The following is a 57,671-nucleotide window of genomic DNA, read 5'->3' on the forward strand; positions in this document are numbered from 1 at the left end:
GAGCCAAGCGAACAACGTAGGGTTCGCTTTGCCGTATTTCTGTGTACTTTGCAGAAATTAAGGCACCTGTCCAGGGTCTCAAGACGCACGCTGATCCCTCAGGAGTCGGCCTTTCTCCGTTCCGGTACACTCTGATACTCTAAAAAATATTTTCTGATAAGAACAGAAAAAAGCGTAAAGGATTCCCCTTACGTTTTTTCTGTTCTGTCCCAACCTCCTTATTTTCAATAGATCCCTATCGTCTGAACAACCATGTTTTCAATAAAGCCAAGCGTTCACGAAGTCCTACTTTTGCTTTGACAGATTCAGGCGTCTTAGCCACAACGACATCAGACTCCCAACCGAGCTGTCTCGCAAGAAATCTAGCTCTAGCCAAGTGGTAATCGCTACTGATTATGGTCACGCCTTCCACTTCAGGAATCATACTTTGGCTGAATTGTAGATTTTCATATGTGGAAGTGGATTGATCTTCAAAAACTAACCGTTCCTTTGCAATACCATGTTCTTGTAAATAACGATACATAGCTTCGGCCTCGCTAATGTCCTCATCTTTTCCTTGCCCACCTGATAGTACAAGCTGTACATGCGGATATTGCGTTGCATACTCTACAGCGCTTTCTAAACGGTAACGTAAGGATAGTGAAGGAATTTCTCCGTTCACTTTGGCGCCTAGAATGATTGCATACTCATATTTGCCATTCGCCTTCATTTGCTGTGCTTGTTTTATTCGATCCCCCGGTAACATCCAAAACATCCCCAGACTTGTAATGATCAAAACTACCATTATGGCTATACCGCTTAACTTCCGCATTCAAACACCCCAACTTTATACATAAAACGGTGATACCTAAAATGTAGTTTTTAAAAAAGAGCAGCGAAGCTTTTGGCCGCGCTGCTCTTACTATTCATCTTAAGACTGCTTCACAACTTGCTTTTCATTGACCAAACTATGCACTTCAGTCGGTAGTCCCCATAGCTTAATGAAACCGACCGCTGCCGCTTGATCGAACTCATCATCAGATGTATAAGTCGCTAATCTTTCATCATATAGCGAATTGGGTGATTTACGACCTTCTACTAATGCATGGCCTTTAAATAACTTCACACGAACTGTACCGTTGACATATTGCTGTGTTTCTTTAATAAATGCCTCAAGTGCATTACGTAAAGGAGAGAACCAAAGACCGTTATAAATCAACTCACCAAGTTTCTGTGAAATTATCGGCTTAAAATGCGCTAGTTCTTTTACAAGTGTTAAATCTTCCAGTTCCTTATGTGCTTTCAACAATGTGATGGCTCCTGGCGCTTCATATACTTCACGAGATTTGATGCCGACTAAACGATTTTCTACGTGATCGATACGGCCGACTCCATGTTTACCAGCCATTTCATTCAACTTGGTGATCAGTTCACTTAATATATAGTTTTCTCCATCAATTGTAACTGGAACACCTTGTTCAAAGCCAATTTCGATAATATCAGCAGTGTCGGGTGCATTTTCAATAGAAACTGTTAAACCAAATGCATCTTCTGGAGGTGTTGCCCACGGGTCCTCTAGAATTCCACATTCGTTTGCACGCCCCCACAAGTTTTGGTCCACCGAGTATGGATTATCCAAATCAATCGGAATGGGAATATTATGTTCTTGTGCATAATGAATTTCCTCTTCACGTGACCAGCTCCATGAACGCACTGGCGCTACGACTTCAAGCGATGGATCCAGTGACTTGATTGCTACTTCAAAACGTACTTGGTCATTTCCTTTTCCAGTGCATCCATGAGCCACTGCTGTTGCTTGCTCCTGATGCGCAATTTCCACCAACTTTTTAGAGATAAGCGGACGGGATAGGGCAGAGACTAATGGATATTTATTCTCATAATATGTTTGAGCTTGCAATGAAAGAAGGACGAAATCTTGTGCGAATTCTTCACGCGCATCAATAACATAGCTGCTGACTGCGCCAACTGTAAGAGCTTTTTCTTTAATGAAGTCGAGATCTTTTCCTTCGCCGACATCTAAGCAAACTGCTACTACACTATATCCTTGATCCGTTAACCACTGAATCGCAACTGATGTGTCTAAACCGCCTGAGTAGGCTAAAACGACTTTTTTCTTTTCCATGGGTAAATCCCCTTTCATGCTAAAGCATGTATGTTTATTCAATTAACTGTATTTTTATAATAACATATTTTATTTGAAACGCAATAGGACAGCACAAAAAAACAGACACATTATGTAAAAAAATGTGTCTGTTTTATATCACTTATCTAATTCCGTGGGCTACCATCGCATCGGCTACTCTCAGGAAACCTGCTACGTTAGCACCCATTACTAGATTGCCCGGTTTACCGTAATCCGTTGCTGCATTACTGCAATCTTTATAGATATTCTGCATAACCTCTTTCAAATGCATATCTACCTGTTCTTCTGACCATGATAGACGCTGGCTGTTCTGTGACATTTCCATAGCGGAAACAGCTACGCCACCCGCATTGGCAGCTTTGGCTGGTGCGAATAACACGTTGTGTTCTTGGAAAATGACAATTGCTTCAATTGTACATGGCATATTTGCGCCTTCACCAACTGCTTTAACTCCATTAGCGATTAGCATATGGGCAGCAATTTCATCGATTTCATTTTGCGTAGCACATGGAAGTGCAATATCACATGGAATGGACCAGATTTCCGTACAATTTGCATGATACTCTGCATCCAGATGTTCTTTCGTATATTCCCAAATACGTTTATTGCCGTACTCTTTTAGTTCTTTCACTAATTCAAGATCAATTCCATTCTTGTCATAGATATAGCCATCAGAATCACTACATGCCACAACTTTTGCTCCAAGTTGCATAGCTTTCTCCATTGCATACGTTGAAACATTCCCTGAACCTGAAACTACGACAGTTTGACCTTCCAATGAAAGCTTGTTTTCTTTCAGCATCTCATCAACAAAGTACACTGTTCCGTAACCAGTTGCTTCCTTACGACCGAGGCTTCCGCCATGGTCAGGATTTTTGCCTGTTAAAATACCTGCTTCATAGCCACCTTTAATACGGTTGTATTGACCAAATAGATAGCCGATTTCACGTTTACCGACGCCAATATCACCTGCCGGTACGTCAATGTCTGGTCCGATATGTCTGCTAAGCTCCGTCATAAAGCTTTGCGTAAAGCGCATAATTTCACGATCAGACTTACCCTTTGGATCGAAATCAGATCCACCTTTACCTGCTCCAATTGGCTGTCCTGTTAAAGCGTTTTTGAAGATTTGCTCAAATGCGAGAAACTTCATAATACTATTATTAACCGATGGGTGGAAACGAAGTCCTCCCTTATAAGGTCCGAGATCACTATTGAACTGAACTCGGTAACCTCTATTTACTTGCACTTTCCCTTTATCATCTTCCCACGCTACACGGAAAGAAATAATTCGTTCCGGCTCTGTGATTCGCTCAAGAATTCCGTTTTCCATAAATTCTGGATGCTTAGCAAATACAGGACGGAGGGAATCAAAAATCTCTCTTGTCGCTTGAAGAAATTCCTTCTCATCTGGATTCCTTCTTTTCACCAATTCATATACGTTGTGAACGTAATCATTTGCTCGCTTGCGATTATTATATTCTACCTCATCAACCTTTGTCATCTGCAATCATCCCTTTCCATAGTTGCTATTAAAAACTTGTCGACTGACTAGTCGCTCATTTACTCAGTGACTATGATTTCAAAATACTTGTATGATAAAAGAGTAAATTCTACTAATATGAATTGAATTTTAATTGTTCGAAATATTTCTTTGTATTCCAATATTATCACTGAAAAGATAGCAAGTTACAAGATTTTTTTAGAATATCTGTGTTTTGACTTAATTTTTGTGTCAATTTTATGTACTATCTTAAACTTTTGCATTTACTTTCAACTGAATTAATAGTATTATTAAACTATTCAAACGAACTATGTGAAGTTCTAAATGTAAGCGCATACACATACTAGTGAGAACAATACGAAAAGAAAGAGGCGAAGCACCATGACAAAGAAAACATGTACTTTTCGATCAATACTAGGAGCGAACTTACTCCTCATCATGACTTTTGCTTTCCTACCTGCTTTACTCGTAAATCCAGATATGGAAATGTTCCAAAGTGCTATGAAACTGTTAAATAACGAGTGAGAACTCATATGACAGAGCCTTTCCTATTATTTAAGGAAAGGCTCCTATATTTACCGCTTACGAATTGTAAATCGATCTTCTAATAACAGCCAGTTTTGCGGGAATGCAAGTCCGAGTTTCCAATACATAATTCCTCGCAATTTGAATTTCTTCAGCAAGTCAAACTTCTCGTTAATGCTTCGGGCATCTTCAAACCACACTTCATGTTCAGTTCCAGTTTCGTCGTAATACGTATAATGTGGCGCTTGGGATAGCGCGTCGTATTCAATAGCAGCATTCTGTTCGATTGCCTGATTAGTCGCCATTCGTGGACTTAACGCTCTTGCAGCTTTACTGTCCGATTGACCAAATGGAGCTGTCCAATCATAGCCGTATAAATTCTGACCTAAAAATACTTTTTCGTTTGGAATTTGACTTACTGCATATTCCACTACTTTCGTAACTGGCCCGATTGGGCTCACAGCTTGTGGTGCACTATACGTATATCCCCATTCATATGTCATCAATACAACAAAATCAGCAACTTCTCCATGCACTTTATAATCATGAGCACCATAAATACCTGTTGTCACTTCCCCAGCTTTTGGTGCAAGTGCTGTGGAAATCGTAAGGCCCGCTTTATGAATTTGATCACGTGCATTACGTAATAATTGATTGTATAATTCTCGATCTTCAGGGAATAACAACTCAAAATCGAAGTGAATATCACTATAGCCGATTTCTTTTGCTGTTTCAATGGCACTTTGTATCATTTGGTTTTGTGCAACCTGATCAGTGAAAATCACATGTGCCAATTCCGCACTGAATGAATAGTTTTCTAGATTCGTCAGCACTAGTATATTTACAGCACCTGCATTTTTTGCGATAGTCGGAATATCTGCTAGAGCAGGTGCTTTGAGCGATCCATCCCGTTGCACTTCATAACTGAACATCGCGAGATACGTAAGATCCCCCACACGTTCACGAACTTCCGTCAGCATATCTTGAGTGACGGGATTACGCGGTTCTACATATAATAATGAGTCAATTATTGTTTTTGCTTCTTGTGGTATATACAGGCGCTGACCAATTATTAACCTTCTGGAAGGGTTAATTGCATTAATTTCTGCCAAGCGAGCCACTGTTAGACCATATCTTTGTGCAATGGTAAATAGACTATCTCCAGGCCGCACCCAGTAATAAGAACCTATTATTGGAATAACAAGCGCTTGTCCCACAGCGAGTCGTGTCTCGCTTTCCAATTCGTTAACTTCTGCTATTTGATCGTATGGAACACCGTAAATTTTACCAATTTCATATAAACTCTCACCTTGCGAAACTACATGAATCTGCATGTATCCCCACTACCCTTCTTGAGTTCTATCCATATGATATGATGACGCATTCCGAACTATGCATGGTTCGTAAATACAATTTCATGTGCATAAAATTTTGGCCACTTCACATACTACTCTCGATGTACAAGACAATTAAAGGAGGAAATATATTTGACAAATCAATTTGATACATCTCAGAACATGCAAGGCGGACAAGTTCCCCCATCGTTAAATCACGGTGGACATGAGTTATTTGACGTGAAAGAAGTACTAAGTGCAGCGATTGGTGCATTGAATCAATCGGTGATTTTACGACCACACGTCCAGGATCCAGAACTTCTAGACATCCTTGACCGACAATACCGATTTATGATGGATGAATACAATATCATTGTCCAAAGTTTCAAGACAGGGAAAGATCCTTCTCATCCTACACAGCGTTATCAAATGAAAGCTAGTAGTGACTTCATTTACGGTATGAAAGCAAAGGCACCATCAAAACCTATTCAATCCACAGGTGAAATCAATGATGAGATGATCTCTGGCTTTTTGCTAGGTGCTGCTAAAGAAAGCGCCACAGGTAAAACAGCTGCTGCATTGGAAGTATGTAACCCAGTCGTTCGCCGTGTTATTGCTGATTCCGTGCCCAACTGTTTAGAAATGGCATACGAGTTGTCAATTTACCAAAACAAACATCATTATTACCAAGTACCACAATTAAACGATCAAGATATGAATATGTTGCTTAATTCATTTGCACCTTCACAAGGCCAACCCGGTATGCCGAATAATCTTCAATAAGATCTAAATTCAAGCAGATGGATTTTTATCCATCTGCTTTTTTGCTTTTACACTCGTTATATTTGTATACTATGTAGAAGAATACAATAAAGGAGTGTCTCTATGAAAATTGCAATCTTTGATTTTGATGGTACATTGTACACAAAAGAAACCTTTAAATTACTTATGGAGCAATTAAAGAACCATCCCACGTATAAGCAATACTACGGGAAATTCTTTCGTTCGATCTTACCACTTTATATTCGTTATAAATTAAAAATACTACCCGAACCTATCATGAAGGAGCGCTCCATGCGTCTTTATCTACAAGCTCTAGACCCATTGACAATGACTGAACTACATGAATACTTCAAAAGCATGCATAGCGTAATAGTGCCCGACTTCAATGAACAAGTCATTAACCGTCTGACTAAGCACCGAAAAGAGGGATACTATGTCTTACTCGTTTCTGGTGCCTATACTCCCTTTTTACAAGCAGTCACAAATCACCTAACATTTGATCAAATTATTGGTACAGATATTCCTTCACGTGGGAACCAATTAGCGATGGATCAGCCTTTTCTACATATTCAAGGTAGACGTAAAAATGAGCAAATTTATCAAGCACTACTAGGCAAAACTGTCGACTGGGACAACAGTTTTGCCTACGGAGACAGTATTTCCGATCTCCCAGTCTTAGAGAAAGTTGGGTACCCTGTAGCAGTTCGTCCAGATGAAAAACTTACCGCTATAGCCAAACAAAGAAACTGGGAAATACTTTAAAAACGTGAAGGGCTCTGATTTGGTCAGAGCTCTTCACGTCAAGTCGATTTTAATGCATTTATATATAAACTGCCGTCTGTCTGAATTTCTGCATAAAGAACATGCTCTGGTTTGGATATTCCTTGCTTTTTCAGTTGTTCTGTTAGCCACGTATCAGTCAATTGAAGTTCCCGCATATTTTTTTCTTCCACTTTTCCGTCAGTAATAATTTCAGTCGGAATATATTTGGGCTGCGGTGGCGAGACTTTAACATCTTTTTTTGTCGCATGTTTCTCTCCTGGATTCAGCAAGACACTTAAATTACCATTCGTTTCGAATATCGCGTAATTGACATCTTTCATCGAAAATATCGACTGCTCTCGTAGCATCATATTTAGATCATTGAAATTCAACCGTAATTTACGCAAGGAGCCTTCTAGTATTTTCCCGTTTTGAATAACAATTACCGGTTTATCATCGAGTAATACGCGAAGTTTAAAAGATTTGAATGTTAAAAAATTGGCGAGAACTGTTAATACCGCCCATAGAACCATTCCATATAGACCATTTAAAAATGGCGTTTCGGACTCTCCTGCTAAATTGGCTGCAATTGACCCGATCGTGATACCTGTCACGTAATGAAAGAAAGTCAACTGAGACACTTGTTTTTTCCCCATGAAACGCGCCAAAATCAATAGCACAATAAACGAGATCACCGTTCGTAAAGTCATTTCCCAAAAAGACAACTCCAAAAATTCATCTACGTTCACTGCATACACCTCCAGTAATCGAAGTATGTGCAAACGATAGAGATTTATACACGGATTCGTTTACTTCCAGTTATAAGGAGTTCTCTGGTAGACGTAGTAATTGAGCCAATTAGAGAATAACAAATGCGTGTGAGAGCGCCAAGTATTCATAGGTTCTTTAGATGGATCATCATTTGGATAATAATTTACAGGAATTTCGATGTCGACCCCTTTTTCTACATCGCGAGCATATTCATCCCCCAGCGTATGCGCATCGTATTCTAAGTGTCCAGTGACCATAATATGTTTTGCGTCATTTGAAATCACAATGAACGCTCCTGCCTCTTCAGAAGCAGAAAGTAGGGTTAAATCAGGATGATTCTTGATCTCTTCTAATGAAACTCCTGTATGGCGTGAATGTGGTGCTACATATACGTCATTGAACCCACGTGCCAAGTTTACTGTCGGATCGGTAATATCATGTGAAAATACTCCAAAACATTTCTTCGGCAACTCGAACTTGTTTATTCCGTAATGATGATACAAGGCAGCTTGTGCACCCCAGCAAATATGAAGTACAGACGTGACGTTCGTTTTTGTCCATTCCATAATTTCTTCTAACTCTTTCCAATAGACTACGTCTTCGAATTGTAAAAGTTCAATTGGTGCACCTGTAATAATCATACCGTCAAAGCGCTGACTTTTAATATGTTCAAAGGTAGTATAGAAGGTTTCCAAATGATTCTGACTAACATTTTTTGATACATAGGTTGCTGTATTCAAGAATGTGACATTCACTTGTAAAGGCGTATTCCCTAGTAATCGAAGCAATTGCAACTCGGTCTTCTCTTTTTCAGGCATTAAATTCAAAATCAAAATATTGATTGGACGGATATCCTGTGTGGTAGCACGTTCTTCATCCATAATAAATATTTTCTCTTCTCTTAGCAGTTCTCCTGCCGGCAGATGTTTTGGTATATTAATTGGCATGCTATTTCCCCCTTAACGTTCTGTTAATACTATTTCTATACAAAAAACCCTCATTTCTCTTAGATAAGAAAATGAGGGTTGACCGTTCATCGTTCTTATCTCTCAAGACAACAATCTTGTTGGAAGTAGCACCTTCCTGTTTGCACAGAGGTTGCTGAAGCTTCATCAGGCCAATTCCCTCAGCTTCTCTTGATAAGAAATATTTAATTACAGACTATTATAGCATGAATAAATAAATTGTATAGCAGAATTGTCAAATTGTTCTGCACATTCAAGTATTGTAAATTGTAGACAATCTATTTTTGTGTATAATAGAAATTACCAACTACTTTACTTCGAGGAGGAGCTTATGAAGTCTTTAGGTATAGTTCGTAAAGTTGATCATCTCGGCAGAATTGTCATTCCAAAAGAACTTCGAAATTCTATGTTGATCGATCAGGGCGACCCTATCGAAATTTTCGTAGAGGATGACAAAATTATATTGAGAAAGTATCAAGTGTCCAAGGCATGTTTTATCACCGGTGATGTGATGGATGAAAACAAACAATTGTCGAACGGTCTATACATCAGTCCACGAGGCGCAAAAATCCTTATAGAGCAACTGATAGATTTCACATAATACAATATATAAGAGCTATCGTAGAAGCTTTTCTTATAGAAAAGGACCGAAAACAAAAGTTATAATTGTCTTCAGTCCTTTTGTTTACTTGTCTTTTTATCCATTCACAGAGAATGATTGCATTACGATAAATTATTAATAAACTCTTCAATCTCTTCTTTAGTTTTACGATTCTTACTTACCAAACGACCTGTTTCTGTTCCTTCGCTGAATGCCACAAAACTAGGAATACCGAATATGTCCAACTGACTGCAAAGATCTATAAATTCATCACGATCAACCGAAATGAATTCATACTCCGCAAACTCTGTTTCTAATGTCGGTAAGAATGGTTCAATCACTCTGCAATCGGGACACCAGTCTGCAGTGAATAAGAATATTACTCTTTCTTCCTGTTTAAGTTGCTCAAATTGCTCTAGGGATTCTAAGTTTTTCAATTTTCAACACTCCTTTTAACGAATAGTATAAGCACACTATAACACTCTTACCTGTACTTCTTCTCTTTAGACGACTTATGCTATTTCCTTTCACTTAGTTCAATTAAAGTGTTTTTCTTATAATTAACACCTTAAAAGCGAACGTTCACAAATAATTCAATAATTACGTTCGTATTTAACTGTTTTTCAAATTTTCGAGAAAAGCAATTGACAATAGTTTTTGACGTGTTATGATTAGTTCTAAATTAATAGTTGTTAAACAATTTTGACGAAGAGATACCTTCCTAAAAAGGATTTTGCAGAGAGCTGATGATATGGTGAAAGTCAGCAAATTCTGAGGTTGGGGGCACTTCTGAATTGATTAGCTGAACTTTTTTAGTAGGCTGGTCCGTCACATGCACGTTACGCATGCTGAATGAAGGCTGCAATTGCAGCAAACAAGGGTGGTACCGCGTTAGTTTATCGAGCTTTTCGCCCCTTACTTATACGTAAGGGATGGAAGGCTTTTTTATTTTACCTATAAGGGGGGTAGCGCGCAACATACATATACGATCAATCGCACATAGTTTCTTCAACCAAAAACCACTACAAACAATCGAAGGAGAGAATGAATATCATGGCTTTTAAAATACTTATTAGTGACCCACTTAGCGAGGACGGAATTTTCCCACTACGACAAGCAGAAGGTTTTGAAATTGTAATGGAAACTGACATGACACCGGATCAGCTGAAAGAACGAATCAAAGATTTCGACGCGTTATTAGTACGTAGTCAGACAACAGTTACAAAAGAGTTATTAGAAGCAGCTGATCAATTAAAGATCATCGGTCGTGCTGGTGTAGGTGTCGACAACATCGATTTGGATGCAGCTACCGAAAAAGGGATTATAGTTGTCAATGCTCCAGACGGTAACACAAACTCTGCAGCTGAGCACACAGTCGCAATGATGATGTCTATGGCACGCAAAATCCCTCAAGCTTTCAACTCGTTGAAAAATAATAAATGGGATAGAAAGTCATTCCTTGGTGTGGAGTTGAAAGACAAAACTTTAGGAATCATCGGACTCGGTCGTATTGGTGCTGAAGTTGCTAGACGCGCAAGAGGACAACGTATGTCTGTAGTAGCATATGACCCGTACTTAACAGAAGATGTTGCAAAGAAATTGGGTATTGAAATTGGAACAGTAGATGAAGTGCTCGAAGTAGCTGACTTCATTACAGTTCACACACCTTTGCTTAAAGAAACTCGTAGAATGATCAACAAAGAAGCATTCGAGAAAATGAAAGACGGCGTACAAATTATTAACTGTGCACGTGGTGGAATCATAGATGAAGATGCTCTATACGATGCAATCGTTGCTGGTAAAGTAGCAGGTGCAGCACTGGACGTATTCGAAGAAGAACCATTCCTCGACCATAAGTTATTGACATTACCTGAAGTAATTGCGACTCCACACTTAGGTGCAAGTACATTTGAAGCACAAGAATCAGTAGCAGTCGACGTAAGCCGCGACGTAGTGAACTTCTTGACAATCGGATCTGTTCGTAATCCAGTCAACTTGCCATCTGTTTCTCGTGATGTGTTGGCAAAAATCGAACCATTCTTTGATCTAACAGAGAAATTGGGTATGTTCTTATCACAAATCCAAAACTCGGTTATCCATGAAATCAATATCCAATACGCTGGCGAGTTGGCGAACTATGATGTACGCGCACTAACTCGTAATACAGTCAAAGGGCTTTTGAAGCGTAATCTTGGAGAAACTGTTAACGATGTAAACGCAAAGTTACTGGCTGATCGCTACGGCATTAAAGTAAATGAACAAAAAACAACTACTGGTAAAGGTTTCTTGAACTTGATTACAGTAGAAATCGTTACTGAAAAAGGCGTTCGCAAAGTAGCGGGTACCCTTCTAAATGGTCTGGGTGCACGTATTGTAAAAGTGGATGATTATGTAGTCGATGTCATTCCAAGCGGTCACTTATTATTCATCCGACACAGAGATCAGCCAGGTGCAATCGGGCGTGTAGGAACACTTCTAGCAGAAGAAAATATCAACATTGCAGCGATGCAGGTTGGACGTTCTACTGAAGGCGGATTTGCTATCATGATGTTAGCTGTCGACAACCACGTTGAGTCAACTTCTATCAAGAATATTAAAGAAGTTCAAAATATAAATGATGCAAAAGCAATCGATCTATAAAAGTGAAAACATCCAGCTGATATATTCTCAGCTGGATGTTTTTATGTACGATCAACAAAGAAATCAAACCCCATGGCAGTTAAAATTCCGAACACTAAACACCATAGCGCAATACTGATGGCTGACCAAATTGCCGTATTCATTTTCTTTGCACCTAATACGAGACCTATAAAAGCCGCAATGTGAGTTCCGATCAAAATTGGACCTGCAAGTGCTAAAACCGGTAATCCATATCTATTCATAATTTGTTCCGCACGTTGCTGACGTTTCGACTCACCTTTTCCTTTCTTCTGTTTCCTACGTACCATCCATTCTTTTATACGTTGGAAACCAACGATCAACAGAAGAATTGTCGTCATATTACCGGCAAATGAAAGAATGATCACCCACATAGGTGATAGGCCTCGAATAATACCTAACGGCACGACTATCATAATTTCAATCCACGGTATAGCCGCTCCCAAAAACACGAATACATATTCTAGCATCCTATCCCCCCTTGCTGTACGAATAAATAAAAATAAGTGAAACGGAATCAAAACCGATGAGATGATCTCATCGGTTTTCTAATGTGCTTAGTATAGGAAAAAGACCATGTAAGTTATCGATTTCATACGTGGGTTTCACTTCTTCATTCGGAAGCTTATTTTCACGATTGATCCATACATTACGCATACCGATACGATTTGAACCTAAAATATCTGTCAGTAAGTTATCACCTATCATTAACGCTTCATCTGCTTGGACGCCACTTAAATCAAGAACATGCTTAAATATAGATACGTCAGGTTTTCCTTTTCCAAATGCACCAGAAACGATAATATGATCAAAGTAATTAGGTATTTCAGGTGAAATTTTTAATTTGATCTGTTGTAAACTTGGAGAACCGTTTGTCAAAAGAATTAGCTGATAGTTACCTTTTAACTTATCCAACACTTCAAACGTTTCTTCGTATATATATGGGTTATTCTTACGCTCTTTTGGAAATACGTCCGCTAATTCCCATCCAAATGTTTCATCATCAATTCCTAATTTCTTTAACCCATTGACCCAAGCTTCCTTTTGATAGCCAGGAACAATCTTTTTCATTTTCTGAAACTCTTCTCCTTCATCGTCAAAGACACCCCATAATCCTTCAAAAGGATTAATACCAATATTTTGAGTATGTGGAAATGTCTCATATGTAGCATACAAGTCTCTTGCTTCCTGACGCACTGCGTGCTCAAGTTCTACTGGATTAACGCCTGTTTTCTTTGTCGCATATTCACATGTTTTCTGAAATGCCGTAGAAATACTCTTGGCATCCCATATCAATGTATCATCCAGATCAAAAATCAACGTTTTAATCATCGTGACATCCCCTTTGTAATGGTAATAATTCAGTTATTTCCTACTCTTATTATACACATTATTTATGTTATTTGTTAGTACATTCCCTAAACCGTAGGCTATATACAATATTTTTGTACGGTCATGCATATATTTCAAAAAGTAAGGGAACCTACTGAATAGGAGGTGAGCTGGAATTGGTACAACATTACTTTATCGGTATCTCTATTGCTCATCCTGTTGATGACATAGCCCAGCAATTTCGCACAGAATACCAATTACACGAGAAATACAAAGTAATTCCACACGCTAAAGATTTGCATTTGACTATGCGCTATATCGGTGAGCTTGATGATACTAAGCTCCCTTGGCTGAAATCCTGTCTACACAAAATCGCTAAATCGCATACAGAATTCACCGTGTACTTGAAAGGTTTATCGTTTTTCGGATCCGCAAGTGGACCACGTGTCGTTTTTCTAGCGGTTCAGACTTCCGACACTTTATGCGAACTGCAAAGGCAAATCGCCAGGCGTACAGAGAAAATACTTGAGTTGGAAAAAGACACACGTTTCGTTCCACATATCACAATAGCTAAAAAACGCAAGACCACAGAAAAAATGCAATTAGAAAAAAAGTCTATAGAACCTGTTCCTATTAAAATAGAAGGTTTCACATTGTTTAAAATTCATCCTAAAGCAAGCCCTTCCTATGAAGCCCTCGCGCATTTCCCATTAAAAAGGAGTTGATTGCACACTACGCAATCAACTCCATACTGTTTTATTACACTTTAAAACGAGCCATATCATGTTGAAGTTGTTCTGCAAGTTGAGCCAATGTTTGGGAACTGGACGTGATTTCCTCATTAGCCGCTAACTGTTCTTCTGTTGCCGCACTAGTAGATTGAGCTTCGGCTGCCGCTTGAATAGCCAACTCTTCTACTCGTTTAGCTCCACCTGCCACTTCATCTGTCATCGCACGAATCTGTTCGATTGCTGCTGATACTGTAGAGACTTTTTCACTGACGTCCGACGTTGCGTGCTCGATATCTCTGAAAATGGCATTTGTTTTCTCTGTTGATGCTAAACCTTCCGCCACACGTTTTCTACCTTCATCCGTGCTCGTTACTACTGTTTCTACATCATGAATAATCGTATCAATCATTCGACCGATTTCTTGTGTAGACTGCTTGGATTGTTCTGCCAAATTCCGCACTTCTTCAGCTACAACAGCAAAGCCTTTACCATGCTCTCCTGCACGAGCTGCTTCAATCGCAGCATTGAGTGCAAGTAAATTCGTTTGCTCGGCAATTGCCGCAATTATGGATGTAACGCCACGAATACTTTCCGTGTGTTTGGACATTTCATGGATAGTTTCCATGGAATTACCAATCGTCTCACTAATATTGGTCATCTGATCAGTCGTTTCTCCCATTAAAGCAGAACCTTCTTTCACCAACCGCGCTACGTCTTCTGAGGAATTCAACATTTCCTCATTATCCTGTGTGATAACGTCAATAGCCGTTACCATTTCTTCCATTGAGGTAGTAGCCTGTTTGACGATATCCGTCTGCATCTCACTCGTCTGTAAGTTCTTTTCCGTAATTTCTGCTACCATTTCAGAAGCAGCTAAACTCTCTTCCGAACTGGCGGATAATTCCTCCGACTGTGCTGCCAAATGTAAAGCAGAATTTTTCGCTCGATCGATAATGCCTCGTAAATCAGCAACCATTTCATTAAGCGTAATAGACATATCGCCGATTTCGTCATTATTTTTAATCTTCACTTCTTCAATGGCAAAGTTCCCTCCCGATACTTCAGCTAGCGCATTCGTCATTTGGCCAACCGGACGGCTAATCAAGCGACTAATAATTGTAGTAATCAATACACTAGCAATAACTCCTACTGCGATTAGGATGGTCATTAACAACGTAGCGCTACTTGTATAACTCGCCACTTCCTTTTTTAACTCATCTTGCATTTGTCCCTGGTAATCAATCATTTGATTAATATTATCGGAAATCGTTTGTTGATAACTTGCCCCATTCGTTCCTATCACATACGCTTGATCGTCATTCCCTGCACGTTTCTCTTCTATAATAGAAAGTAGTACCTTGTCGTATTCTACACTCGCTTCCCGAGCAGACTCCAACTTAGTCCGCATCGTATTGACTTTTATAATTTGTTCCAATTTATTTAAACGTTCGTCTCTACGAGATTGAATTTCTCCTAACTCTTTTATGTACGTTTCTGAATCATATAACATAAACCCTCTAATGTTTTCCGCTAAATTATGTTGATCGCTCTGCAGTTCTTCCAGCAAAATAACTTTATACATCCGATCATCAATTAAAAACGAATATTTTTCGTTAATATTCTTCAGCGCTAGGAACCCTATTAAACCAATTACAATGATAATGACGACCAGACTCATAAATCCAATCCATAACTTTTTTCCCACTGTAAACTTCATTTCTCTCATTCTCCTCTATTCAATTATCAATATACGCATATATTTGGTACACGTTGCCAATTATACCCCACACTATTCCTATTCGCATAGATATATTCAGAATTTATGATAAAATAAAGCATTTAACATATTAATTTGTTATTTTTTATTCATTATTGTCTTTTGTAATCATTTAGAACTACCATGGTGCTGAAAGCGTATATTTCAAATAACTTTATACACCTATTAAAAAACGCAAGTAACAGGACTAAAGTTTCTGTTTTATACGATTTAAATCTATTTCAACTATGCTTTTTTGACCCAATTCAAACCTTATCCAGTAGATGTGAAATGCTCTATTATTTCATTGATTACTCAGTAAAAATTTTACATAGTATGACATAAAAATTTTTCTTTCGTCAGAATGGCATTTATTTTGTTTTTCTAGTATACTAGAATTTCATGACTCTTGAGAGATGTACTCAAGGTAATTTTGTATTTCTACATAAATTCACACTATATTAGTAGCTAATAGCAGTACAAGACTGAAGCAGTTAGGACGTGTTACTCGTGTCAACAGAACTTTTTATTACAACGGACTTTCAACGCCGATGGGTCAATGAATTGACTGAGGCAGGTCCGTTTTTCAGCAGCTTTTCAGAGCAATCTGATGAGCTCTCAAAATTCCCACAAGAGAATATAGAAAAACTCATAGAAATGGGTTATACGACGTTAACTCTACCTAAAGAGTTTGGAGGTGAGGGGATCACAGTGACGGACATGGTGCTCTTACAGGAGACCATCGCTCGTTTTGATAGTGCTACCGCTCTTGCCATTGGTTGGCATCAAGGAGTCATTGGTGAACTGTATGAGAATCGTAAATGGACGGAAGAACAATTAGCCCAGTTTAGTGAAGCGGTTCAACAAGGCGCACTTGTTAATCGTTCCGTTACTGAAGCCCAAACTGGTAGCCCTACACGCGGTGGTCGACCACAAACGACTGCTGTTCGCATTGAGAATGGCTGGGTCATTTCAGGCGAAAAGACGTTTACGACTATGGCGCCTGCTCTTACTCATATCCTCGTTTCTGTTTGGATCGAAGAAAAGCAGAAAACAGGGTTTTTCTTGTTGCCAAGTGACACAAACGGCCTTTCTATTAAAGATACGTGGCATGTGATTTCAATGCGCGGTACCGAAAGCCAGACGCTCGTACTAGATCAAGTGGAAGCGACAGATGATCAGTTAGTAGAAGTGAATGATGCACCTCGCGGCAACAACCAAAACGGCTGGCTTCTTCATATTCCTGCATGTTACATGGGAATTGCCCAAGCCGCACGTGATTATGCGGTACACTTTGCAGCAACTTATCAGCCAAACAGCCTTAATGAACCCATTGCTTCCCTCTTCAATATCCAAACACAAATTGGGAAGATGGATTTAGAGCTAATTAAAGCACGTCATTTACTTTATGATATTGCAAGAATTTACGATGACCCTGCTCGTCGTGTTCATTTACAAAATGAACTGGGGGTAGCGAAGTCGATTGTAACGAATAGCGCGATCGAAATTGTGAACTTGGCAATGCGTATTGTAGGTGCCAAAAGCTTGGAAATGTCCAATCCTCTTCAGCGATATTACCGCGATGTACGAGCTGGTCTTCACAATCCACCGATGGATGATATGACGATTACAAAGCTCGCACAAGCAGCAATTAGTGGACAACAATGATTAAACGTCTACTCGTGAGTGGTTATAAAGCCCATGAATTAGGAATTTTCAATGAAGATCATCAAGGTATTCCTATCATAAAAAAAGCGTTAACAGACCAATTATTAGCGCTTCTAGATCAAGGACTCGAATGGGTGATCGTCAGTGGACAGCTCGGAGTGGAAACGTGGGTTATTGAATGCGTATGGGATTTGCAAGAAGACTACCCCCATTTACAATACGCGGTTATTACTCCATTTCTTGATCAACAGTCGAAGTGGAATGAACTAAAACAAGAGACTTATGAACAAATCCTATCACTCGCAGATTATTCAGTGAGTCTGACCAACAAACCGTATGAAGCACCTTGGCAATTTGTAGAGAAGAATAAGTTTCTACTTCGAAATTCAGATGCTTTGTTACTAGTATACGACGAGGAAAATGAAGGTTCACCGAAATTCCTTAAGAAAATGGCAGCACAACTAGCTGAAACAACCAACTATGAATTAGTATCGATCACCGCGGATGACTTACAACTCATTGCGGAAGATTTGCAACGAGAACAATGGGAATAGCAAAAAGCGAAATGCCATAAAACAGGCACTTCGCTTTTTTTGCTATTTGATTACTTTCAAAACTCGCTTAAATTTATCTGTTCCCGCTTCACCAAGCAACTCATACAAAGCTGTTTCCACGCAAGTAACTGAAACACCAAGTTGTTTCATCTTTTGTAAGCCGATTATTTTAGTAGCTTCTGTTCTAGAAGAGACTGCATCCACTACCACTTCTACTTCATAGCCTTGCTTCACAAGATCAGCCGCTGTCATATAAACGCAAATATGCGTTTCAATTCCTGCAAGTACTACTTGCTTCCTATCCAAGTCATTCAGTTGTTTAACAAATTCCTCGTTGCCCATTGCGCTAAACGTCATTTTCGCAATAGGTTGTTGTTTTTCAAGCAAGTTCGATAACGATTCAGAAGTTGGCCCTAGACCATCAGGGTATTGTTCAAGCCATAAAATAGGAATATCTAAAATTTGTAATCCCTTAATCAGTTTTTCCAAGTTATCATGTAATTCCTTACTTTCATTAACGATCTGTGCAAGTTTCCCTTGTACATCGACTAATACGAAAACCGTTTGATTGGTTTGTAACATACTTTATTCATCCCCTTTCATCATTGTCGCTAGTATAGCATGTTTACAGATTTATTTGAAAAGTGGCACCTCTAATTAAGTGAGTAAAAAACCGTCACTCTTCTGGTAGTGAAAGAGTGACGGTTTGGAGTGGATATTAGTTTTGAACTGTCGCTTTTTGTTTTGCTTTTGCTTTCGCTTCAATACGACGAGCATGCAAGATCGGCTCTGTATATCCACTTGGCTGTTCTGCCCCTTTAAATATTAGGTCAGACGCCGCTTGGAATGCGACGGAATCATTATAGTTCGGTGCCATCGGCTGATACAATTCATCATCTGCGTTCTGCTGATCTACTACTTTCGCCATACGCTCTAAAGTTTCTTGTACTTGTTCTTTCGTACAAACGCCATGACGTAACCAGTTCGCAATATGTTGACTTGAAATACGTAATGTTGCACGGTCTTCCATTAATCCGACGTCGTTAATATCAGGAACCGTTGAACACCCTACACCTTGGTCAATCCAACGAACTACATAGCCCAAAATACCTTGCGCGTTGTTATCAAGTTCCGATTGCACTTCCTCAGCAGACCAATCCGCATTAGGTGCTAATGGAACGTCCAAAATACCATCGCGGTAATCGATTGAACTGTCAATCCCGGCTTGTACATCTTTAACATTTACTTCATGGTAATGCAATGCATGTATAATTGCAGCTGTTGGTGATGGAACCCATGCAGTACTCGCTCCCGCTTTCGGATGAGCAATTTTCTGTTCAAGCATTGCAGCCATTAAGTCAGGCATAGCCCACATGCCTTTACCAATTTGTGCATGTCCAGGCAGACCCGCTCCGATTCCTACTGCTACGTTTGCAGACTCATAGGAGGATAACCAGTTAGACGTTTTCATATCTGCTTTGCGAATAACTGGACCTGCTTCCATAGATGTATGGATTTCGTCGCCTGTACGGTCGAGGAATCCAGTGTTGATAAATGCAATACGCTCTTTCACTTCATGGATTGCAGATTTCAAATTCAGTGACATTCTGCGCTCTTCGTCCATAACTCCGATTTTGATTGTGTTTCGCTCAACACCTAGTAGATCTTCAATACGATCAAATAGTTTGTTCGCAAACGCTGCCTCAGCTGGACTATGCATTTTTGGTTTCACGATGTAAATAGAATTATGAAGGGAGTTTTTAAACTCTGCGTTTTCTTTAAAATTATGTGTAGCAATCAAGGATGTAAGAACACCGTCTAAGATTCCTTCAGGTACTTCATTACCATTTTCGTCTAGGATCGCATTATTAGTCATTAAATGACCTACGTTTCGTACGAACATCAATGAACGACCACGTAATGTCAGCTTTTGTCCATCTCCACTCGTATACGTTCGATCAGCATTCAATTTTCTTGTAACTGTTTTACTTCCGCGCTTGAACGTTGATTCCAAGTCGCCTTTCATTAGACCAAGCCAGTTACGGTAGACGCCAACTTTATCTTCAGCATCTACTGCAGCAATAGAGTCTTCACAGTCCATCAGCGTAGAGAGTGCCGCTTCGAGTACAAGATCTTTCACACCCGCTTTATCACTTTTACCGATTGGATCATTACGATCGATAGCGATTTCAATATGCAATCCATTGTTCACTAACAAAACGGCAGTCGGCGCCTCTTCAGGTCCATTATATCCAACGAACTTGGATTCATCTTGCAAGCGAGTCGTGCGATCGCTTTCAAGCGTCATTTGAAGTTTACCTTCTGCAATTTTATAAGCTGTCACTTCCGCATGAGAACCTTTAGCTAAAGGTGCTGCTTGATCTAACAATTTCTTCGCGAAATCAATTACTTTCTGCCCGCGAATCGGATTGTATTGAACTCCAGCTTCGGCACCCGCTTCATTACTAATAACATCCGATCCGTAAAGTGCGTCGTATAGACTACCCCATCGTGCATTCGCGGCATTTAATGCATAGCGAGCATTATCGATGGGAACTACCAATTGAGAACCCGCTTGGTTTGCGACTTCATCGTCAACATTTGCTGTTGTTACTTTAAAATCCTCAGGTACAGGCTCTAAGTAGCCAATTTCTTCTAGGAATTCTTTATATTTAGCGAAATCAAGTTCGCCTTTATTATTTTGATGCCATTCATTAATGGCCTTTTGCAATTCATCACGTTTTTCTAATAGCGCTTTGTTTTCAGGAGCAAGTTCATGAATGAGCGAATCAAAGTTTGTCCAAAATTGATCTTGTTGGATTTCTAAGTCCGGAAGAACCTCTTCGTTTACGAAGTTGTATAGTTCTGTTGCGACTTGCAATTTACCTACTTTTTCATAGTTTGTCATGGATATAAGCCACCCCTTAATAATTTTTTGCGCTATTCTGTTGTATAACATATAGCGATGAACACCTATCATCGTCCATTATTCGGCAACACCCCATAGCCTGTCAATTCATAATCGACACATAACAAACGAGTGATTTCTTCACTTGAAGACGTGTTAGTACCTATCATACCTAAAGTCTAGTTGACTTTCAACTGAATTGTGAAAATTTTCACATCACGGTGAATTACGTCTGAGTCAATTTTTTTACAACAGTTATATAACAGTAAAGATTTTATACTATTTCATCACTTCTCTTCGCTAGTTGTACTTTAAGGAGCCCCACCTGTAAATTTAGATAGCAAGTTGACACACTATTTCGCATGTGATAGCTTTAGAGACAATCATCTGAATTGAATAGTTTGAAAAGTAGGTGGAATGAAAATATTTTCATTTCTTAAAGGGGAATCCTTTTCTTGGAGCGGTCCCGCCACTGTGAAGACGCCAATGCGTCCAGCCAGATACCTGCCTATTTTTCATAACGCTTAATCCTACGATGAATAGGGAAGTGTTAGACAGACGTAGTCTATAAACACATGCTGTTTTTAGCATGTTATTTTATATGCACTCGCTTTTCTAACATCTCCCCTAGAGATGTTTTTTTATTACAAAAAATCAAGGGGGAATGTATCGATGGTAAAAAGCAGTATAGCGGGCTATCCCGTCATAGGTGAGAATCGTGAGTGGAAACGTGCACTCGAAGCATTTTGGTCAAAGAAGATTTCAGAAGACGATCTTCTGAAAACGACGAAAGAGATCCGCTTGGCGAACTTGAAGAAACAGCAAGATGCTGGAATTGATTTGATTGCTGTAGGCGATTTTACATTGTATGATCGGGTACTTGATACGTCTGCAATGTTCGGAATCATCCCTTCACGATTTAACTGGAAAGGTGGACAAGTTTCCACTTCCACATACTTTTCCATGGCTCGCGGTAATGATGAGGCGGTAGCTTCCGAAATGACGAAATGGTTCAATACGAACTATCACTACATCGTGCCCGAATACGAAGGCCAGCGTTTTCAGTTAACTGAAAATAAACCGCTAACTGCTTATCGTGAAACGAAGAAAGAACTGGGTATTGAAGGTAAACCTGTTCTACTTGGCCCCTATACATTACTCAAGTTATCCAAAGGGTTTGAAGATCATGATGTGCCGTCTATTATCCTGCAATTGATCCCACTCTATCAAAGGGTACTACAGGAATTACAAGACGAAGGCGTTCAATGGGTTCAAATCGATGAGCCAATTCTATGTACATCTATTAGCTCAGATGAAATGAAAACTGTTACAGAAATTTATTCACAATTAACGAAAAATCTGAGTGGTCTGCATATTGTTCTACAGACATATTTTGATGCAGTGGAACATTACACGGAAACGATTGCGTTACCCGTTTCAGCGATCGGACTCGATTTCGTCCACGGACGCGAGAAAAACTTAGATCATCTGACGCAACATGGTTTCCCAACAGACAAAGTACTTGCAGCAGGGATTGTAGATGGACGCAACGTATGGCGTTCCAATTTACAGAAAAAGCTTACATTGGCCGAAACCATCCAACAGCAAGTTTCACCCGATAAATTGTGGATTCAACCTTCATGTAGTTTGCTCCACTCACCTGTCACGACTCGCTCGGAACAGAAACTAGATCAAACAATCTTGAACGCTTTAGCATTTGCCGACGAGAAGCTGGAAGAAGTCAGGACGATTCAAACAGCTCTAAAATATGGAAAAGAGAAATTCACTAAAGTATTTGAAGACAGCGAAGCAGCATTGACTGCATTTAATGCCCTTCCTGCTCGCAATAATAAAGAGGTACGTGAAGCGACTTCTGGAAGCCTACTTTCTGACAGTAAGCGCAATCTCCCATTTGCGGAGCGCAAAGTGAAGCAACAAGAAAAATTCCAATTGCCACTCCTTCCTACTACAACAATCGGTAGTTTCCCACAAACGCCAGAAGTTCGGGCTACACGGAATAAATGGAGAAAAGGTGAAATTACGAATCAACAATACAAAGATTTCGTTCATGCTGAAATTAAAGAATGGATCGATATTCAAGAAGACTTGGGTCTTGATGTCTTGGTACATGGCGAATTCGAACGTACAGACATGGTGGAATATTTCGGTGAAAAGCTTGATGGTTTTGTCTTTACTGAAAAAGCATGGGTACAATCCTACGGTTCACGTTGTGTTAAGCCTCCAATCATCTTCGGAGACGTTGCATTCACTAAACCTATGACTGTGGAAGAATCTGTTTATGCGAAATCCCTTACAGATCATGAAGTAAAAGGAATGCTCACGGGTCCTGTCACTATTTTAAACTGGTCATTCGTTCGTGACGACTTGTCGAGAGAAGAAGTAACAAACCAAATTGCACTCGCTTTGCGTAAGGAAATTGAAGCGCTTGAAGCAGCTGGCATTCATATGATCCAAGTTGACGAGCCGGCACTTCGCGAAGGTCTTCCTTTAAAGAGATCTGAGTGGAAACACTATTTAGATTGGGCCGTCAATGCATTCCGCGTATCTACTGCTTCAGTGGAAGATACGACGCAAATTCATACGCATATGTGCTATTGTGATTTCAATGACTTTATCGAAGCGATTAGCGCACTCGATGCAGACGTCATTTCTATTGAGACTTCTCGTAGTCACGGCGATTTGGTTGAGGCTTTCAATGAGTACCATTACGACAAAGGAATCGGTCTAGGCGTTTATGATATCCATAGTCCACGCGTCCCTGCAGTCGAAGAGATGACAGAGATTATCAACAAAGGGCTTGAAGTACTCGAACCTAACCAGTTCTGGATTAATCCGGATTGTGGCTTGAAGACAAGAAAGCGTGAAGAGACAGTTGCAGCATTAAAGAACATGGTGATCGCTACTGTACAAGCACGAGAAAAGTTAGGCGTAGTAGCAGTGAAATAATGAATTTAAGACAGTCCTAGAAATTGTGTAGATTTCTAGGACTGTCTTTTGTTCGCATGGAGTTAGATATAAAGTAGTTTGCATAGGCACTTACGAGAGATTTTATGCTCCAGCATTTGGATTTGAATTAGACATTACAAAAAGGATATCCCATGAAGTAGCTTCTGGGACATCCTTTTTTATCTATATTTATTAATTAATCAAACTGCTTCGTTAGGTTCGCCATCTCAATAGCGGAAACCGCTGCGTCCCAGCCTTTGTTACCAGCCTTAGTCCCCGCACGTTCGATCGATTGTTCAATCGTATCCGTCGTTAGCACACCGAAGATCACTGGAATACCTGATTGCAAGCTTGCTTGGGAAACCCCTTTTGCCACTTCATTACAAACAAAGTCAAAATGAGGAGTTGCCCCGCGGATGACCGTGCCAAGCGTAATAACCGCATCATACTTTTTTGAATCCGCCATTTTCTTTGCGATCAACGAGATTTCAAATGCACCTGGAACCCATGCTATGTCTACATCCGCTTCTTCTACGCCATGACGTTTGAACGCGTCTTGTGCACCTGAAAGTAACTTCCCTGTGATAAACTCGTTGAACCGTCCAACGACGATCCCCACTTTTAAACCTGTACCCACTAAATGTCCTTCGAATAAATTACCCACTTTTCATCTCTCCTCATAAAGTTAATAAATGACCTAGTTTTTCCGCTTTTGTGTGTAAGTACTTTTCATTCGCCTTATTGAATGGCAGCTGGATTGGAACGCGTTCCACCACTTCTAGTTCATATCCTTTTAAGCCAGCGATTTTCTTTGGATTATTCGTCAGCAAACGCATTTGCGTAATGCCGAGTTCCCGAAGAATTTGTGCGCCGATACCGTAATCACGTAAATCCGCTGCAAATCCTAGTTTTTCATTCGCTTCTACCGTATCATAGCCTTGTTCTTGCAGTTCATAGGCTTTTAGTTTATTGATCAAGCCTATCCCCCTGCCCTCTTGACGCATATATAACAATACACCGCGCCCTTCTTCTTCTATTTGAGAGAGAGCTGCTTGCAGTTGCGGGCCACAGTCACAACGGCACGACCCAAAGACATCGCCTGTTAAGCATTCCGAATGAACTCTCACTAAGACCGGTTCGGCTGTCGTCACATCACCTTTTACTAATGCAACATGTTCTTTGCCCGTCATAGTCTCGGTATAGCCGACCATGCAGAACTCGCCATAGTCCGTCGGTAGCTTGATTTCTGCTTCACGTATGACTAATCGCTCTTGCTGTAGACGGTAATGAATGAGGTCTTGAATGGTGATTAGTTTCAAATCTAGTTCTTCAGCCATCTGACGTAGCTCCGGCACACGCGCCATCGTTCCGTCATCATTCATGATTTCACAAATAACGCCTGCAGATGCGCTGCCCGCCAGTCGCGCCAAATCTACTGCAGCTTCAGTATGTCCCGTACGTTCCAGCACACCACCTGATTTCGCTACGAGCGGGAATATATGCCCAGGACGTTTGAATTCACCTGCTGTTGCATGAGGTTCCATCATTTTTACAATGGTATCTGCACGTTCAAATGCACTAATTCCAGTATGTGTAGAGCAATGATCGACACTGATCGTGAACGCAGTACCATGTGAATCTGTATTATTGTCAGTCATCATCTGTAAGCCTAGTTGTACTGCTTTCTGTTCTGTTATCGGTACACAAATCAAGCCTCGACCTTTCGTTGCCATGAAGTTGATGATTTCAGGCGTAATTTGGTCAGCCAGTGCTACAAAATCCCCTTCATTCTCTCGATCTTCATCATCCACAACGATAACGACTTTACCCTGTCGTAAATCTTCTAATGCTTCTTCGATTGTATGAAACATCCTTATTCACTCCTTCACATAAATCCATGTTGTTGTAAAAAATCTTTTGACATTCTCGAACCAGCATCCTGTCTTTTTTGCAACATATTCTCAACATATTTAGCGAGCATATCGCATTCGAAGTTGACTATATCCCCTATTTGCTTTTTCGCAATGACTGTCATTTCCTGTGAATGCGGAATCAACGAAATCGTAATATCCGTATCTATCACTTCAAAAATCGTCAATGAAGTACCATCCAACGCGATCGAGCCCTTATGTAATAAATAGGGACTATATCCTTGCGGTAAGGACAAGCGTATATATAATGCATTATCCACTGTTCGCTTGTCACGGATTGTGGCTATTCCGTCTACGTGTCCCGTGACAAAATGTCCACCTAATCTGCCATTTGCTGCGAGTGCCCGTTCCAGATTCACAGAACTTCCCATCGCTAATTGCCGTAGTGATGTGGAGGATACAGTTTCAGGCATGACATCTGCTTCAAATCGTGTTTTGCAGAAGCTCTTCACCGTTAAACAGACACCGTTGACCGCGATGCTGTCTCCAACTCGCACATCTGTCAATACAAGCGATGCAGCAATCGTAAGTGTCATAGATTGAGCACCAGATTGTATGTGTTCAACGGAACCAATCTCTTCTATTATTCCTGTAAACATTGTTCAATCACTCTCTTTCGGTACAGCTATGATTTTAATGTCTGGACCGATCATCTCCACACTTTTAAAGGTTAACGGAAACGCTTCATTCATCAATCGAGGATCAAGTCCCCCAATTGGTGTCAATGATCCAATCCCACCAAGTAATTTGGGCGCTACATAGCAAATGACTTTCTGCACTGCGCGCGCTTTCACAAATGAAGCATTAATAGCCGCTCCACCTTCTACAAGCAACGTCATGACACCACGTCTTCCTAGCTCTAGTAGAATATCTTCTACAATCAACTGGGGTTTCTGCATCCGGACAATCTGGACATGCGGCTTCTTGAGTAACTTTTCGCGTGATAATTCTGCATATTTTCCGCAAAAAATCCATGTCGGCGCTTCTGTGTTTTGAATGACCTGGCTAGATTCCGGTGTTCGTAATGATGTATCTAAAATAACTCGAATAGGATGTTGTCCACCTAGGGGCAGTCTGGTGGTGAGAAGAGGATTATCATGAAGAAGCGTTTGCACACCTACTAAAATTGCATCTTGCGTATGGCGAAGTTGATGGACATCGAGTCGCGCCTGCTCACTCGTCACCCATTTGCTGTCTCCATTTGAAGTCGCAATCTTACCGTCTATCGTCATAGCTGTTTTCATTGTCACATGAGGTGTTTTATTTTTGATAAAATGAAAAAATGGTTCATATAGTTTTTTCGCGCGTTCATCGGAAACCACTTCGGTTACTTCTACTCCTGCTTCACGAAGTTTCGCAATGCCTTTACCTGCTACTAGCGGATTCGGATCCGTTATCGCGACGAAGACACGCTTGATACCCGCTTGAATAACGGAATCTGCACAAGGCGAAGTTTTACCGGTGTGTGAACAAGGTTCCAATGTTACATACAAATCAGCATCCGTTGCTTTGGCTCCCGCCATGTCCAATGCGACGCGTTCCGCATGGCGCTCTCCCGCTTGTAAATGTGCACCCATCCCAATAATTCGGCCTTCTTTTACGACGACCGCACCTACTGGTGGATTAGGAGAGGTTTGACCTGCCACATTTTCTGCAAGTTGCAAAGCCATTTCCATATAATTCTGATTCATCGAGCAACACTCCAGCTTACGGTATTCCTCTAGTGACAATTCTACACGCAAAAAGCCCCGCAACATATTATGCGGGGCTTGTAACCATGACTAAATAAACGTTATAAACAGCAATGAAAAAATCATTACATGTAGTATATACGCACTGTTCCTTCTCTCATCCAGACTTTAACTGTCGGCTTTGGAGTTTCACCAAATCCACCTTCTGCTTTATATAAAGCATCCGGGTCACGGACTAAGAGCTTGTTAGCTCATCACCGTCGGTAGGGAATTACGCCCTGCCCCGAAGGAAACATATTCGATTAATTAAGAGTCTAGCACATGTGGTGGCTAAATAACAACCGCTGAATAATTATTCAGCTGAAAATACCCATTTGTCTACAGTGAACTTTTCAATCGCTTCCATGTTAGGAGCATATCCGATTCCATCTTCTGTCGGAACCGTAATATACCCTTCGTTAGTTACTACTTCTGGCGTAATAATATCTTGTTCCCAGTAACGTGAAGATCCTGCCGTGTCGCCAGGAAGTGTGAAATTAGGCAATGTTGTCAACGCTACATTTTGCGCGCGGCCAATACCTGATTCCAGCATGCCGCCACACCATACATCAATGCCTTTTGTCGCACAATAATCATGAATTTTTTTTGCTTCTGACAGACCACCTACTCTACCAATTTTCACGTTGATAATTTTACAACTACCCAGTTCGATAGCTTTGCGCGTATCTTCCAACGAATGAATGCTCTCATCTAGACAGATCGGTGTCGTAATTTGCTTTTGTAGTGTTGCGTGATCGATAATATCGTCAGAAGCAAGTGGTTGTTCAATCATCATCAAGTTAAATTGATCGAGTTCTTTCAACAACTCCACATCATCTAACGTATAAGCAGAGTTCGCATCCGCCATTAATGGTACATCTGGATAGATTTCCCGAATAGCGCGGATTACTTCCACGTCGTATCCAGGTTTGATTTTTACTTTAATACGCTTATATCCTTCATCTATAAAGCTTGTAATATTCGCCAATAAATCCTCAACATGTTCTTCAATTCCAATACTGATACCAACTTCAATACGTTGACGTTGCCCTCCGAGTGCAGCAGCAAGTGTCATATGGTGATGCTTGGCATACACATCCCATACCGCTCCTTCAATTGTCGCCTTAGCCATATTGTTTTTGCGGATATGACTAAACAAACCACTTACCTCGTCAGGGTGTGTAATAGTTTTACCAAGTACTGCAGGTATCAAGAAATCACGCAGCATATGAATTGTCGTTTCTGTTGTTTCTTCGCTATACCAAGGGGCCGTAAATGCAACAGACTCCCCCCATCCTTCATGACCGTCCGCGTCTGTGACGGTTGCTAACAAAAAGTCTTTCTGCTGAATCGTCCCGAAACTTGTAGTAAATGGATGTTTCATGGTCATGTTCATTCTACGAAGTGTTATTGACTTAATTTTCATTGGATAAACTCCTTTGATTTTGCAACGGAATCATGGATCGCTTGCAGAAACGATAATACTGAACAGGTTCCTCTGTCCTGCATACATCGATCAAAGCAAATCCTTCGCCACTCAATTGCTGAAATATTTTTCTCGTCTTCATTCGCCATTCATAGGCTAATTGCGGATTTTGTTGTTTTATCAGTTGAATATGTTTAGGCACTGGTACTTCTATTGCTTCTAACTGTAGCCATTCACTAGTTTCTGGTAAAAGTATGACGGGATACATCTCTTCGTCCGAATGAATTCGAAAAGGACGACTATATGTAAGATCTGGTTGCCATTTTTCCAATACACGCGGGCTATCAATCCACCAGGCTACTTGAAAACGATCAGTCGGCAAGCCTTTGTTTAACCCATCATTCATATTCCCATAGCAATTGACTATATAGTCATAACACACGCCATATAACTTGGCAGTATTCAAGTAGGCGTTGCGACTTTCGAGTGGATCGAATGTCCAAACGATCAATTGATAGCCCATTTCCCGTGCCAGACGAAGTTGTTCTTCCTTTAAAAGTTTACCAATACCCATCATTTGAAATTCTTCATCTACCGCTAGCATGTGAGAGCATAGATATACTTTTCCTTCTGAATATCCTGCAAAGCTATAGGAATAGCCGATCAAACGATTTTCTAAAAATGCTCCGACAATTAAGCCACCATTTTTGACTGCCGTAATCGTCTGATGAACAGGGATTGGTTCCATTCCCCAAATTCGTTTCTCAAGCTCTTGCACGGCATGAATGTCTTCGATCGCTGCCACTTTTCTGACTGTTATATCCTTTTTCATACTGTCACCTTCTAGTTTTTAGATTGGAATGTTAACTCGATGGCAGTTGTCAAAATTTCGACTCCCGTTGCCAACGCATCTTGATTAAACGTCATATTTGGATGGTGAAGTCCTGGTGTTAAGCCACACCCCAATCCAAGCATTGTACTTTTGACATTCGGTCGTCGGACAGAATAAAAATGAAAATCTTCTCCTCCTGGTGTAACAACGGTACGTGTAGCCTGTTCTTTGCCAATGACTTTAACTATCGCCTGATGCATGAGATCTTCTGCCTCGGCATCTACTTCCGCCGCAACCATTTCCGCCATAACTTTATAGTTGATTTCTACATCGTACTGCCTTTCTACCGCTTGAATTACACGTTCTACTTGTTCATATAATTCATTCATGACATCATTTTCTTGGGCACGTAAATCCAAACTGAATTTCGCGTTTCCTGGAATAATGTTGGCGGATTCGCCTCCCGCTTGGAACATCGTCATCTTTGCGGTATGAGAAACCATCGGATTACAATGAATGGACTGCAAGCCTCCCACTAACGAGGCACCGACCTCAATTGCATTTTTTCCTTGATGTGGTCTTGCGCCATGTGCTTCCGTTCCTTTTATCGTTCCACTAATCATTTTTGCCGCCCCGTGTCGCAGTGAAGCAGCCGAACAACCGTCCGCCATTTCATCTGCTGCCCGTACATGAACACCAAATAAGTAATCGATATCATCAATTATTCCTTGTTCAAGAACAGCTAACGCGCCTTCACCCTTCTCTTCTGCTGGCTGGAAGAATACTTTCAATGTTCCTTGTTGAGGAATTCCACGCTTTTTCGCCATAAGCAAGGCACCAATTCCCATTGTCATATGTCCATCATGTCCGCATGAATGATTCGCTTGATAAACGCCATCCACTTCCTGCCATAATGCATCGATATCCACGCGTAACCCGACTACCGGTTTACCTTCACCGATTGTCACAGATAAACCTGTTATGCCGTCGAATAAATTCACTTGAAATCCTTCACGTTCAAGAAATTCTTTCAAGTAGGTTGTCGTTTCCGTTTCCTTCCAACTAACTTCGGGGTGACTGTGTAAATGTGCAAACACTTCATCTAGTTTGGGCTTCAATAATTGTACTTGCTCATTCATCAGAATGCCTCCTAAAATCCATTATTCATTGTAATATATTGAATTACTAATTCCTGTTTTTTCAAACTTCTCAATAATTCTAACACAAAAAAGACTTCTCTTTCACATCGTGTGAAAGGAAGTCTTTTCGTATCGGTTAAAAAGTCCAAAGGATCATCATGCCGAATAATAGCGTCATATAATTGACAGAATATAGGAACATGAAGTTAGCCCACTTATAATCATCTTTTGCATAAAAACCATAGATACTAGCCGCAATGTATCCAAGGTTCATCAATGTCGCAATGATTATGAACGTTGTACCGAACATCGTTAATAAAAATGGTAACGGCAATAAACACAATACATACACAAGCATTTGTCGTTTTGTGATAGTAAAGCCATAAACGACGGGCAACATCGCTACGTTAGCTGCACTATAATCTTCGTACTTTTTCATAGCAATTGCAAATGTATGAGGCATTTGCCAAATGAATAGTATAGCGACTAAAACAATAGGTACAATATGATTCGCTGACATGATAGCTGCCCAACCTATAAGGGGAGTAACTGCTCCCGACACACTACCAATGACTGTATTTAATGTATATTTACGTTTAGACCACATCGTATAGGGTATTACATACGTAAACCATCCGATAAATGCATAAATCGCCGCTTCTAATGTAGTGAATAATAATAATAACATGCCAATTCCCGACAATATCAAACCGATTTTCAACACGGTTTTCAAAGCAAAACTTCCTGTCACAGTCGGACGTTTTTTTGTTCTCTCCATCACCGTATCAATATCAGAATCAAACCAGTTATTCATTACAAGTGCACCCGCAACAAGAAAAGTGCTACCTATCATGGTTAGCAAAAACACACCCCAGTTACCTGAAAGTGTCATGCCTGAAAAATATAATGCCAACCAAAACCCCGTAAAAACCGGAAAAATATTCGCGATCAGTACAGGTCCTTTAACTAATGATTTAATATCCGAGAAGAAGGCAGACGCCGAGCGGCTTTGAGTCGTACTCGAAACAACATGGGCTTCTTTCGTCATATAAGTCCGTTCTCCTTTTGTGTTACATCTAAATATTTTCTATTCGTACATATAACTATATCATTTTCTTAAAAGTAAAATCAAAAAATCGAGACAATTCCTTTTAAAGTGTTACAAAGATTTGTCCAAAGTGCATAAACAAACATTTCGCACGATAAAATTTCCTTTTATATACACAGTCAGCATACTATATATGATCATTTCCTCTATGATTCGACAAAGCCTGAACCTATACCCCTTATAGGCTAGTACCTCAGTTTACCCACCATGAGCAATCAAATATCATTTCTTTTTTCATTAAAAACAATAGCTATTTGTATCTCTAAAAGCGCATAGAATCAATAGTTTTCTAAATAATTAAATTGATATTAATTTAATTATCCTGTAAACTCTTGTAATAGTCCCGCGAAAATTGTGGTGGTTTTCCCTTGATCCCTTCAACTACTTGCATATTACTTCATGTAACTAATTTCAAGAGATCTAAGTAAAAAACAGCATTTCGTGATGAAAAAATTATAAAAAGAAAGGGTTTGATTTTTTGAGAAAGATTATGTTGTTTTTATCCGTCTTTTCATTACTACTAGTAACAGCGTGCGGTAATAGTGACAGCAAAGATTCAATTAGCACAATTAAACTAGCGGATGCAGGATGGGATAGTATTCGTATCCATAACAGTATTGCACAGATTATTTTAGAAGAAGGCTACGGCTATGACACAGAAATAGTCAATGGCACTACTTCTGCAACATTCCAAGCATTACAGCAAGGTGATCTACAAGTGTATACAGAGGTTTGGTCTGATAACTTGGGTGACGCGTATACAAACGCAATCGACAGTGGTGACATTGAATCCATTTCAACAAACTTCGACGATAACTCTCAAGGCCTGTATGTTCCTACGTACGTTATTAAAGGTGATCCAGAGCGTAATATTAAAGCAATGGCTCCAGATTTAAAAACGGTAAAGGATTTAAAGAAGTATCCTGAACTATTCCAAGATCCTGAAAACAAGGATAAAGGACGCATCATTGGTGCACCATCTAGCTGGGTCGTTAGTAAACACTTAGGTGAAAAGTTAGAAACTTACGGATTAAATGACAAGTTTACGTATTTAGCTCCAGGTTCCGACTCTTCTATCGTAGCGGACTTAGCTAGCGCATATAAAAAAGGCGAGCCATGGGTAGGGTATTACTGGTCACCTACTTGGGTCACTGCAACTTATGATTTAACACTTTTAGAAGACGAGCCATTTGACCGAGAAGCTTGGGATCAAGATAGGTCTGGTGAATTCCCTCCTAATGATGTCTACATCAGTGTCCATAAAGACTTGAAAACACAAGCTCCTGAAGTAGTTGAGTTTTTCAGCCATTACGAAACTAGCAGTGCATTGACAGAAGAAGCATTAAAGTATATGGGTGAAACTGAAGCGAATCCAGAAGACACTGCAAAGTGGTTCATGAAAGAAAATGAAGAACTTTGGACTTCATGGGTGCCTGAAGATGTGGCGGAGAAAGTAAAAGCAGCACTGTAATATATGACAAATTTAGGGGTGGACGCTTTCCGCTCCACCCTTTTTTAATTTGCACCACTATTAAAAGTAGAGAAAGAGAGGAACAAGCTAGTACGTCCTAGCTTACTGCCTATGTATGAATTCCCTAACGTTAGACTACCTATAGGAGATTATGTGGAAAAGTTTATTGATTTTCTTGCAATGAACTTTGGCTGGCTTTTTGATTTCATCTTCACTATTGCTTCCACAACAATCCGCACGATTGAAACAGCTTTGCTCGCTACGCCTTGGTGGGCGATCATGATTGTCGTTTTCCTACTTGGTTGGTATTTAAACTCCATTTTAAATGGTGTCATGTTTGCCACCTTTATCTTTTTGATTGGTACTTTCAATTTATGGGAGGATACGATGACAACCGTTGCTATTATCGTAATTTCTGTTGTACTGTCCCTAGCAATTGGAATTCCAGTCGGTATTTTGATGGCATTTAGCAAAACATTTTCTGTCATCATGCGTCCTCTATTGGATGCTATGCAGACGATGCCTACATTCGTCTACTTAATACCTGTAATCTTCTTCTTCCCTCTGGGGAACGTTCCCGCAATTATTGCAACCATCATTTACGCGTTACCTCCAGTTATTCGATTAACAGAACTCGGTATTCGAAACGTCGATTCTGAAGTGATTGAGTCAGCTGAATCATTTGGATCTTCTAGAAATCAAATGCTAGTGAAAGTACAATTACCTCAAGCATTGCCTACTATGATGGCGGGAATCAACCAAACTACGATGATGGCTCTTTCCATGGCTGTTGTGGGTTCCATGGTTGGTGCTCACGGTTTGGGTGAACGTGTACTATACTCGATTAACCAGATCAATATTTCATTAGGATTCGAAGCTGGGATTAGTATCGTATTCCTAGCCATTATTATTGACCGTTTAACAAATGGAGTGGCGAATCGCCTACAAAGTACAGGGAGGAGATCAGCATGACCGTTAAACTCAAAGTAGAAAATGTCACGAAGATCTTTGGACCTCGCCCAAAGAGAGTCATTCCTATGATTGAAAAAGGAGCTACTAAACGGGAGATCCTTGAAAAGACTGGACATACAGTAGGTGTCTATAACGCCAACATGGAAATTATGGAAGGTGAGACTTTCGTAATTATGGGTCTATCCGGAAGTGGTAAATCAACATTAATTCGTTGCTTCAACTTATTGAACAAGCCTACGTCAGGTGCGATTTATGTAGATGGCGAGAATATTGTCAACTACAATAAAGAACAGTTAAAGTTTTTCCGTCAGAAGAAAATTGCGATGGTCTTTCAACACTTTGGTTTATTCAGCCATAGAACAGTTATGGAAAATATTGAATACGGTCTGGAAATTCGCGGTTTATCAAAAAGCGAACGTCGTGATATCGCGCAACAGCATATTGATACAGTAGGGCTGAAAGGATATGAAAATCAATACCCTGATGAATTATCAGGTGGTATGCGTCAGCGTGTAGGTATTGCACGAGCTTTGACGAATGATCCCGATATTCTGTTAATGGACGAGCCATTTAGTGCGCTTGATCCGTTGATTCGAAGAGAAATGCAAATGGAACTTCTGGATATCCAGACACGTCTTCAAAAAACGATCATCTTCATCACGCATGATGTCAATGAAGCATTCCGTATCGGTGACCGCGTGGCGGTTATGAAAGATGGTTACGTAGAGCAGATCGGTACACCTGAAGAACTATTAGAAACGCCTGCAAACGATTATATTATTGACTTTACTCGTGAAATCGACCGTTCAAAAGTGTTACAAGCGATGAATATCATGTCAAAACCATTAAGCGTGATGAACGGTAAAGATGGTTTGCATGTTGCGATTAAAAACATGGAAGAGCACGGCATTTCTAGTGTCTTCATTACAAATCGTGAACGACAGTTGCTCGGCTTAGTCACAATTGACTGTGCGATTGAAGGCGTGAAAAACAAAAAAACATTGGAAGAAGTAATGATAACTGATGTATTGACCGCCACTCCAGAAGAATATGTACAAGACATTATTCCTCGTGTTCTAGATTCTAAATACCCACTCGTTGTGATAGATGAAACGAACCGAATTGAAGGTATTATTTTACGAGTTCATGTACTTTCAAGTATTATTAGCAACTCCGCTGATGATGAAGAAGAGGAAACACTAATTACTCCAGTTGAAACAGTTAAAGTAACTGAATAACCAAAAGGGAAGAATGGGCATCACTGCTCATTCTTCCCTTTTGGTTAATTTTTCCCGGAAACACCGGCACTTTCAAAGGTTGCCATTTCATTGATCATCAATATAGCCGATTGAATGATACTAAATGCAACTGCCGCACCCGTACCTTCCCCTAGTCGCATGGACAAAGACAGAATAGGGTCTTTTCCTAAATATTGAAATGCCTTTTGATGTCCCGGTTCCATGGATTGATGACCAAGTAACATATATCCTGTTGCGCCTTGGCTTATAGTTTCCGCCACACAGGCTGCTGCAGTCGAGATAAATCCGTCTAAAATGATTGGCACGCGCTTAGAGGCAGCCGCAAGCATGGCCCCTACCATCGCAGCCAATTCTAGCCCCCCTACCTTACGTAGTACATCATAGCCGTCTGAAGGGGCAGGTTGATGAAGAGCTAGCGCTTCCCGAACCACTTTAATTTTATGAAGATGTTGTTCAGACGATATCCCTGTTCCATAACCAACCAGTTCAGCTGGATCTAGACCTGTTATGGCCGCCACTACGGCACTGCTTGTCGTAGTATTACCAATACCAACTTCCCCTACTACTAAGAAATCTACACCTTTTCCAAATAACGTCATCGCTTCTTCATAACCAATTTCCAGCGCTCGTTCTACTTCTTCTTGAGTCATCGCCTCGGTACGTAAAAAGTTCTCCGACCCCTGTCGAATCTTCCGGTCTTTCACAGGTGCTGAAAATGGCTCTCCCATCACACCCACATCAACCAATGAAAATTCTGCTTGTTGCTGTCTGCTGAAGACATTGATGGCCGCGCCGCCTACCGCCATATTCTGTACCATCTGACGTGTGACGAGTTGAGGAAATGCTGAAATTCCCTCTTCTACAATTCCGTGATCTGCTGCGAATACTAATACACCTAATTGATGTATGCTAGGCTTCTTCTTGCCTTGAATCTCAGCCAATGTGACCACGATTTCTTCCAGCTTTCCTAAACTTCCGATAGGCTTCGTCAATGTATCTACATACGCCTTTGCTTCCGCACCTGCTGAGGCGTCCAATGCAGGGATAGTATACTGTTTCAAATGATGACCTTCTTTCTTAATATGTACAACTATTTATCTAGCTTCGCTTTTAAGTATATCAGTAGACCCTAATGAGTATCCAATTAAATATCTAGTATGCAAAGAATGTCGTTTGAATGTATACTAGAGAGAGCGGACATGTCATACATTACGCCAGTTACATTACTATCAGAAAAGGGGCGATCCACATGATTAGTGAAAAATTAGCACAAGCATTGAACGAGCAAATGAATAATGAATTCGCCGCAGCACAAACTTACTTATCCATGGCATCTTACTGTGAATATCGCAATTACAGCGGATTTGCGCATTTCTTTCTACAGCAAGTTGAAGAAGAGCGTCAACACGCAATGAAAATCTATTCTTATTTGAACGATCGCGGGATCCGTGCAATTATTACAGAAACACCCGCACCAACTACTTCATTCGATAACTTGGTTCACACGTTTGAAGTGGCATTGCTACAAGAAAAAGAAGTAACAAAATCCTTCTATCAAATCATGGATATGGCATGGGAAGAAAAAGAACATGCAACGATCTCATTTCTAAACTGGTTCCTTGACGAGCAAGTAGAAGAAGAAGCAACGTTTGATCGACATATCGAGTATTTGAAGCGAATCCGTGAAGATAAGAATGCATTATTCATCTACGAGAAAGAACTTTCCACGCGTTCATTTGAAGCCGAATAAAACAACAGGCAAGCTAGTGGTTCATAGACCTCTTGCTTGCCTTTTCTATTCTAGTGATACGGTTTAAACATGCTTCACATATACATTGCTTATGCAGTTGTTCTTCTGGTATTTGGCGAAACACTTCTGCTGTAAAAATCTTCTTTGTACACCAGCAATGTTCGTCACTCTCCACTGAATTCCCACACAGATTATTCCCCTGGCAAATCGGACATTCGTTTTTCATGTATTCTCCTTTCTACAACCGATGCTTGTCCAGCTCCGCCGTATTTTTCTTCTCTAACTCTTCTACACGTTCTTCTAATTCTTTATTCCGTTTCATACTCTCCATCGAATACAAACCCGCTAGTAAAGCGACCACAAATGTTGCGTAGTTAAACCACTCCATACATTCCGCCCCTTTTTACTTCTGTTTTTTCAAATAGATTTCATACACTTTTTTCAACGTGTCAGGTGTGAGTTCCATGTCATGTTCATACATGTATTTCACTGCATATCCTAGTGCAACTGTCATAGACCCTGCTACACTTGCGGCAACGACCATTCCTGCACCCGGAATCACTTTAACGATTTGTCGAAAAGCTGTTTTCCCGATATTTCCTACGATCGTTGCAATGATCAACTCTTTGGCGTGATCTTTCGTAATCGGTTTTCCATATAATGTAGACAACTTCAACATAAGGCCCACTTGTAATGTTGTCAGTGGTATAAAATCAGCACCTGGAATGGGTACTGCTCCAATCGTAGCGGCTGAGGCACCAGCTGCTAGAATCCATCGTTTGGCAATGGATGATTTATCGGCCATATTTGCTGCGAGTAAAAGATCTTTATTGGCGTCTTTTAATTGCTGAAGAATTTCTTTTTGCAGGAATTCCATTTGCTCTCCTGTCTTTGAAGAGATGGGAATAACCGGATAAGCAAACCCAGTATGCTCCAAAACATAGTTCACTAAACTTGTGACATCATCGGCTGCATCTATTTTATTGAGTACGAGAATAATCTTCTTATTGAGTGTAGCAATCTTATTCAATGACTTTAGTTCTGTATCTGACAATACCGTACCCGCTGCATTAAGGAAGAATAAAATCACATCTGCTTGATTATAAAACTTCAGTGTCTCATTTGAATGTTCCTGATGAATATCATCAAGACCCGGCGTGTCGACAAACAATATATTGTCTGTGTAATAAAACTTTTTAACTTCTTTCGTTTCCCCAGGTTGCGCTCCCACTTCTGCTACATCTTTTTGCATAAGACGATTCAGTGTAGATGACTTCCCTGCATTGACGTCCCCGACCATCGCAATCAGAATTTCTTTTTGTAATTGTTCGTTGATTAGATCAGATTCTTGTTTAAACACTTCATCAAATGATTCATCTGACATGAAATTCGGTGTTTTCATTGTAGCATCTTCCTCCATTAAATTTGACTATTCAGTTTAAGGTATTGTTAAAAAGAGCATCAGTCATTTCCTATCTCTTGACTGATGCCCTACGCTATTTATCTGGTCACTTAATAATATGGTGAAATCAATATATACACAAGGACTCCTGTAAAGCTAACATATAACCATATAGGCATCGTCCAACGAGCAATTTTTCGGTGACGCGGGATTTCCATATTCCATGCTCTTGCGACACTTGTTAGCGCGAGGGGAACGATCGCAGCGGCTAACACGATGTGTGAGAACAAGATGAAGTAGTAGAATCCTGCCAAGAAACCACTACCGCCAAACGGTGTGGACTCTGATAAAAAGTGATACGTCACATACGTCACTAAAAATAAAGCGGTTGTCCCGAATGCCGCATAGATAAAACGTTCATGCAGTTTGACATTTCTCTTCAAAATCGCAACTAACGCACAAACAAGAAAAACAAAAGTGAAACTGTTAAATATGGCATTCAATAGAGGCAAGATTGTAATATCGAATGCTGTGAAGTTCTCTACACCTGGCATACCTGCCAAGATGCCTATCGCACCGATGAGAATGATGGAGATCACGATAATCGCCGGACGGTAATTCCGTTTTTTGAAATTTGCAGGCGGTGTTGTTTGATTCGTATAGTTCATCTAGTAGCACTCCTAATCCTATAATCATAACTACCCTATATCGTACCATACGTAACATGCTATACAGGTCATAATTGTGTCGATTTTTGAAAATGCTCTTCCGTTTCTTCTTTGAATTCATTAATTACTTTTATAAATTTGGCAATGGTCGGTGTTAAATAAGAATCTGCGCGTCGTACAAAAACCGTTTTAATTTGGCTGTATTTGGGCGGCAGATGATAGCTATAGACTAATTCTTGATCTAATAAGTGAGAGACAGCTGATTTTGGAACGAATGTCACACCTAATCCTGCCGCTACACTGCCAAGAATCGTCTCCAATGTTCCGAATTCCATCATTTTCGTCGGCTTGAATTGCTCATCTTCAAGCCATGACTCTAAGCGAGCTCGATAACCACAGCCTTTTCTAAAACAAAGGATCGGCTCATCTTTAATATCTTCAATCGATTGGAACGGTTTACTTGAAAGTAACACGAGCTCTTCCTCAAGCACATCATGTACCGCTAGATCGGGATGCGTCGTACCTCCTGATATAAATGCTCCATCAAGTTGATGATTTAGAACCTTAAATTGCAATCCTTCCGTAACACCCGTCAATAGTGAAATATCGACTTGTTTATATTTTTTATTATATCTCGACAGAATAATCGGCAATTTGATCACCGTTTCTACCGAACCTAGCTCAAGCTTTCCTGAAGGTTCTTTGTCATTCTGCACCACTTTCCTCATTTCATTTGTTAGCGATAAAATCTTCTCGCTGTAAATAAGAAGGCGTTTCCCTTCAGGCGTCAAGATCATTCCTCGGTTGTGTCGGTTAAATAATGGCGTTTTTAATTCTGCTTCGAGCTTTTGTATACGAGACGTAATATTGGATTGTACATAGCGTAACTCTTTAGCTGCCGCTGTGATGGTTCCTTTTTCAGCGACCACCTGGAATATCTCTAAATCTTTAAATTCCATGTATATCCTCCTAGTAAAGTTCTCTTATCTATATGGTATCATTAAATTTGATAGTAGTCATCATTATTATTCGTTTTACGTGATGTCCAATATGGTGTTTAATAGAAGTAGTACTTCAAGGAGGTTGGGTCTGTTGAAAAACAAAATTATCTGGGGAGCGTTTCTGTGCTTTATAGCCAGTGTGTCATGGGGTGCAATGTTCCCAGTTGCCAATAGCGCGTTCAAAAATATTGATCCTTTTTATTTCACATTAATCCGTTATGTATCGGTAACACTTCTACTCGTCATCATACTATGGTTTAAAGAAGGAACACAGGCGTTCCGATTTGAAAAAAGAGGTTTATCTCTTTGGTTCTTCGGGACGATGGCATTCGTTGTCTATAATCTTTTTATTTTCTGGGGTCAAGATTTAATGGGACAACCCGGAACGATGGTAGCGTCCATTTCAGAGGCCATGATGCCGATGATTTCTATTGTTATTGTCTGGATGATTAGTAGACATAAACCACACGGCTTCACGCTCACTTGTGTATTTACGGCATTTGTCGGTGTGATGCTTGTGATCACAAAAGGTGACTTACGCACGTTCTTGACAGCAACCGACGATATTGTCCCTTCACTACTCATTTTCATTGCAGTAATCGGCTGGGTGATTTATACAATGGGCGGCAATCGCTTTAGTGAATGGTCTGCATTACGTTATTCTACATTGAGCTGTCTACTTGGTACATTCACTGCTTGTATAGTAGTATTTTTCGTAACGTTGACAGGCTATATTTCGATTCCGACTGTGGAAACTTTGCAAGTGGTAACACCACATATGTTGTTTATGATCGCATTCCCAGGCATTATTGCGTTAGTAGGTTGGAATATTGGTGTACGCATCTTATCTCCATTGAACGGTTTACTATTTATTAATTTCGTGCCAGTGACTACACTAGTCATTTCATATATACAAGGGTATCAGTTAACCATTTTCGATTACATTGGTACAGTATTTATTATTGCAGCGCTGTTAGGTAATAATATATTCCTTCGTATACAACAGAAGCGCAACGACGAAGTACATCAATATAAAGAACATAATGCGCAACCTAGTGTATAATGAACGTGAAAAATCTACTATTTTAAATGAACTAAAAAACACAGCCACATTCCAAGAATTTCGAATGTGGCTGTGTTTTTAATCATTTTTTCCATTTATTTATAAACAAACACGGTAAATTCGAGTCAATTGCTTTATCTTGGTCAAGCTTTTATACTGTTAGCACAGTAAATAAAACGAACAGGAGTGATTGTCGATGAAGAAATGGTGGCTTTTACCCGCCCTCGCTGTTTTTTTGGCTGCGTGTGGTAGCAATCAGGAAGCAAAACCTGTAGAAGATGAGGACATTTCGGTTGATGAAATCGAACCTGAGGAAGAACCGGCAGAACCTGAAGTAGCTGAACCTACTGACACGGAAGAATCTTCAGAAGAAGCACTTGAAGAAATGCCTGGTGAAGAACCGAATGCTCCATACGAACCTTCTAATACCAACTTGTTAGAACATGAAGAAGCTGAAATGTTGGAAGAACATATCCCGATGGACGAGTTAACGGCTCAAGTAGAAGTGGATAATCAAAACAAACGAATCGTTCTGTATGAAAATAAAAGCGGACAAGAAGTATACAAAAGTATTTTCATCAAAGACGATAATCATTTAAAAATTATTGATTTGAATGACGATCACGTATTGTATGAAGGTAATTTGTAAAATAAAGAGGTTGGGACAGAACAGAAAAAACGTAAGGGGAATGTCCTTCACGTTTTTTCTGTTCTTATCAGTAAAAATTTTTTAGAGTAACAGAGTGTACCGGAACGGAGAAAGGCCGACTCCTGAGGGATCAGCGTGCGTCTTGAGACCCTGGACAGGTGCCTTAATTTCTGCAAAGTACACAGAAATACGGCAAAGCGAACCCTACATTGTTCGCTTGGCTCAAGCCACGCCCCTCGGAAAGCGTGCCTTTCGGAGTGCAGGGAAACGGGGTGAGATAGTTATATCCCAACCTCTTTTTATTTTATATATCTTCTGGCTGACACATATTCTGACTTATACGGTTCCACTGTCATCGGAATAATTTCTACAGTACGCTTAGGGTTTGGTGCGTGGATCATTTGACCATTCCCTGCATACATTCCTACATGGTGAATGATCCCTTTTCCTTTATTATAGGCAAAGAACATCAAGTCACCGGGTTGTAGATCATTCTTCTTTATCAATGTTCCGTTTAGTGCTTGCACAGAAGCATCACGCGGTATATCAATACCGTGTTGCCGGTAGACTGAGTAAGTGAATCCTGAACAATCCAGTCCAAATCCTGAAGTACCTGCCCATAGATACGTTAATCCGTCAAAGAGCTTGGCTGTATCCATGATTTGTTGTGTTGTGGGCTTCGGCATGACACCATCTGCTCCTACTATCTTCACTGCGCTTCTGTCTACGTACTTCACTCCGTCGGCAGGTGTTTGGACTGCGATTTTATTGTCCATAACTTCCATGACCGGCAATGTCGTGTTGAAACTTATTGAGCGGTAAGGTTGCTCTCCGTTTTTATCCTTCGTAAGTGTGGCTGATCTCTTCGTTACCATGGCCGTGTCGCATGTTGCGTAGTTAGGATACACAGTCGTTAAATGACTCTTCAACATCCATCCCGGATAACCTGCTGCGTTTTTTGGAGAGCTTTGGTCCACTACTATTACCTGAACCCAGTCTCCTTTTGTTTGTAGGACTTTGACTGTTTGACCGTATAGTGCTTGTGTTTCTAGTTTCCCTACTAGCCATTGCTTTTCACGTAAACTCATTGCCGTAACCCATTTCGTAATGTCAGGCAATTTGTTTGTCGCATACGCGTCTACTGTACGTGACTTGGCTGGTTCTTTCCAAAGTGTTGTAACGGGAACATTGACTGTTTGCACTGGTGTGTTATTCGGTTGATAACAAGCGGATTGCTCTCTAAAATCCGGCTCAAGAATTCGGGCAAGAAATACTGCAAAATGTCCACGAGTTAATGTTAGATTCGGCTTAAACGTATTGTCCAAGTACCCTGTCGTAATAGCATTTACAGATAACTTTTGTATGTCAGATAAACCCCAATACGTTGCAGGCACATCACGGAATCGATAAGTGGATTTTCCTGTTAGATTGAATGCGCGAACGAATACCGCTGCCATTTGCCCACGTTTTAAATTACCATACGGTTGAAATTCTTTATTCTCGTTACCCATGAAAATACCTTCATCAACCATTGTGGCGATGAGTGCGTAGTGCGGATGAGATAACTTTACGTCCGACAGCTTGGCATCAGGTCTATTATCTACAGGGATTTTCAGTGCGCGTTGAATCATTCCTGATGCTTCGAGCCGTGTGATCGGTTCGTTTACCCGGTACTTGGTGTTTGGCTTTTCTATGATAATTCCTTTTTCTACTAGATAATGTATTTCATCAGCAGCCGAATGCTGTTGACGTACGTCTTGGAAGATGGTGGCATGTGAGGTAGTAGGGATTGCATATAGGACTAGCATCATCGTTAGCACTATTGCACAGATCTTTTTCAAGTCTAGGACACTTCCATTTCTATAGGTAGTTTTTCCTTAACTATACCTGAGCGACAATTTTTTGTATAGAAAAAATTCAAATAAGTGTAACTGCACTTAACTTATACTCATATAAAAAAGAGATCTCCGTTGAAGTGTTGACACTTCAGGGAGATCTTTTGTTAACTGAATAGCAGTTCGCTGACTACCTTAATTCAATTCGTTATTACGTTAAGATGTTCTTTAAAATCGAAACTGCTTGGTCGATTTCTTCATTTGTGACTGTTAGTGGTGGTAATAGACGGATGACATTCGTCCCAGCAGGTACTAGGAGTAATCCTTGTTCTTCGGCCTCTTGGATGAATGAAGCCATTTCTTTATTTGAATGAATTCCAACTAATAAGCCATTACCACGAATCGAATATTTATCTTTAGGTAGTTCTGCTTGGAGTTGTTGCTTCAAATACGTACCTTTTTCTTCAACACCCTTTAAAAATGTAGGATCAAATACATGATCAATTACTGTTTGAGCAACTGATACGGCTAATGGATTACCACCGAACGTTGTACCATGTGAGCCCGGGCCGAATGTATCGAATAGCTCTTCGCCAGCTAGCATGGCTCCAATCGGGAAACCGCCACCAAGACCTTTAGCAAGAGAAATAATATCGGGTTTTAGTGCAGTCTGCTCGTAGGCATAGCGTGTCCCTGTACGTCCGATTCCTGTCTGTACTTCGTCGATAATAAGAAGAATATGATGTTCATTACAGGCAGCCATAACTGCTTCAGCAAAAGCAGGTTCGATAGAATTCACTCCACCTTCCGCTTGGATGACTTCTAGCATGATAGCAGCTACATTCTCGTTAGTTGCCTGTTTCAAAGCTTCGATATCATTAAACGGTAAAGCTTCGAAACTTCCAAGCATCGGACCAAATCCTTGTTGGATTTTATCCTGACCTGTAGCCGCCATCGCACCGAACGTTCGCCCATGGAATGACTGTTTGAACGATAAGATATGATGCTTGACTGTATGTTTACGCGCTAGTTTAATTGCTGCTTCATTCGCTTCAGCACCACTGTTACAAAATAATGCATACGATAGATCCGTATCCTTCGTTAATGATTCAGCAAGTTTTTCCTGTTCTGGACTTTCAAATAAATTGGATATATGCCATAGCTTTTCACTTTGTTCCTGCAATGTTTTAACGATGGCAGGATGAGCGTGACCTAAACTGACGACTGCGATGCCGCTAGTAAAGTCTAAATAATCCTTCCCCTTATCGTCTGTTACTACGGTACCTTGTCCTTTTACAAGATGTACCGCACGTCTTGCATAGTTATTGAATAAATACGTCACGCGATTGCCTCCTCATTGGTAATGACCGTGCCATTTAATTCTTGACAGACGATCTGTACTGATGGAATGCCCGCTTCTAGACAATCGATGGCCGCCATTACTTTCGGAATCATTCCTCCGTAGATATCTTCTGTTTTAATCCAGCGATAAATTGCTTGGGGTACCACTTCTGGCTGAGGTTGATCTTGAATCCGGATTCCAGATGTATCTGTCACCAATAATAAACTTTCTGCCTCGACAGCTAATGCAATTTGACTAGCGACTGTATCCGCGTTAACGTTCAATGGATCCCCAGAAGCAGTTGCACCAATACACGAGATTACAGGAACAATGCCTGCATCCAATAATGCGTCCAAGATCTCTGTTTTCACTGTTTTAATTTCTCCCACATAACCATACGTATCAAAATCAAGTACATCACACGTAAATAAGTTCGTATCGAATCCACTTAACCCAACCGCTTTAATCTCTTCTTGATTGAAACGATGAACGAGCGCTGGATTTACTTGGCCAATCATGATTGACTGAACGATCCCGATCGCTTCAGCAGATGTAACACGGAACCCCTTCACTACAGTCGAAGCGACACCGCGATTCTCAAGCTCTTGATTAATATTTGGTCCCCCACCATGAACAATAATTACTTGAACACCATCTTGCTGTAATTTCTTCACCCCTTGGAAAAAACTATCGCTTAATTCGTCTAGCATACTGCCGCCTAGTTTGATCACCTGTCGTTTACGTGCGGTATGTTGCGTTGATTTGAACGTAGTCATAAGTAAGATCGCACCCCCATGCCATTCCCTCTCCAGTTCCTTGGTTTAATTCTATTGCAAATTTGACTTCATGTTGTTTAAGGTAAATTAACAAATTCTCTTCTGAAAACGGAATAGGTTCCCCGCCTTCTACTACTGCAGTGTCACCAATATAGATTTTTATATCTTCAGGATCTATTGTGGCCCCGCTATATCCAACCGCAGCAATAATTCTTCCCCAGTTCGCATCACAGCCAAATACTGCCGTCTTGACAAGCGGTGAGCCTACAACAGATTTTGCGATTTGACGCGCTTGTTCATCCGAAACTGCACCTGTCACTTTCGCTTCGATTAATTTGGTAGCACCTTCTCCGTCTTTAGCGATCATTTTCGCCAAGTCACGAGATACGGCATGCAATGCATCGACGAAAGATTGCCATTCGGGATGATCCGGAGTTAATGAGTGGTTACTTGCCATTCCGTTTGCCATGACGAGAACCATATCATTTGTTGACGTATCACCGTCTACTGTAATGGAGTTAAAAGTTACATCCGTAATTTCTTTAAGTGCTGTTTGTAAATGTTCAGATTCAATATTGGCATCGGTTGTGATGAAGCCAAGCATTGTCGCCATATTCGGTTCAATCATTCCTGAACCTTTTGCAACACCTGCTACCACTACTTCACGATCATCGATCACCGTTGCGTAGGCAGTATTTTTTGTTACGGTATCTGTTGTTAAAATTGCTTGTGAAAATTGAATGGAGCCTTCTAACGTGTCCATCGGTTGAAGCTTTTCAATACCAGATAGTAAAGGAACCATATTCATTTGTTCACCAATCACACCCGTTGAAGCAATCCCTACAAGATTGGAATCAATACCTAAATGCTCTGCAGTCTTTTGTTGCATAGTTACTGCGTCATGCATCCCTTGTTTTCCTGTACACGCATTCGCGTTGCCAGAGTTAATGACAACCGCTTGCATTTTCTGTGTCTCATAGACAACTTTTTTTGTAACTTGAAGTGGAGCTGCCTGGATTACATTCGTTGTGAAGACACCCGCAACACTCGCTGGCACTTCGCTGACTAATAAAGCTAAATCATTTTTCTTATGCTTTAGCCCACAGTGAATGCCGACTGCCTTGAATCCTTTTGGTGAAATAATATTTTTACGCGAGATGCGCTTCATACTTTCGATAGTTTCCATAGTAGTGCTCCCCCTCTAGTTCTCGTTTCCAAATTAATTAGTTAAATCCATAATGGAATGACATCGATTCCTGTTTTTTCATTTAGACCATATTGAATATTCATGTTTTGTATAGCTTGTCCAGCGGCACCTTTCACCACATTATCAATAACTGCTATAATCGTTGCCTGATTTGTTCGTGGATCTACCTTGACATGGATATCGCAATAGTTGGAGCCATATACCTGTTTCGTACTGACCTTTTGTACGTCTGTCATAATACGAACGAACGGACTATCTTGATAGGTTTCTTGCAAGCAATTAATAAGTTGTTCTTCCGTTACTTGTCCATTCACTTTTGCATAGCTCGTTGTCATGATACCTCTCGTCATAGGAACAAGATGTGTAGTGAACATAATTGGGTCGGGCTGATCGGCAAATGTATGCATTGCTTGTTCAATTTCTGGTATATGCTGATGTTGGTGAATTTTGTATATAGAGAAGTTTTCATTTGTTTCACTGAAATGAGTCGCTTGGCTCGGTTTATTACCTGCACCGGATATACCACTTTTCGCATCGATGATCAATTGGCTACCGTCAATTAGTTTGTCTTTCAATAATGGAAGTAAAGAAAGAAGAACCGCTGTCGGGTAACACCCTGGATTCGCAATGACTTGTGCATCGGCAATATCCTGTTTATTCCATTCAGGAAGTCCATATACACTTTTTTCTAAGTGTTCGAGTGGCGGTGCATCTTTTTGATACCACCGCTCAAAAGTTGCTTGATCTTTCAATCTAAAATCACCCGATAAGTCAATCAATTTAGCACCTGTGCCCACCAATGGAGGAAGTAGTGTAGTTGTAACGCCAGCTGGTGTACTGAAAAACACTGTGTCCAGCTTGCTAATATGTTCGGGTTCTATAGCCTTCATCGGCTGATCGTGAATATTCACGAGATGTGGATATTTTTGAGAAAAGACCGTCCCCACTTCTGAGGATGTGAATAAATCAACTTGTTCAATTTCCGGATGGTTTTGTAGCAACCGTATCAATTCTAGGCCACCGTATCCAGACGCTCCTACGATTCCAACCTTCAACGCTATCACCTCTTTATTCATTAATGATAAGTATACGTATGTATAATTATAAAGTCAACTGTATTTTTATTTATTAACAGTCAATTTACACATTCTCTTTCCTTTCTTAATAGAAAATCTATAACTTCCTCTTCACTATATGTTATTATTATGGGGTGTATAATATGATCAAATGAATTAGAAACTTTCAGGAGGCTATTATGGTAGATTTATTAAAATTATCGGGTAAAAATATTGTCATTATGGGTGTGGCAAATGAACGTAGTATTGGTTGGGGAGTTGCAAAAGCATTATTCTCAGTTGGTGCGAATGTCATTTTCACCTACCGTAAAGATCGCTCCCGTGATAAATTAGAAAAAGCGTTAGCTAAAAGTGAATTTACAGCCACACAAATTGTACAATGTGATGTAAATAGTGATGAAAGCATCGAGCAGGCTTTCAAATCGATTGGCGAACAAGTTGGCGTAATTCACGGTGTCGTTCACTCCATCGCGTTTGCCCATCAACAAGACTTGCATAATCCATTTGTAGAAACGACTCGTGATGGATATGCATTCGCACAAGATTCCAGTGCCTATTCATTGGTAGCAGCAGCACGTGAAGCCCGTCATTATATGACAGAAGGCGGAGCAATCATTACGATGAGTTATTTAGGGGCAGAGCGAGTTCTTGAAGGCTATAACGTAATGGGTGTGGCAAAAGCAGCCCTTGAAGCTTCTGTACGCTATTTGGCGTCAGAGCTAGGTGAACAAAATATTCGCGTCAATGCAATTTCTGCAGGAGCTGTTCGTACGTTGTCCGCAAAAGGTGTTCCTTCCTTTAATACTATTCTCGGACAAATTGAGGAGCGCGCGCCATTAAAACGTAACGTTAAACCTGAAGAAGTTTCAGATATGACAGTGGCGATGCTTAGTAATTTATCGAGTGGCGTGACAGGTGAAGTCATCTATGTAGATGCCGGCTACCACATTATGGGGTAATCTTATGAAGGATTCTCTTAGGAGAATCCTTTTTTATGAGCTCTTTTCACTATAATACAATTAATTATCTCAATACATATACTTTTCAGAGTACCTCAGGAGGAAGTTCAAATGAATCAATTTACAAAATTTGATACGTTCAAATTAGGGCTGACGATGTTCGCGCTCTTTTTCGGTGCAGGAAATATGATTTTTCCACCGCTACTAGGCCAACTAGCAGGAACACAAACATGGATTACGCTAGCTGGCTTTTTAATAACAGGAGTAGGTCTTCCTTATCTCGGCGTAATTGCAGTGACTATGAGTGGCAATCAATTAAGTGATTTAGCTGGAAAAGCATCTCCTTTATTCGCCATGATTTTTCCATTAGTTATTTATTTAGCACTTGGGCCATTCTTCGGTGTTCCGCGTACAGCGACTGTTTCATTCGAAATTGCCGTTTCTCCATTTGTACCGGATTCGTATTCTAAGTTGGCATTGGCGCTCTTTTCCATTGTGTTTTTTGCAGTGACGATTTGGCTTTCATTTAAGCCAAATAAACTAGTTGATCGTTTCGGAAGTATTTTAACTCCCATATTGCTAGCTATCGTCACGCTTATTGTCGTGACTGGTATTATCAATCCAGTCGGCGAAGCGGGCGTGCCGCAAGGTTCTTATGCGGAAGATTATTTTTACAAAGGTTTTATTGAAGGCTACGGAACAATGGACGCAATGGCTGCGCTCGTCTTCGCCATTATTGTCATTAATGCCGTGAAAGCGAAAGGAATTACTAATAGAAGAGCGATTACTGTTATTACAATGAAAGCAGGATCTATCGCAGTGATCGGGTTAAGTTTTGTCTATGCTGGATTAGCCTACTTGGGGATGACGAGCCGCTCTGTAGCAGAAGGCGCAACGAACGGCGGAGACATTTTAGCCAAACTTGCATATGCTTTAATGGGTAATAACGGATTATACTTACTCGGGCTTGCAGTCACACTTGCTTGTTTAACAACTTCTGTTGGTTTGACGACTGCTAGTGCTACTTATCTCTCTAAAGTTGCACCGAAAATCTCTTATAAAGCATTCGTGTTTATTATTTGTTTGTTTTCTACGATCGTTGCGAATGTCGGTCTCACGCAGTTGCTCGCAGTGACGATTCCTATACTAGTAGGTGTATACCCACTTGCTATCGTACTAATAACCTTCAGATTGTTACACCCGTTATTCAAAGGTTATCATGAGGTGTATAGTTACGGTTTATTGGCAGCGGGTCTAATTGGATTTTTTGATGTGTTACGTGCATTTAATATCGACCTGGTACCGGTTACATATATATTGGAATTTTTGCCATTATACGAGCAAGGTGTCGGTTGGATTTTACCTGCCATAGTATTTGGCGCAATAGGTTTTATTGTCGCTTCTGCTCAAGGTAAGCCTCGCGTTGAATAGTAAAAGCCTGCGGACATCCGCAGGCTTTTACTTATTTTTTATCAAGTTATATTACTGTTCCTTCATCAACCCTTTATTACCTTTTGTAATAATCGATTCATAATCGATATATTCGTAAATGTCGTCTTCGATATGGTCGCTAAACTTTTTAAGTTCCCCCACTGTCAGGTCTTCAATTGCTTTGTTTTCCTGTTCACAATAAATGATGATTTTTCCAACGGTTTCATGCGCATCACGGAATGGCGTACCTTTTGCAACTAAATAATCCGCCACTTCTGTAGCATTCAGGAATCCACCTTTAATTGCGGCTTTCATTTGCTCAGCATGTACTTGTAGAGTGTCGATCATTTTAGACATGATTTCCAAGCAATCAAGAACTGTATCCAGTGCATCAAAGAATTGCTCTTTGTCTTCTTGCATGTCTTTGTTATATGTTAATGGCAACCCTTTTAACGTAGTCAGTAAAGCGAATAGAGACCCATATACACGTCCTGTTTTACCACGGATCAGTTCGGCTGCATCCGGATTTTTCTTTTGCGGCATGATGCTACTTCCTGTTGAATAGGCATCTGATATGGTGATAAAACGGAACTCTTGGCTACTCCAAAGAATTAATTCTTCACTTAAACGGCTCATATGCATCATAATGAGTGAGAAGTCGGACATTAATTCTACTAAGTAATCGCGATCACTGACTCCGTCAAGGAAGTTATCTACCGGCTTATCGAACCCTAGCAATGCCGTAGTCACTTGACGATCAATATCATGTGTTGTGCCGGCAAGCGCCCCACAGCCAAGAGGGTTTTCATTTAAGAGCTCAGCTGCGTTTTGCACACGTTTTTTATCTCGTTTGAACATTTGCGCATAAGCACCCAAATGGTGGCCGAAAGTGACGACTTGCGCGCGTTGCAAATGCGTGTAACCCGGCATAATAACATTGTTTGCTTTTCCTTTTGCTTCAAGTGAATCAATTAGAATTTGCAGTGCATCCATGACGACAGATGCTTGATTTCTCGCATACTGTCTCATATCGACAGCTACTTGATCATTTCGACTACGGGCCGTATGTAATTTCTTGCCTGTCTCCCCTACTCGCTCCGTCAAGTTCATTTCAATGAATGAGTGAATATCTTCGTAATTGCCTTCAATTTGTAGTTCGCCAGATTCAATATCTGTTAAAATTGACTGCAAGCCGTTCACTAGCACTTCACCTTCCTCCGGTGACAATAAATCCGAATGAACTTGCATCGTTACGTGTGCGATACTACCTGCAATATCCTCTCTATATAAACGATAATCAACGGGTAAAGAACTATTGAACTTCTCCATGATCTCATCTGCTTTACTACTAAAACGTCCGCCCCAAAGCTTCATCATTCATCAAACCTCTCGAATTGTATTTTTATGCTTATTTGCGCATACTGATCATGATTGGTACTTTCTTGCACTTTTTCTATTCTCTTATTTTGACACAGTAGAAGACATTTTTCTACTGTAAGTGCTATAGCGTTTCCTTGTGTAAACTGTGCATTTATGGGATAATGATTGAACTACAAACAAATGAGTGATGACAATGACAAACTGTACGCCCATCCAACAATTAAAATTTTTTATGACCTCGCCCAAAATTAGCGAGGTTTTTTTGTTGTTTAAGGGCAACACTGTTAGAGGGGGGAAACTTTTATGACCATTCGTGTACGCGAGCATTCTACTTCTGCCATTTTAGCTGGTTGGATTAGCTTATTCAGTAATGTGATCTTAACTGTATTAAAACTAGTAGTCGGTTTTGTTTTCAAAAGTCCCGTTTTACTTGCAGACGGCTTCCATAACGCAGGTGATGTGGTAGCTTCTGCCGCCGCATTGACTTCTATGCAAATTTCAAAACGACCGGCTGATGAAGATCATCCGTATGGACACGGGAAAGCGGAGGTAATTGGTTCAGGTATCGTCGCAATGATTTTAGGATTGGCTGCGATCTATATTGCTTTCGAGGCTGTAATGGCTTTATTCGAAGAACCAGCGACAGCTAGTAAGATTGCCTTACTCACCGCAATTGTGTCGTTAATTTGGAAATATATACTCTATGTCTACACAATTCGTATCGGTAAAGCGGAGAACAGCAAAGGGTTGATCGCGACTGCGTATGATCACTTAGCCGATGTCTATGCCTCACTTGCTGCAGTATTAGGAATTGGACTTGCTTTGATCGGAGATACTTACGCATGGCCGCTACTCACATATGGAGATCCTATCGCTGGAATTATTGTTTCTATTCTTGTCTTTAAAATAGCTATCGATATCGGCAAGGAAAGTATTGACATACTGATGGAAAAGAATGTATGCGATGAGCGATTAAGCGCATTTGAAGAGTTGATTCAATCTATTCCAGAAGTGAAGCGAATTGATCGTTTACGCGCCAGGGAACATGGACATTACGTATTGGTCGATATTCGAATTGGTATCAGTGGTGATTTGACGATACAAGAAGGCCATATTATCTCGAGTAGATTACGTAATTTGATCATGGCAAGAAATGAAGACGTCGATGAAGTGTTAATTCACTTAAATCCGTGGTATCCCGAAAAACAATCCGGTATACTTACTAACGAGGAGTGAATAAAATGAGTACAGTAACGATCAATACACTAGAAGTATGTGTAAAGGAAACAGAGGAAACAGTACGTTTCGCAGATGAACATTTTTTACAGCAACCCATCTCTTATTTGAAATCTAATATAGCTGAATTTATTTTCGTCGAGTCACCTGACTTTGATGAGATCCAAGTGGATTCGCTTGCACTTGAAGTAGATGATATTTTCAAAACGTATATGGCGTTATTTGGATTACAGGGCAAGAAAAAGGAAGGCGACACGATTCGTGCATTTATCGAGGAAAAACTTCAGCACGAACTCAATGGTTTTAGCATTTCGTTTTCTGACAATGAAGGGTTCTGGGAGTTGAATGTTCCATTTGATTCACTTAAAGGATTTGACGAAACGATGTCTATCCAGGATGCATTACAACTTTTGTATGAAGCACTTGGCGATTTGCATGAAATGAGAGCAAACAACTAATGGCCTCGCATTATATTTATACGTATATTCGGCACCGTGATGAAGAGGAATTATGCCGAATGGAAATGCGTGCTTTTTTCGGTCATGACGTAGAAGATAACGTGATCGTAAGCGAAATTGGCGTTGATCCGTCACGAAGTCCGTTTATACAAACTCGACTCGAAGTCATACTGGATGCAGACAGTTTAGAATTGCTAGTGGACAGAGCTTCTGAGTTGGAGATGGATCAATTATTTAAGACAGTCTGCTTGAACGATATGACACTTGCCAGAACAGCTAAAATCGGTCATGATGATCGTCGTAAAATAGAGCGTACAATTGGATTGCGGATCAAAGGCGAGCCAGAGTTGGATGATCCTGAAGTGTTGATCGGCATCATGCAATTGGATGATCACTGGTATGCCGGGATTTTACTTTATAGTTCTTCTGATTGGCATGTACACCAGCAAAAGCCACATATGTACTCCACTGCGCTTGGTACACGTTTAGCCAGAGCTGCCGTCAATATCGCAGTTCCGCATCCAGAAGGAAAACGCGTCATCGATCCTTGCTGTGGAATCGGAACTGTCCTTGTTGAAGCACTATCTATGGGGATCCCAATTGAAGGTCGTGATATTAATCCACTTGTCGTCTATGGTTCACGAAAAAACATTGACTATTTCGATTTGGAAGGCCAAGTGGCAATAGGTCCAATTTCTGAAGTCCACGAAGAATATGACGTTGCGATCATTGATATGCCATATAATTTATTTACGCATATTACAGCAGAAGGCCAACTCGAAATTTTGAAAGAAGCTCGTCGGTTTGCGAAAACCTGCTTAATCATCACGATTGAGAATATGGATGAAATGCTCGAAATTGCCGGATTTGAGATAGCCGATCGTTGTCTCGCACGCAAAGGTACGTTTTCGCGTGAAGTAGTGCTATGTAAATAATGAAAGACGAGTGAGGATTTTTCTCTCACTCGTTTTTTTTATTGTCTGTTTTGGTGTAGCAATTGACTTATTCATACTTCATACTCCCCCATGCTTGTTACATTAATGAATCACAAATAATTTTATTATATATCTCATGATGAAAAGTGTGAATTTTGTAAAATAGGGGAAACAAAAGTAAAAGAGCATTTATTGATCACATCGCCCGTTTTTACTAGTGAGCTCTTATTCTTTTATGAGGAGTGAAGTTTATGTTTATTAGCATCATGAAACTTTTAAGTGTTCTTTATCTATGGACATGGTTTGTCTGGCCGTTCGTTTTTGTTATATCGATAATTTATGCGATCAAGGAGCTGGTGAAAGAAGAGCCGGCATTTATGAAGCCTGCAATCATTGCATCGGTGTCTTTGTTAATTATTCTAGCGGGAATCAGCTCTCCTTCTTTGTTTTTATAACAGATTGAAAAGGAGTGAGCGATACTTATTGTTGTTTACTGAAGATAGGGCTGTAATGATCTTGAACTTATACTTAAATAAGTACGAAGATAACATGTACTCATATAATCCCACCCAATATAAAAAAGGATGCCTGGTTAGGACATCCTTTTTTATGCTTCTTATTTAGTCAATGACACTGTATAATCCGCAAGTAAACGTGCTCCGTAGCCCGTTGCAGACTTTGTGTAATACCCCTTCGACTTCTGCTTATCCATGACGCCTGCCATATCCACATGCAACCAGTTGTTCTTCGGTGCGAATTTACGCAAGAAGAGACCAGCCGTAATCGAACCGGCAACAGTTAGAGAACTCATGTTATTGCAATCCGCATAGGCACTGTCTAGAGTTTCTTCATACTCATCCACTAATGGTAGTGGCCAAACGAAGTCACCATTTTGATCGCCAATTTTCTTCAGTTTAGCAGATAACTCTTCATCACCAAAGACTCCCCCGACTTCTGTACCGAGAGCAGCGACCACAGCACCAGTCAATGTAGCGATATCAACTGTGTAATCTGCATTTAATTCTCCTGCACGAATTAATCCGTCCGCTAAAATCAAACGGCCTTCTGCATCAGTATTACCGACTTGTACACTGATGCCGTTCTTGTATTGAATCACTTCGCCTGGCATGACAGCGTCAGGTCCAGGTGTGTTTTCAACCATAGGAATCAGCACGACTACATTCACTTTTGCATCTGAATGAGCTAATAGTGATAATGCACCGCTTACAGCCGCTGAACCGCCCATATCCATGCGCATGTCACTGTCGTCTCGTCCGCCTTTCAAGCTGATACCGCCTGAATCGTACGTTACGCCTTTACCGACAAGAGCTACAAGTGGTTTTGATGCATCTGTCTGCAATGTCATCTCTACGAATGAAGGCTCATACTTACTGCCACGGCAAACTGTCAATACACCATTCATTTCACGTTCTTCAATTTCTTTTTTGCCAAGTACATCAATTTTCACTTTTGTTCCTTTGAAATGTTCTTTTAATACTTCTGGATACGTCTCTGGATTCAGCACATCGGAAAGTTCATTCATCAAGTCTCGAGAAAATGCCATAGCAGCTGCACGTACTTCTCCTGATTTAACGGCTGCTTTGTCTGCACCTTGAACGTCTAATGTAGTGACAGGGTTTGCTTTTTTAGATTGGTAGCGGTCAAAGTTATAAGCGCCAAGGTGCCATCCTTCCACGAAAGCAGTAATGGCTTCATTTTCAGATGACCACTTTTGTCCTAGCTGATCTGCTTGAATCGAAGCGGAATCTACTTTTTGTGCCGCAAGATTGCGAGAGATTTCACCTGCAATACTGCGAATGGCATCTACCGTTTTCCATTCTGTATCTTTTATAACGACTAGCTGCTTTCCATCATGTACAAACGTGGAAAATGCTCCAGCTTGATTGTCGACAAATTGCTTCACCAACAAATTCTTCGTTATTTGTCCATCTGTTGCGAATAAAATCTCTACATTCATTTGCATAGTTATAATAGCTCCCTCCACTATTTCGGTTTCCTAAATAGTTTATCACTTTTTATCTGATAGCGCTAAGAAGAGTGTTGCAAGTGGTCCTAAAAACAAAGAAAGTATAAACCAGTTCAATCCACTTCTATTTTTCCCTTGCGCCAACACTGCATTGATTAAAGCTAATGTCCCCCACCCTACAAAATATCCTTCATTCATTTTTCATCACTCCGTTATCTAGTTGTATAGCGTATATACGGATTAGATAACAGGTTAGTTTCATGAATAGTGTCCAACGCAAAAAAGGAACATGTAAAATGTCCCTTTTGGTTACCTGATTAGCTATTTATTGACGTAGGTGCTTTGTCATCGGTCGCATTTTCATAGTTCTGACTACCGACTTTAGCGCGTATTTCTTCTTCTGTCAACGGTGGTGGAATTTCGTGGTCTGCTAACGCTCTGTTTTCAGGTGGAACTTCTATGTTCTCCATGGCAGCATTCTTCGCATCCATTTCACGTCCATATTGTTCACGTTGTTCTGCAGTCGTTCGTTGTTCTTTTGATAAATCAGCCATTTCATCACCTCAATCACGCATTTTCACTTATCTTTCCCGTTATTTGCTATACTAAACCTATTAAGTGTAGCGGAAGGAGAGATACTACGTGACAACGATATTAGTGGATGCAGATGGCTGTCCGGTAATCAG

General features: G+C 40.4%; 56 protein-coding genes, 3 riboswitches and 1 other annotated feature (1 of these 60 running past the window's edge). Of the genes, 21 read left to right on the forward strand and 35 right to left on the reverse strand.

What is annotated here, in order from left to right; translation table 11 throughout:
• Nucleotides 1-235: 235 nt before the first annotated feature.
• From CSV61_RS13430 to CSV61_RS13445, 4 genes are all read right to left on the reverse strand, one after another.
• Complete coding sequence (locus tag CSV61_RS13430) at nucleotides 236-811, reverse strand: YdcF family protein (RefSeq protein ID WP_199173639.1); 576 nt, start codon at nucleotides 809-811, stop codon at nucleotides 236-238.
• Between the two features lie 99 nt (nucleotides 812-910).
• Nucleotides 911-2,122: an argininosuccinate synthase gene (locus CSV61_RS13435; protein ID WP_099639630.1), complete on the reverse strand. Its 1,212-nt coding sequence runs from the start codon at nucleotides 2,120-2,122 to the stop codon at nucleotides 911-913.
• Nucleotides 2,123-2,264: 142 nt separating this feature from the next.
• Nucleotides 2,265-3,647 carry an NADP-specific glutamate dehydrogenase gene (gene gdhA / locus CSV61_RS13440; RefSeq protein WP_099639631.1) on the reverse strand — a complete coding sequence of 461 codons (1,383 nt, stop codon included), beginning with the start codon at nucleotides 3,645-3,647 and terminating at the stop codon, nucleotides 2,265-2,267.
• Nucleotides 3,648-4,222: 575 nt separating this feature from the next.
• Nucleotides 4,223-5,506 carry a LysM peptidoglycan-binding domain-containing protein gene (locus tag CSV61_RS13445; RefSeq protein ID WP_099639632.1) on the reverse strand — a complete coding sequence of 428 codons (1,284 nt, stop codon included), beginning with the start codon at nucleotides 5,504-5,506 and terminating at the stop codon, nucleotides 4,223-4,225.
• A gap of 147 nt (nucleotides 5,507-5,653) precedes the next feature.
• On the opposite strand from CSV61_RS13445, the gene CSV61_RS13450 reads away from it, so the two are divergent.
• Together CSV61_RS13450 and CSV61_RS13455 are read left to right on the forward strand one after the other, a co-directional pair.
• Nucleotides 5,654-6,289 (forward strand): spore coat protein, encoded by a 636-nt coding sequence (locus CSV61_RS13450; protein ID WP_369824391.1) that lies wholly within the window; start codon nucleotides 5,654-5,656, stop codon nucleotides 6,287-6,289.
• Between the two features lie 102 nt (nucleotides 6,290-6,391).
• Nucleotides 6,392-7,051: an HAD family hydrolase gene (locus CSV61_RS13455; RefSeq protein WP_099639633.1), complete on the forward strand. Its 660-nt coding sequence runs from the start codon at nucleotides 6,392-6,394 to the stop codon at nucleotides 7,049-7,051.
• 38 nt (nucleotides 7,052-7,089) lie between these two features.
• Here the strand turns inward: CSV61_RS13455 and CSV61_RS13460 are convergent, their stop codons facing one another.
• Both CSV61_RS13460 and metA read right to left on the reverse strand, forming a co-directional pair.
• On the reverse strand, nucleotides 7,090-7,761 hold the full coding sequence (locus tag CSV61_RS13460; protein ID WP_099639699.1) for a YetF domain-containing protein: 672 nt from the start codon (nucleotides 7,759-7,761) through the stop codon (nucleotides 7,090-7,092).
• A gap of 99 nt (nucleotides 7,762-7,860) precedes the next feature.
• Entirely contained in the window at nucleotides 7,861-8,769 is a 909-nt protein-coding gene (gene metA, locus CSV61_RS13465; RefSeq protein WP_099639634.1) for a homoserine O-acetyltransferase MetA, read from the reverse strand.
• Between the two features lie 92 nt (nucleotides 8,770-8,861).
• Nucleotides 8,862-8,968: riboswitch (SAM riboswitch) on the reverse strand.
• Nucleotides 8,969-9,118: 150 nt separating this feature from the next.
• Here metA and CSV61_RS13470 point away from each other — a divergent pair.
• Nucleotides 9,119-9,388: an AbrB/MazE/SpoVT family DNA-binding domain-containing protein gene (locus CSV61_RS13470; protein WP_099639635.1), complete on the forward strand. Its 270-nt coding sequence runs from the start codon at nucleotides 9,119-9,121 to the stop codon at nucleotides 9,386-9,388.
• 122 nt (nucleotides 9,389-9,510) lie between these two features.
• On the opposite strand, the gene CSV61_RS13475 is transcribed toward CSV61_RS13470, so the two are convergent.
• Nucleotides 9,511-9,825: a thioredoxin family protein gene (locus tag CSV61_RS13475; protein ID WP_083032669.1), complete on the reverse strand. Its 315-nt coding sequence runs from the start codon at nucleotides 9,823-9,825 to the stop codon at nucleotides 9,511-9,513.
• A gap of 256 nt (nucleotides 9,826-10,081) precedes the next feature.
• Nucleotides 10,082-10,307, forward strand: a binding site (T-box leader).
• Nucleotides 10,308-10,441: 134 nt separating this feature from the next.
• On the opposite strand from CSV61_RS13475, the gene serA reads away from it, so the two are divergent.
• Complete coding sequence (serA, locus tag CSV61_RS13480) at nucleotides 10,442-12,028, forward strand: phosphoglycerate dehydrogenase (RefSeq protein ID WP_099639636.1); 1,587 nt, start codon at nucleotides 10,442-10,444, stop codon at nucleotides 12,026-12,028.
• 41 nt (nucleotides 12,029-12,069) lie between these two features.
• On the opposite strand, the gene CSV61_RS13485 is transcribed toward serA, so the two are convergent.
• Both CSV61_RS13485 and CSV61_RS13490 read right to left on the reverse strand, forming a co-directional pair.
• A complete protein-coding gene (locus CSV61_RS13485; protein ID WP_083032677.1) occupies nucleotides 12,070-12,516 on the reverse strand; it encodes a small multi-drug export protein in 447 nt (148 codons plus the stop codon).
• A 67-nt stretch (nucleotides 12,517-12,583) separates the two neighbouring features.
• Nucleotides 12,584-13,378, reverse strand: coding sequence for an HAD family hydrolase (locus CSV61_RS13490; protein WP_099639637.1), 795 nt, complete (start codon nucleotides 13,376-13,378; stop codon nucleotides 12,584-12,586).
• Between the two features lie 176 nt (nucleotides 13,379-13,554).
• Here CSV61_RS13490 and thpR point away from each other — a divergent pair, with 176 nt between their 5' ends.
• On the forward strand, nucleotides 13,555-14,103 hold the full coding sequence (gene thpR / locus CSV61_RS13495) for an RNA 2',3'-cyclic phosphodiesterase (RefSeq protein WP_158233857.1): 549 nt from the start codon (nucleotides 13,555-13,557) through the stop codon (nucleotides 14,101-14,103).
• Nucleotides 14,104-14,137: 34 nt separating this feature from the next.
• On the opposite strand, the gene CSV61_RS13500 is transcribed toward thpR, so the two are convergent.
• Entirely contained in the window at nucleotides 14,138-15,826 is a 1,689-nt protein-coding gene (locus CSV61_RS13500) for a methyl-accepting chemotaxis protein (protein WP_158233858.1), read from the reverse strand.
• A 549-nt stretch (nucleotides 15,827-16,375) separates the two neighbouring features.
• Here CSV61_RS13500 and CSV61_RS13505 point away from each other — a divergent pair.
• The gene (locus tag CSV61_RS13505) at nucleotides 16,376-17,533 is read left to right on the forward strand and encodes an acyl-CoA dehydrogenase family protein (RefSeq protein ID WP_199173640.1); all 1,158 of its coding nucleotides are present in this window, start codon (nucleotides 16,376-16,378) and stop codon (nucleotides 17,531-17,533) included.
• Nucleotides 17,530-18,087, forward strand: coding sequence for an SLOG family protein (locus tag CSV61_RS13510; RefSeq protein ID WP_099639641.1), 558 nt, complete (start codon nucleotides 17,530-17,532; stop codon nucleotides 18,085-18,087). Before CSV61_RS13505 ends, CSV61_RS13510 begins: the two co-directional genes overlap by 4 nt.
• Nucleotides 18,088-18,129: 42 nt before the next feature.
• Here CSV61_RS13510 and CSV61_RS13515 read toward each other — a convergent pair whose 3' ends face one another.
• Together CSV61_RS13515 and CSV61_RS13520 are read right to left on the reverse strand one after the other, a co-directional pair.
• Complete coding sequence (locus CSV61_RS13515; protein ID WP_099639642.1) at nucleotides 18,130-18,669, reverse strand: hydrolase; 540 nt, start codon at nucleotides 18,667-18,669, stop codon at nucleotides 18,130-18,132.
• Nucleotides 18,670-18,805: 136 nt separating this feature from the next.
• Nucleotides 18,806-20,995, reverse strand: a complete 2,190-nt coding sequence (locus tag CSV61_RS13520; RefSeq protein ID WP_099639643.1) for a malate synthase G — start codon at nucleotides 20,993-20,995, stop codon at nucleotides 18,806-18,808.
• A gap of 393 nt (nucleotides 20,996-21,388) precedes the next feature.
• Nucleotides 21,389-21,521, forward strand: a riboswitch (cobalamin riboswitch).
• Between the two features lie 146 nt (nucleotides 21,522-21,667).
• Here CSV61_RS13520 and metE point away from each other — a divergent pair.
• The gene (gene metE, locus CSV61_RS13525) at nucleotides 21,668-23,962 is read left to right on the forward strand and encodes a 5-methyltetrahydropteroyltriglutamate--homocysteine S-methyltransferase (RefSeq protein WP_099639644.1); all 2,295 of its coding nucleotides are present in this window, start codon (nucleotides 21,668-21,670) and stop codon (nucleotides 23,960-23,962) included.
• Between the two features lie 196 nt (nucleotides 23,963-24,158).
• Here the strand turns inward: metE and ribH are convergent, their stop codons facing one another.
• From ribH to cyoE, 8 genes are all read right to left on the reverse strand, one after another.
• Complete coding sequence (gene ribH, locus CSV61_RS13530; protein ID WP_099639645.1) at nucleotides 24,159-24,626, reverse strand: 6,7-dimethyl-8-ribityllumazine synthase; 468 nt, start codon at nucleotides 24,624-24,626, stop codon at nucleotides 24,159-24,161.
• 13 nt (nucleotides 24,627-24,639) lie between these two features.
• On the reverse strand, nucleotides 24,640-25,833 hold the full coding sequence (locus CSV61_RS13535) for a bifunctional 3,4-dihydroxy-2-butanone-4-phosphate synthase/GTP cyclohydrolase II (RefSeq protein WP_099639646.1): 1,194 nt from the start codon (nucleotides 25,831-25,833) through the stop codon (nucleotides 24,640-24,642).
• Between the two features lie 14 nt (nucleotides 25,834-25,847).
• Nucleotides 25,848-26,492: a riboflavin synthase gene (gene ribE, locus CSV61_RS13540; protein WP_099639647.1), complete on the reverse strand. Its 645-nt coding sequence runs from the start codon at nucleotides 26,490-26,492 to the stop codon at nucleotides 25,848-25,850.
• Nucleotides 26,493-26,495: 3 nt separating this feature from the next.
• A complete protein-coding gene (ribD, locus tag CSV61_RS13545) occupies nucleotides 26,496-27,584 on the reverse strand; it encodes a bifunctional diaminohydroxyphosphoribosylaminopyrimidine deaminase/5-amino-6-(5-phosphoribosylamino)uracil reductase RibD (RefSeq protein WP_099639648.1) in 1,089 nt (362 codons plus the stop codon).
• Nucleotides 27,585-27,729: 145 nt separating this feature from the next.
• A riboswitch (FMN riboswitch) is annotated at nucleotides 27,730-27,879 on the reverse strand.
• 57 nt (nucleotides 27,880-27,936) lie between these two features.
• Complete coding sequence (gene menC, locus CSV61_RS13550; RefSeq protein WP_099639649.1) at nucleotides 27,937-29,049, reverse strand: o-succinylbenzoate synthase; 1,113 nt, start codon at nucleotides 29,047-29,049, stop codon at nucleotides 27,937-27,939.
• On the reverse strand, nucleotides 29,039-29,881 hold the full coding sequence (locus CSV61_RS13555) for a GNAT family N-acetyltransferase (protein WP_099639650.1): 843 nt from the start codon (nucleotides 29,879-29,881) through the stop codon (nucleotides 29,039-29,041). Before CSV61_RS13555 ends, menC begins: the two co-directional genes overlap by 11 nt.
• An 11-nt stretch (nucleotides 29,882-29,892) precedes the next feature.
• Nucleotides 29,893-31,020 (reverse strand): M20 peptidase aminoacylase family protein, encoded by a 1,128-nt coding sequence (locus tag CSV61_RS13560; protein ID WP_099639651.1) that lies wholly within the window; start codon nucleotides 31,018-31,020, stop codon nucleotides 29,893-29,895.
• Between the two features lie 136 nt (nucleotides 31,021-31,156).
• Nucleotides 31,157-32,068 (reverse strand): heme o synthase, encoded by a 912-nt coding sequence (gene cyoE / locus CSV61_RS13565; protein WP_099639652.1) that lies wholly within the window; start codon nucleotides 32,066-32,068, stop codon nucleotides 31,157-31,159.
• 538 nt (nucleotides 32,069-32,606) lie between these two features.
• Here cyoE and CSV61_RS13570 point away from each other — a divergent pair.
• The 3 genes from CSV61_RS13570 (at nucleotide 32,607) to CSV61_RS13580 (ending at nucleotide 35,809) form a co-directional block, all read left to right on the forward strand.
• Complete coding sequence (locus CSV61_RS13570) at nucleotides 32,607-33,599, forward strand: ABC transporter substrate-binding protein (RefSeq protein WP_233193614.1); 993 nt, start codon at nucleotides 32,607-32,609, stop codon at nucleotides 33,597-33,599.
• Nucleotides 33,600-33,752: 153 nt separating this feature from the next.
• On the forward strand, nucleotides 33,753-34,571 hold the full coding sequence (locus CSV61_RS13575; RefSeq protein ID WP_335695503.1) for an ABC transporter permease: 819 nt from the start codon (nucleotides 33,753-33,755) through the stop codon (nucleotides 34,569-34,571).
• A complete protein-coding gene (locus CSV61_RS13580) occupies nucleotides 34,568-35,809 on the forward strand; it encodes a quaternary amine ABC transporter ATP-binding protein (protein WP_099639653.1) in 1,242 nt (413 codons plus the stop codon). The genes CSV61_RS13575 and CSV61_RS13580 overlap by 4 nt, the downstream gene beginning before the upstream one ends.
• A 44-nt stretch (nucleotides 35,810-35,853) precedes the next feature.
• Here CSV61_RS13580 and cobT read toward each other — a convergent pair whose 3' ends face one another.
• Nucleotides 35,854-36,891, reverse strand: a complete 1,038-nt coding sequence (gene cobT, locus CSV61_RS13585) for a nicotinate-nucleotide--dimethylbenzimidazole phosphoribosyltransferase (protein WP_099639654.1) — start codon at nucleotides 36,889-36,891, stop codon at nucleotides 35,854-35,856.
• Between the two features lie 188 nt (nucleotides 36,892-37,079).
• Here cobT and CSV61_RS13590 point away from each other — a divergent pair, with 188 nt between their 5' ends.
• Complete coding sequence (locus CSV61_RS13590; protein WP_083032740.1) at nucleotides 37,080-37,580, forward strand: ferritin; 501 nt, start codon at nucleotides 37,080-37,082, stop codon at nucleotides 37,578-37,580.
• A 13-nt stretch (nucleotides 37,581-37,593) separates the two neighbouring features.
• Here the strand turns inward: CSV61_RS13590 and CSV61_RS13595 are convergent, their stop codons facing one another.
• The 5 genes from CSV61_RS13595 to CSV61_RS13610 form a co-directional block, all read right to left on the reverse strand.
• On the reverse strand, nucleotides 37,594-37,806 hold the full coding sequence (locus CSV61_RS13595) for a cysteine-rich CWC family protein (protein WP_099639655.1): 213 nt from the start codon (nucleotides 37,804-37,806) through the stop codon (nucleotides 37,594-37,596).
• Between the two features lie 12 nt (nucleotides 37,807-37,818).
• Nucleotides 37,819-37,968 carry a hypothetical protein gene (locus CSV61_RS16880; RefSeq protein WP_155979564.1) on the reverse strand — a complete coding sequence of 50 codons (150 nt, stop codon included), beginning with the start codon at nucleotides 37,966-37,968 and terminating at the stop codon, nucleotides 37,819-37,821.
• 15 nt (nucleotides 37,969-37,983) lie between these two features.
• Entirely contained in the window at nucleotides 37,984-38,982 is a 999-nt protein-coding gene (locus CSV61_RS13600; protein ID WP_099639656.1) for a GTPase, read from the reverse strand.
• A gap of 110 nt (nucleotides 38,983-39,092) precedes the next feature.
• A complete protein-coding gene (locus CSV61_RS13605) occupies nucleotides 39,093-39,650 on the reverse strand; it encodes a DUF420 domain-containing protein (protein ID WP_099639657.1) in 558 nt (185 codons plus the stop codon).
• A 68-nt stretch (nucleotides 39,651-39,718) separates the two neighbouring features.
• Entirely contained in the window at nucleotides 39,719-40,609 is an 891-nt protein-coding gene (locus CSV61_RS13610; RefSeq protein WP_099639658.1) for a LysR family transcriptional regulator, read from the reverse strand.
• A gap of 130 nt (nucleotides 40,610-40,739) precedes the next feature.
• Here CSV61_RS13610 and CSV61_RS13615 point away from each other — a divergent pair, with 130 nt between their 5' ends.
• Together CSV61_RS13615 and CSV61_RS13620 are read left to right on the forward strand one after the other, a co-directional pair.
• Nucleotides 40,740-41,714 carry a DMT family transporter gene (locus tag CSV61_RS13615; RefSeq protein ID WP_199173643.1) on the forward strand — a complete coding sequence of 325 codons (975 nt, stop codon included), beginning with the start codon at nucleotides 40,740-40,742 and terminating at the stop codon, nucleotides 41,712-41,714.
• Nucleotides 41,715-41,910: 196 nt separating this feature from the next.
• Entirely contained in the window at nucleotides 41,911-42,363 is a 453-nt protein-coding gene (locus tag CSV61_RS13620) for a putative periplasmic lipoprotein (protein WP_099639660.1), read from the forward strand.
• Nucleotides 42,364-42,662: 299 nt separating this feature from the next.
• Here the strand turns inward: CSV61_RS13620 and CSV61_RS13625 are convergent, their stop codons facing one another.
• From CSV61_RS13625 to argC, 5 genes are all read right to left on the reverse strand, one after another.
• Nucleotides 42,663-44,204: an NlpC/P60 family protein gene (locus CSV61_RS13625; RefSeq protein ID WP_099639661.1), complete on the reverse strand. Its 1,542-nt coding sequence runs from the start codon at nucleotides 44,202-44,204 to the stop codon at nucleotides 42,663-42,665.
• 205 nt (nucleotides 44,205-44,409) lie between these two features.
• Nucleotides 44,410-45,540, reverse strand: coding sequence for an acetylornithine transaminase (locus CSV61_RS13630; RefSeq protein ID WP_099639662.1), 1,131 nt, complete (start codon nucleotides 45,538-45,540; stop codon nucleotides 44,410-44,412).
• On the reverse strand, nucleotides 45,537-46,316 hold the full coding sequence (argB, locus tag CSV61_RS13635) for an acetylglutamate kinase (RefSeq protein WP_099639663.1): 780 nt from the start codon (nucleotides 46,314-46,316) through the stop codon (nucleotides 45,537-45,539). Before argB ends, CSV61_RS13630 begins: the two co-directional genes overlap by 4 nt.
• Nucleotides 46,279-47,502, reverse strand: coding sequence for a bifunctional glutamate N-acetyltransferase/amino-acid acetyltransferase ArgJ (gene argJ / locus CSV61_RS13640; protein WP_099639664.1), 1,224 nt, complete (start codon nucleotides 47,500-47,502; stop codon nucleotides 46,279-46,281). Before argJ ends, argB begins: the two co-directional genes overlap by 38 nt.
• A gap of 41 nt (nucleotides 47,503-47,543) precedes the next feature.
• Nucleotides 47,544-48,578 (reverse strand): N-acetyl-gamma-glutamyl-phosphate reductase, encoded by a 1,035-nt coding sequence (argC, locus tag CSV61_RS13645; protein WP_199173641.1) that lies wholly within the window; start codon nucleotides 48,576-48,578, stop codon nucleotides 47,544-47,546.
• Between the two features lie 200 nt (nucleotides 48,579-48,778).
• On the opposite strand from argC, the gene CSV61_RS13650 reads away from it, so the two are divergent.
• Nucleotides 48,779-49,558, forward strand: coding sequence for an enoyl-ACP reductase FabI (locus tag CSV61_RS13650; protein ID WP_099639666.1), 780 nt, complete (start codon nucleotides 48,779-48,781; stop codon nucleotides 49,556-49,558).
• Nucleotides 49,559-49,669: 111 nt separating this feature from the next.
• Nucleotides 49,670-50,989: a branched-chain amino acid transport system II carrier protein gene (brnQ, locus tag CSV61_RS13655; RefSeq protein ID WP_099639667.1), complete on the forward strand. Its 1,320-nt coding sequence runs from the start codon at nucleotides 49,670-49,672 to the stop codon at nucleotides 50,987-50,989.
• 51 nt (nucleotides 50,990-51,040) lie between these two features.
• Here brnQ and argH read toward each other — a convergent pair whose 3' ends face one another.
• Nucleotides 51,041-52,366 carry an argininosuccinate lyase gene (gene argH, locus CSV61_RS13660; RefSeq protein WP_199173642.1) on the reverse strand — a complete coding sequence of 442 codons (1,326 nt, stop codon included), beginning with the start codon at nucleotides 52,364-52,366 and terminating at the stop codon, nucleotides 51,041-51,043.
• A 306-nt stretch (nucleotides 52,367-52,672) separates the two neighbouring features.
• Between argH and CSV61_RS13665 the strand changes: the two genes are divergently transcribed.
• The 4 genes from CSV61_RS13665 to CSV61_RS13680 all read left to right on the forward strand — a co-directional run bounded on the left by CSV61_RS13665 (nucleotide 52,673) and on the right by CSV61_RS13680 (nucleotide 55,453).
• On the forward strand, nucleotides 52,673-53,605 hold the full coding sequence (locus CSV61_RS13665) for a cation diffusion facilitator family transporter (RefSeq protein WP_099639668.1): 933 nt from the start codon (nucleotides 52,673-52,675) through the stop codon (nucleotides 53,603-53,605).
• 5 nt (nucleotides 53,606-53,610) lie between these two features.
• Nucleotides 53,611-54,063 carry a protoporphyrinogen oxidase gene (locus CSV61_RS13670; RefSeq protein ID WP_099639669.1) on the forward strand — a complete coding sequence of 151 codons (453 nt, stop codon included), beginning with the start codon at nucleotides 53,611-53,613 and terminating at the stop codon, nucleotides 54,061-54,063.
• A 59-nt stretch (nucleotides 54,064-54,122) separates the two neighbouring features.
• Nucleotides 54,123-54,998: a TRM11 family SAM-dependent methyltransferase gene (locus CSV61_RS13675; RefSeq protein WP_233193615.1), complete on the forward strand. Its 876-nt coding sequence runs from the start codon at nucleotides 54,123-54,125 to the stop codon at nucleotides 54,996-54,998.
• 251 nt (nucleotides 54,999-55,249) lie between these two features.
• The gene (locus CSV61_RS13680; protein ID WP_029055155.1) at nucleotides 55,250-55,453 is read left to right on the forward strand and encodes a hypothetical protein; all 204 of its coding nucleotides are present in this window, start codon (nucleotides 55,250-55,252) and stop codon (nucleotides 55,451-55,453) included.
• A 161-nt stretch (nucleotides 55,454-55,614) separates the two neighbouring features.
• Here CSV61_RS13680 and CSV61_RS13685 read toward each other — a convergent pair whose 3' ends face one another.
• From CSV61_RS13685 to CSV61_RS13690, 3 genes are all read right to left on the reverse strand, one after another.
• Nucleotides 55,615-56,982 (reverse strand): leucyl aminopeptidase family protein, encoded by a 1,368-nt coding sequence (locus CSV61_RS13685; RefSeq protein WP_099639671.1) that lies wholly within the window; start codon nucleotides 56,980-56,982, stop codon nucleotides 55,615-55,617.
• Between the two features lie 45 nt (nucleotides 56,983-57,027).
• Nucleotides 57,028-57,183: a hypothetical protein gene (locus CSV61_RS16990; protein ID WP_167693375.1), complete on the reverse strand. Its 156-nt coding sequence runs from the start codon at nucleotides 57,181-57,183 to the stop codon at nucleotides 57,028-57,030.
• A 119-nt stretch (nucleotides 57,184-57,302) separates the two neighbouring features.
• Complete coding sequence (locus CSV61_RS13690) at nucleotides 57,303-57,539, reverse strand: hypothetical protein (protein WP_099639672.1); 237 nt, start codon at nucleotides 57,537-57,539, stop codon at nucleotides 57,303-57,305.
• An 88-nt stretch (nucleotides 57,540-57,627) separates the two neighbouring features.
• Between CSV61_RS13690 and CSV61_RS13695 the strand changes: the two genes are divergently transcribed.
• Nucleotides 57,628-57,671, forward strand: partial view of a YaiI/YqxD family protein gene (locus tag CSV61_RS13695; RefSeq protein WP_083032793.1) — the 5' end (the start) only. The gene runs 400 nt beyond the window's last position; 44 of the gene's 444 nt are visible here — the first part of the coding sequence; its start codon is at nucleotides 57,628-57,630; its stop codon lies beyond the right edge, outside the window.

It is taken from the genome of Sporosarcina sp. P3 (assembly GCF_002743415.1).
In the GTDB taxonomy this organism is placed as follows: Bacteria; Bacillota; Bacilli; order Bacillales_A; family Planococcaceae; genus Sporosarcina; species Sporosarcina ureae_A.

Bases quoted from the DNA above. Each gene is read 5' to 3' on its own strand.
- CSV61_RS13430 (WP_199173639.1), bottom strand. From the start codon at position 811: ATGCGGAAGTTAAGCGGTATAGCCATAATGGTAGTTTTGATCATTACA.
- CSV61_RS13435 (WP_099639630.1), bottom strand. From the start codon at position 2,122: ATGGAAAAGAAAAAAGTCGTTTTAGCCTACTCAGGCGGTTTAGACACA.
- gdhA (WP_099639631.1), bottom strand. From the start codon at position 3,647: ATGACAAAGGTTGATGAGGTAGAATATAATAATCGCAAGCGAGCAAAT.
- CSV61_RS13445 (WP_099639632.1), bottom strand. From the start codon at position 5,506: ATGCAGATTCATGTAGTTTCGCAAGGTGAGAGTTTATATGAAATTGGT.
- CSV61_RS13455 (WP_099639633.1), top strand. From the start codon at position 6,392: ATGAAAATTGCAATCTTTGATTTTGATGGTACATTGTACACAAAAGAA.
- CSV61_RS13460 (WP_099639699.1), bottom strand. From the start codon at position 7,761: ATGACTTTACGAACGGTGATCTCGTTTATTGTGCTATTGATTTTGGCG.
- metA (WP_099639634.1), bottom strand. From the start codon at position 8,769: ATGCCAATTAATATACCAAAACATCTGCCGGCAGGAGAACTGCTAAGA.
- CSV61_RS13470 (WP_099639635.1), top strand. From the start codon at position 9,119: ATGAAGTCTTTAGGTATAGTTCGTAAAGTTGATCATCTCGGCAGAATT.
- serA (WP_099639636.1), top strand. From the start codon at position 10,442: ATGGCTTTTAAAATACTTATTAGTGACCCACTTAGCGAGGACGGAATT.
- CSV61_RS13485 (WP_083032677.1), bottom strand. From the start codon at position 12,516: ATGCTAGAATATGTATTCGTGTTTTTGGGAGCGGCTATACCGTGGATT.
- CSV61_RS13490 (WP_099639637.1), bottom strand. From the start codon at position 13,378: ATGATTAAAACGTTGATTTTTGATCTGGATGATACATTGATATGGGAT.
- CSV61_RS13500 (WP_158233858.1), bottom strand. From the start codon at position 15,826: ATGAAGTTTACAGTGGGAAAAAAGTTATGGATTGGATTTATGAGTCTG.
- CSV61_RS13510 (WP_099639641.1), top strand. From the start codon at position 17,530: ATGATTAAACGTCTACTCGTGAGTGGTTATAAAGCCCATGAATTAGGA.
- CSV61_RS13515 (WP_099639642.1), bottom strand. From the start codon at position 18,669: ATGTTACAAACCAATCAAACGGTTTTCGTATTAGTCGATGTACAAGGG.
- CSV61_RS13520 (WP_099639643.1), bottom strand. From the start codon at position 20,995: ATGACAAACTATGAAAAAGTAGGTAAATTGCAAGTCGCAACAGAACTA.
- metE (WP_099639644.1), top strand. From the start codon at position 21,668: ATGGTAAAAAGCAGTATAGCGGGCTATCCCGTCATAGGTGAGAATCGT.
- CSV61_RS13535 (WP_099639646.1), bottom strand. From the start codon at position 25,833: ATGTTTCATACAATCGAAGAAGCATTAGAAGATTTACGACAGGGTAAA.
- ribE (WP_099639647.1), bottom strand. From the start codon at position 26,492: ATGTTTACAGGAATAATAGAAGAGATTGGTTCCGTTGAACACATACAA.
- ribD (WP_099639648.1), bottom strand. From the start codon at position 27,584: ATGAATCAGAATTATATGGAAATGGCTTTGCAACTTGCAGAAAATGTG.
- menC (WP_099639649.1), bottom strand. From the start codon at position 29,049: ATGAAAATTAAGTCAATAACACTTCGTAGAATGAACATGACCATGAAA.
- CSV61_RS13555 (WP_099639650.1), bottom strand. From the start codon at position 29,881: ATGAAAAAGGATATAACAGTCAGAAAAGTGGCAGCGATCGAAGACATT.
- CSV61_RS13560 (WP_099639651.1), bottom strand. From the start codon at position 31,020: ATGAATGAGCAAGTACAATTATTGAAGCCCAAACTAGATGAAGTGTTT.
- cyoE (WP_099639652.1), bottom strand. From the start codon at position 32,068: ATGACGAAAGAAGCCCATGTTGTTTCGAGTACGACTCAAAGCCGCTCG.
- CSV61_RS13580 (WP_099639653.1), top strand. From the start codon at position 34,568: ATGACCGTTAAACTCAAAGTAGAAAATGTCACGAAGATCTTTGGACCT.
- CSV61_RS13590 (WP_083032740.1), top strand. From the start codon at position 37,080: ATGATTAGTGAAAAATTAGCACAAGCATTGAACGAGCAAATGAATAAT.
- CSV61_RS13595 (WP_099639655.1), bottom strand. From the start codon at position 37,806: ATGAAAAACGAATGTCCGATTTGCCAGGGGAATAATCTGTGTGGGAAT.
- CSV61_RS16880 (WP_155979564.1), bottom strand. From the start codon at position 37,968: ATGGAGTGGTTTAACTACGCAACATTTGTGGTCGCTTTACTAGCGGGT.
- CSV61_RS13600 (WP_099639656.1), bottom strand. From the start codon at position 38,982: ATGAAAACACCGAATTTCATGTCAGATGAATCATTTGATGAAGTGTTT.
- CSV61_RS13605 (WP_099639657.1), bottom strand. From the start codon at position 39,650: ATGAACTATACGAATCAAACAACACCGCCTGCAAATTTCAAAAAACGG.
- CSV61_RS13610 (WP_099639658.1), bottom strand. From the start codon at position 40,609: ATGGAATTTAAAGATTTAGAGATATTCCAGGTGGTCGCTGAAAAAGGA.
- CSV61_RS13620 (WP_099639660.1), top strand. From the start codon at position 41,911: ATGAAGAAATGGTGGCTTTTACCCGCCCTCGCTGTTTTTTTGGCTGCG.
- argB (WP_099639663.1), bottom strand. From the start codon at position 46,316: ATGACTACGTTCAAATCAACGCAACATACCGCACGTAAACGACAGGTG.
- argJ (WP_099639664.1), bottom strand. From the start codon at position 47,502: ATGGAAACTATCGAAAGTATGAAGCGCATCTCGCGTAAAAATATTATT.
- CSV61_RS13650 (WP_099639666.1), top strand. From the start codon at position 48,779: ATGGTAGATTTATTAAAATTATCGGGTAAAAATATTGTCATTATGGGT.
- brnQ (WP_099639667.1), top strand. From the start codon at position 49,670: ATGAATCAATTTACAAAATTTGATACGTTCAAATTAGGGCTGACGATG.
- argH (WP_199173642.1), bottom strand. From the start codon at position 52,366: ATGATGAAGCTTTGGGGCGGACGTTTTAGTAGTAAAGCAGATGAGATC.
- CSV61_RS13665 (WP_099639668.1), top strand. From the start codon at position 52,673: ATGACCATTCGTGTACGCGAGCATTCTACTTCTGCCATTTTAGCTGGT.
- CSV61_RS13670 (WP_099639669.1), top strand. From the start codon at position 53,611: ATGAGTACAGTAACGATCAATACACTAGAAGTATGTGTAAAGGAAACA.
- CSV61_RS13675 (WP_233193615.1), top strand. From the start codon at position 54,123: ATGGAAATGCGTGCTTTTTTCGGTCATGACGTAGAAGATAACGTGATC.
- CSV61_RS13680 (WP_029055155.1), top strand. From the start codon at position 55,250: ATGTTTATTAGCATCATGAAACTTTTAAGTGTTCTTTATCTATGGACA.
- CSV61_RS13685 (WP_099639671.1), bottom strand. From the start codon at position 56,982: ATGCAAATGAATGTAGAGATTTTATTCGCAACAGATGGACAAATAACG.
- CSV61_RS16990 (WP_167693375.1), bottom strand. From the start codon at position 57,183: ATGAATGAAGGATATTTTGTAGGGTGGGGGACATTAGCTTTAATCAAT.
- CSV61_RS13690 (WP_099639672.1), bottom strand. From the start codon at position 57,539: ATGGCTGATTTATCAAAAGAACAACGAACGACTGCAGAACAACGTGAA.